Below are 57671 nucleotides of genomic sequence, written 5' to 3'. Positions count from 1 at the left end.
AGACGCCGGCCGGGGAAACGGTAGCGCACCAGGACCCAGGCGACGAGAAGGCCGAAGACGGCGTTGATGGCCGCCGCCGCGAAGGACGCGGAAAAGGACAGCCAGAGCGCGGACAGCACGCGCCGGTCGGCCGCCAGCGCCAGGAAGTCCGACACGCCGAGGCCGGCCGCCCGAACGATCAGCGCGCCGAGCGGGATCAGCACCACGAGCGCGAGGTAGAAGAGCGTCAGTCCGAAGGCGAGCCCGAAGCCGGGCACGACGCTCGGTCGCTTGATGGCGAAGCGTCCCGTCATGAAATGCGGCAGGCCTTTCGTGGATCGCCGCGCGAGGAGCGGACGCTGAAGGGGGACTGGGAACGAAGACAATGGGGGCGGAGGACGCATCTGGCTAGTGACACACGCGCCACGCGAGGGCGAGCGCCTTTCGGCGCTCGCCCTCGCGTCTCGTGATCGGCGTCCGGCGCAGAACGGCGAGCCGTTCAGTTGCCCGGCTTGTAGATCTGGTCGAACACGCCGCCATCGCCGAAATGGGTTGGCTGCGCCTTCGCCCAGCCGCCGAACTGCGCGTCGTCGATCGACACGAGCTCGACCTCGGGAAAGCGCTCGAGGAGCGCCTTGTCGGTCACCTCGTCCGGCTTGGACGGGCGATAGTAATGCGTGGCGGCGATCGTCTGGCCTTCCGGCGAATACAGGTAGTTGAGGTAATCCGTCGCGACCTCGCGCGTGCCCTTGGCGTCGACATTGCCGTCGACGAGCGCCACCGGCGGCTCGGCGAGAACGGAGATAGACGGCACGACGATCTCGAACTTGTCCGGGCCGAGCTCCTCGATGGCGAGGAAGGCTTCGTTTTCCCAGGCCAGGAGCACGTCGCCGATGCCGCGCTGGACGAAGGTGGTCGTGGAGCCGCGGGCGCCGGTGTCGAGAACCGGCACGTTGCGGTAGACCTGCCCGACGAAATCCTTGGTCTTGGCCTCGTCGTTGCCGAAGGCCTTGTTGGCATAGGCCCAGGCGGCGAGATAGTTCCAGCGCGCCCCGCCCGACGTCTTCGGGTTCGGGGTGATCACCTGCACGCCCTCCTTCACGAGGTCGCCCCAGTCCTTGATCGCTTTTGGATTGTCCTTGCGCACCAGGAAGACGATCGTCGACGTGTAGGGCGCCGAATTGTTCGGCAGGCGGCTGCGCCAGTCCGCCGGAATCTTCTGCGTCGCCTTGGCGATGGCGTCGATATCGGCTTCGAGCGCGAGCGTCACCACGTCGGCGTCCAGGCCGTCGATCACCGTGCGCGCCTGCGCGCCCGATCCGCCATGCGACATCTGGACGGCGACCGCCTCCTTGCCGCCGGCTTCGAGATGCCGGGAGAAAGCCTGATTGTAGTCGCGGTAGAGTTCCCGCGTCGGGTCGTAGGACACGTTGAGAAGGGTCGTCTGTGCGAGCGCGGAGGACGAGGCGAGGATGGCGAGCCCGAAAGCGAGGGCAGTCCTGCGGAACATGGTGGCTCTCCATTCAATCCAGAGACTTGATAGGTTGATCGTCGGGCGAGGCTCGCGAACTGTCAATCGCGCCCGTCGAGAACGCAAAACCATGCGCGAGCGGGGCCGCGCGGCAGGACGATCGTTCCAAGCCGGGCGAGGTGGACGATAGGCTTCGACCCGCCCGCCTTCGCGAATCGGCAGGATGCCCGTCGTTTTGCGCGTTCCCAGCGGAGAACGGCATTGCTAACAAGAGGGCTCTCCCGCCTCGGGAACCCCCATCGAAGGACCTGCCGTGAGCATCGGATTGATTGCCCTACTCGACGACGTCGCAGCGCTCGCGCGCGTGGCGGCGGCGTCCCTGGACGACATCGCCGGACAGGCCGCGAAGGCCGGCGCGAAGGCGGCGGGCGTCGTGATCGACGACGCCGCGGTGACGCCGCGCTACGTGACCGGTTTCGAGCCGGCCCGCGAGCTTCCGATCGTCGGCCGCATCGCGCTCGGCTCCTTGAAAAACAAGCTCCTGTTCCTCCTGCCGGCGGCGCTGGCCTTCAGCGTCTTCGCGCCCTGGGCCATCACGCCGCTCCTGATGCTGGGCGGCGCCTATCTCTGCTACGAGGGCACCGAAAAGGTCTACGAGTGGATCGTGCCGCACAAGGCCGAGGCGCACGAGGCCCGGATCGGCAGCGTCGCGGTCAATCCGAAGACGCTGGAGGACGAGAAGGTGGCGAGCGCCATCAAGACGGACTTCATCCTCTCCGCCGAGATCATGGCGATCACGCTGGCGAGCGTGCCCGACAGCTCGATCTGGATGGAGGCGATCGTTCTCGCCGTCGTCGGCATCGGCATCACCGTCGTCGTCTATGGCGGCGTCGCGCTGATCGTGAAGGCCGACGACGTCGGCGTCGCCATGGCGGCAAGCCGGTCGACCTCGGCCCTCGCCGGCCTCTGGCGAGGCGTCGGACGCGGGCTGGTCCTTGGAATGCCCTACTTCCTGAAGCTGCTCGGCATCGTCGGCACCGCTGCGATGATCTGGGTCGGCGGCGGCATCATCGTGCACGGGCTCGCGACCTACGGGTTCGCGGGCGTCGAGCACGTCATCCACGACATCGCCGTTTCGGTCGGCGCCGCGGTGCCGGCGCTGACCGCGATCCTGGAATGGCTGGTCACGGCTGCCGGAGCGGGCGTCATCGGACTGGTCGTCGGCGGTGCGCTGATCCCGGTCGTCTCCCGCGTCATCGCGCCGATCTGGAAGGCGGTGACGGGGAAGACGACGGCGCATGCGGCGTAAGGGACCCGAAGGGTCGCTCGCGTCGGCCGATCCCGCGATCCGGCCAAACGCCTCTCCTTCCATAGAGAGACGAGGCTTGCCCCCAACCTCGGTGCTGCCGATCGTCCCTTTGGAAGGGCAGGAGGCCGGCAGAACCGAGGGGGCGCCGTGGGGGGCTGCCTCGCCGCCCCACCCGAACGATCTTAAGCCGCCGTCGCCGCCGTCTTCCTCGAACGTCGCGCGCCGGGTTTTGCGCCCGTCTTCGCCTTGGCCGGCTTTCCGCGCACGAGGCGCTCCGCCGTTTCGATCATCGCCATGGCCGCCGCGACGGGCTCGGCTCCGCTGTCCGCGATGCCGGTGTCGATCAGCCGATTCTTCGACCAGCTCATCGACGGGTGCGACGACAGATCCGTTCCGGCCGCCAAGGCCTCGGCCCGCGCCAGATCGAAGCTCGCGGCGATCGCCTTCGGCCCGGCGTCGAGGCGGTGGATGCCGAGATCGCGGCAGGCGCCGCGCAGCCGGGCGAGATCGAAGGCGAGGCGCAACGGATCGGGGAGCGGCCCGAACCGATCCTCGACCTCGCCGAGGAGAAGATCGAGCGCCGCGGCGTCGCGCGCCCCTGCGATGCGGGCGGCGAGGTTGATCCGCATTTCGGGTTCCGGGATGTAGTCCTTCGGGATGCGGCCCTCGACGCCGAGGCGCAGATCCGCGACGCGGTCGTCCACCGTCGCCTTGCCGCTCGCCGCCGCCATCGCATGCTCCAGGACGTGGCGGTACAGCTGCAGCCCGATCAGCTGGAGATGGCCAGCCTGTTCGTCGCCGAGGAGCTCGCCCGCCCCGCGCAGGTCGAGATCGCGCGCGCTGATCTCGAAGCCCGCGCCGAGCCGGTTGAGCGCCTCCAGCGTGCGCAGGCGCTTTTCCGTTTCAGCGCCGAGCGGCCGGTCCGGATCGGTCGCGAGGATCGCGATGCCGCGCCGTGCGCCGCGTCCGACCCGGCCGCGCAGCTGGTGCAACTGCCCGATGCCGAAGCGATCCGGCCGCCAGACGATCATCGTGTTGGCGCCGGGCACGTCGAGACCGCTTTCGATGATGTTCGTCGCCAGAAGCACGTCGCCCTGGCCGCCGGCGAAAGCCAGCATGGTCTCGTCGAGGTCTTCGGCCGCCATCTTGCCGTGAAGCAGGGTCACCTCGAGGTCGGGCACGATCCGGGCGAGACGCTCGGCCATCGGCTGGAGATCCTCGATGCGCGGGCAGACGACGAAGCTTCGGCCGCCCCGCTTCTTCTCCCGCTGGAGCGCATCGCGCACGGCGTCGTCGCAGAAGGGCTCGACCCGCGTCGCGACCGGCTGGCGCAAGACCGGCGGCGTCGCGATCACGCTGAGATCGTGAAGCCCGACGAAGCCCGCCTGGAGCGTGCGCGGAATGGGCGTCGCGGTCATCGCCAGGACATGGGCCTCGCGGCCGAGCCTGCGCAGCGCGGTCTTGTGCGCGGAGCCGAAGCGCTGCTCCTCGTCGATCACGACCAGCGCCAGATCGTGGAAGGCGACGTCCTTGGCGGCCACTGCATGGGTGCCGACGACGATCTGGATGCGTCCGTCGGCAAGCCCCGCCTTAACGGCCTTCGCCTCCGCGGCGCCGCCGAGGCGCGAGAGCTGGGCGACCTCGATGCCGAGGCGCGCGAAGCGCTTGGCGAACAGACGGAAATGCTGCTGGGCGAGGACGGTCGTCGGCGCGACCACGGCGACCTGCCGGCCCGAGAACACGGCCGCCGCCGCCGCCCGCAGCGCGACCTCCGTCTTGCCGAAGCCGACATCGCCGCAGACCAGTCGGTCCATCGGACGGCCCGAGGCGAGATCGGCGAGAACGGCGTCCGTCGCCGCTTCCTGATCGCGCGTCAATTCATAGGAGAACCGGGCGCAGAATCGCTCGAAGAGACGGGCGTCGGGCTGGATCGGCGCGCAGCGACGTTTCGCCTTCTCGGCGGCGAGGACGACCAGCCCTTCCGCCGTCGCGCGCACGCCGCTCATGATCTCGTCGCGTCGTTCGCGCCAGCGGTCACCCTTCAGCTTGTCGAGATGCACGCCGTCCGCGCTGCCGTAACGCCAGAGCGCCGCTATGTCCGACATCGGGACGAGGAGGGTGGCATCGTCCGCATAGCGCAGGCGCAGCGCCTCGTTGCCGTCAGCGATCTCGTCCAGGCCCTCGAGAACGCCGACCCCGTGGTCGAGATGGACGACGGCGTCGCCGAACTCGAATCGCGTCGAACCGCTGGGCAGCACCGACGACGAGCCCTCGATGGACGATCCCGCGCGGTGGCCGGCAATGTCGCGGGCGGTCACGAGGGTGAGGTCGTCGGTCCGGTCCCGGAACCCTTCGGCCAGCGGCGCGATCAGCGCGAGAAAGGCGCCGGGCTCGGCCGCCGTCGCTTCGTCCCACTCGGCGATGCGGTGCGCCGTCCGGTCCAGCGCCCGTTCGACGGGGCGCAGCCACGCGGTCAGGATGGCGTCGGTCGGCGCCGCGAAGACGAGCCGGTCGCCGGAGGCGATGATGTCCGCGGCGAAGCCTGCAAGGGACTCCATCGGGTCGTCGTCGGCGACGAAGCGCGGCACGGTGGCCGAGCCGTCGGCGAAGGTGCCGTCCTCGACGATGGCGTCCAGTCTCCCGCCGATCGCGCGCGAAAACTCCGATCGCTTCAGAAACGTCTTGTCGATCCTGGCCGCCACCCCGTCCTCATGGCCCTCGCGGATCTGCTCGAAGAAGGAATCGGCCCGTCGATCGACGCCGTCCTCCATGAGGACGACGGCGTCCGGAAGGTAGTCGAACAGCGTTTCCAGCTGGCCGTAGTGGCGCGGCAGATCCGGCTCGCGGGCCGCCGTGGCCTCGGTGACGGCGGCACCGATCCGTTCGCTCGCGGGATCGACGATCAGATGCTCGGTCGTGGCGACCGACCGCTGAGACACCGGGTCGTAGGAGCGGATCGCCGTGATCCGTCCGTTCTCGTGCTCGATGCGGCAGGGGCGGGGAGCGGCGGCCGGAAAGATGTCGACGACCCGGCCGCGAACGGCGGCTTCGCCGGGCTCGTCGACGCGATCGTCCACGACATAGCCGATCTCGGCCAGCCGTTCGCCGACCGCGTCCGGGTCGATCGTTTCTCCGACGCGAAGCTCGACATGGCGATTCTTCCACACGGCGCGCGGCGGAACGCGGCGGAGCAGCGCTTCGGCGGTGGTGATGACGACCGGGGGACGCTCGGCCTTGTCGGTCAGCCAGCGCAGGACGCTCATCCGCCGGCCCATCGTCTGAGCCGAGGGGCCGACGCCGTCGCCGGGCAGGCTGTCCCAGGGCGGCAGGAAGGCCGCGTCGCGCGTTGGCGCGAAAGCCTGGAGTATTGCGAGGATGTCCTGGGCGCGGCGCGCGGTCTGGGCGATGTAGAGAAGGGGCTTGCCCTTCGAGGCCGCGACCTTGCGATGGATCAGCGCGGCCGTAGCGCCGACGGGATGGAGGGGCCCCAGATGATCGGCTTCGACGCTTCGCGTTTCGATCGTGACGGTCTGCAGCATGAACGCAACTCCTCCCGAGCCCCGCCGGCCCGATGGGCCTCGCGGTCGCTCTTCACTCGACACAGCACCGTCCGCTCCAGGGTCGCCCGGCAGGACGCTCTCGCGCCGCGGGCTGCCGCGATGTCGGTCGCGAACGGGTCCATCTCAACGTGAAGTCCGGTCGAACGATCCGCGCGAGCCCTGGGCCTTCACGTCGCAGCCAAGGGCTCTGTCGGCGATCGCAGGGAACGGTTCGGGGAGTCGGGTGCAGACGCGCACGGACGCTTCGGGGAAGACCGATCGATCCGTCGGTCGATGCGGTGGAGCCGAAGCCCTGAAGCCGGCTTTCCGGCCAAGTCGAGCGACGAACGATGCCGGCAGGCCGCAGCGGCGTCACAGGTCCGGCGGGATCCTGTCATCTCCCGTCAACGCAGCCGATAGACCGCTTCCGTTTCGCCATCGTGATGGTCGAGGAACCAGCGTGGCAGCGTGAAGCCGTCGGGGTCGTCGTCGACGACGAGGCCGAGTTGGCTGCGATGACAGGCGACCGCCGCCCGCTTCTGCGGGCGCGGCGTTGCAAGGCGCATGGGTTCGAGGCCCTCCGCATCGACCTCCTCGTCGGCATCGAGCCGCACCGTCCAGACGTCGTAGGCGAGAAGCCGAAGGGCAGGTCGAAGCTCGCCGACGGCTTCGAGGAGAAGACCGGCCGCGCGATGATCGGTGTGCGGATCGAAGAGCACCGTTCCGGCGAGCGTGGTGGCGCCGAGCCGGTCGCAGAGCGCCGCGACGGCGGCAGCGGAGGTTTCCAGGCGCGGATGCCATTCCGCGCCGCTGTCGGGAAGGCCCAGGCGAAGCACCTCCGCTCCGCCGGCGCCGAGCGCCTGCATCGCCGCCGCCTGCTCCGTCACCCGCAGCGCCGCCAGCCGCCGGGCGGGCCAGGTGTCGGACGATCGGTGCGAAGCTTCGCCGTCCGTCAGGGCGACGAGACCCACCGGCCGGCCGAGGCGGACGGCCCCGGCGATCAGAGCGGATGCACCCAGGCATTCGTCGTCCGGATGGGGCGCGATGACGACGAGCCCGCCCGGCCCGATCGCCGTCTCGACGGAGACGATCGGCGAGGCCGCGACGCGCTCCCGCCAGTCGCCGAGCCTCACGCCGGTCGCCCCGGGACGAAGAGGTTCGCAAGGGTCCGCGTGTGCTCGATCAGGGTTCCGTCGGGATTGGCCTGACGGAGATAGACGCGCAGGTCGCGCAGGATCGGCTCGATCGGATGACCTTCGCAGAAGATGCCGAGCCCGATCGCCCGCTCGGCCGCCTCCATGACCGCCAGCCCCGCCGCCTCCGTGCGCAACCGGGCGTAAGCCGAGTGCGAGACGGCGGCGGCATCCACCTCGCCGCCTTCCACGCGCCGGGCGGCGTCCTCGACGAAGAGCCGCGCCGAGCGCGCCTCCATCAGCATGGACCCGACGCGTTGCATCTGCAGCGGATGATCGAGCCGTCCGCCGTCGCGCAGCGCGCCGATCGTCAGCTCCACGATCCGCTCGATCGCGCCGAGCTGCACGGCCGCGCAGCGCCAGATGCCGCCGACGAAATACGGCTCGCGCTTGTAGTCGCCGGGCCGCCCGATCACGTCCTCCGGCCCAGCGGTCAGGCGCGAGGCGTCGTAGCGTCCCGAGCGCGAGGCCCGCATCCCGCTCATCCGCCAGCCCGAAGGATCCATGCGTTCGGGATCGGTCGCATCGAGGAGAAGCAGGCGCATCTCGCCGTCCGGGGGCGTGTAGGGCACGAGCGCGCGGGCGACGAGGCCGAGGCCGGAGGCGAAGCGCTTGGAGCCCTCGAGCCGCAAGCGGCCGTCTTCGCCCGTCTCGGCTGAAAACGGCGGCAGGCCGTCCGCACCCCAGACGCCGAACAGACGGCCGGCGCGCGCATCCGCCCGCAGGCGTCGCTTCTGGTCCGGCGTTCCGTAGAGGCAGACCAGCTGCAACGCGTTGACATGGCCCTCGTAGAGCCGGCCGAGAGACAAATCGTGCCCGCCGATCCGCACGAGAGCGGCCAGCACGTCCGAAGGCGGGAGGCCGTAGGCGGGCGCGCCGTCCCGGCCCTCGAAGTCCACCGGCAGGGCGAGAAGTCCCTCGCGATGAAGCGCGGCGACCGCCGGGGCGAGATCGCGATCGTGGAGATCATCCAAGCCGGATCGCCGGGGGAGGGTGGCGAGAGCGGCCGCGACCCGGTCGTCGAGCGATCCGCCGCGAAAGGCCGCGGCGGGTTGGGCGATCGTCATCAAGCGGGCATCCTCGGTTCGGGCCTCGTGTTCGTAAAACTTACGAACCATCTGGAGCCGGTCCCTGAAACAGCAATGCGACGGACCTCGAGAGGGCGCGGTCTGCCCTTGGATCAGCGCTCCCGCCGCATCGCGGACAGGACGCTGCGGATCGCGATGCTGGAATGGATGCGCGAGACGCCGGGAAGGCGCGACAGGACCTCCTTGTGGACGGTCTCGTAATCGCCGGCATTGCGCGCCTCGACGCGCAGGATGTAGTCGGCATCGCCCGTCATCAGGTAGCATTCGCGGATTTCGGGATGCCGGCGCACCGCCGCCTCGAACCGGTCGAGATAGTCCTCGCTCTGCCGGTCGAGCGTGATGCGCACGATGGCCACGATCGCCCCGGCCTCGTCGGGACCGGCGACGATGGCCGTGTAGCCCCGGATCACGCCGCGCTCTTCCAGCAGATGGACGCGGCGCAGGCAGGCCGATTGCGAAAGGCCGACGGCTTCCGCGAGGCGGGCATTGCTGATGCGCCCGTCGAGCCGGAGCAGGCGAAGGATGTTGCGGTCGATCGTGTCGAGGTCGCTCATGGTGGATATGTGTGACGCCGCCGCAGATTGTTCGAATATCGCCTGATCTTCGCAAGGTCTTGCGAGCGAGCGCAAGCCCGCGCGGATCGACCGTCGCTAGACTTGGCCTGTTCGATCTCGCACGGGAGGCTCTGTTGGACGCAGTCTGGGCTCGCGATACCGTCGGCGCGGGTGCGCTCCTGACGATCGATCTCGACGCGCTGGTGGAGAATTATCGCGGCCTCGCCGAACGCGCCGCGCCCGCCGCCTGCTCGGCGGTCGTCAAGGCGGACGCCTACGGGCTCGGCGTCGAGCAGGTCGTTCCGGCCCTGCGCGACGCGGGATGCCGCCACTTCTTCACGGCCCAGCTGCGCGAAGCGCTCGAGGTCCAACCGCATGCAGGGCGAGGTGCCGCGATCTACGTCCTGAACGGGCTTCAGCCCGGCTCGGAGGCGCTCTGCGCCGAGGCCGGCATCGTGCCCGTGCTGAACGGCACCGAACAGGTCGAGGCTTGGATGACGCTCGCCGTGCGGCTCGGCCGCAGCCTGCCGGCGGTCATCCAGATCGACAGCGGCATGTCGCGCCTCGGTCTCGCGCCGGAGGAGGTCGAGGCCCTGGCGTCGCGGCCGGGCGCCCTCGACGGCATCGACCTCATCCTCGTGATGACGCATCTCGCCTGCGGCGACGAGGCGACGAGCCCCTACAACGGCCAGCAGCTCGACGCCTTCCTCGCACTGGCTGCGCGTCTGCCGCCGGCACCGCTCTCCATCGCCAATTCCGGCGGCGTCGCGCTCGGCGGAGACTTCCGCCAGGATCTCGTGCGCCCCGGCGTCGCGCTCTACGGCGTCGCCCCGACCGCCGGCCGCAGGAACCCGATGCGCCCGGTGGTGCGGCTGGACGCGCGCGTGATCCAGACGCGCGCGGTGAAGGCGGGACAGGCGATCGGCTACGGCTGCTCGCTCGTCGCGGACCGCCCGATGGAGCTCGCCACGATCGCGGTCGGCTACGCCGACGGCTGGCCACGCTGCCTCGGCCATGTCGGCGCGGCCTACAAGGGCGCCGTCCGCCTGCCGATCGCGGGGCGGGTCTCCATGGATTCGATCATCCTCGACATCTCGGACCTGCCGGAGGATTCGCTCCGCCTCGGCGACACCGTCGAGCTGATCGGCCCAAACCAGACGCTGGAACAGGTCGCCGCCGACGCCGGCACGATCCCTTACGAAATCCTGACGGGTCTCGGTCGCCGCTATGCCCGCCGCATCCTGCCTCCCTCGTCATCTGCTGAAGGAAACATTCGATGAAGGTTCTCATCCTCGGCAGCGGCGTCATCGGGGTGACCAGCGCCTATTATCTCGCCAAGGCCGGACACGAGGTGTCGGTCGTCGATCGCCAGCCGGCGGCCGCGCTCGAGACGAGCTTCGCCAATGCCGGTGAGATCTCGCCCGGCTACGCATCGCCCTGGGCGGCGCCGGGCGTGCCGCAGAAGGCGGTGAAATGGCTGATGATGAAGCATGCGCCGCTGATCCTCCGCCCCCGGCCGGACGCGGCGATGCTCAGCTGGATGGCGCAGATGCTCGCCAACTGCACGTCGAAGCGCTACGCGATCAACAAGGCGCGCATGGTGCGGGTCGCGGAATACAGCCGCGATTGCCTGATGGCGCTGCGCGAGGAGACCGGCATTTCCTATGACGAGCGCATGGCCGGCACGCTTCAGGTGTTTCGCACGCAGAAGCAACTGGACGGCACCGCCAAGGATATCGAGGTCCTGAAGGACGGCGGCGTCCCCTTCGAGGTGCTGGACACGGCCGGCTGCGTCGCGGCCGAACCCGCCCTGGCTTACGTGCGGGACAAGATCGTCGGCGGCCTGCGCCTGCCGAACGACGAGACCGGCGACTGTTTCAAGTTCACGCAGAGCCTCGCCAAGATCGCCGAAGGGCTCGGCGTGACGTTTCGCTACGGCACCGACATCCTCGCCATCCGCACCGAAGGCGACCGCGTCACGAGCGTCGAGACCAGCGCCGGCACGCTGACCGCCGACACGGTCGTCGTCGCGCTCGGCAGCTTCAGCCCGAAGCTGCTCGGACCTCTCGGCATCAAGATCCCGGTCTATCCCGTGAAGGGCTATTCGATCACCGCTCCGATCGTCGACGAGAGCCGCGCGCCCGTGTCGACCGTCATGGACGAGACCTACAAGATCGCGATCACCCGCCTCGGCGACCGCATCCGCGTCGGCGGCATGGCCGAGATCTCCGGCTTTTCCACCGACCTGCCGCCCGCCCGCCGCGCGACGTTGGAGCAGTCGGTCTCCGACCTCTTCCCCGGCGGCGACCTCGAGGCCGCGACCTTCTGGTCCGGCCTTCGTCCGATGACCCCCGACGGCACCCCGATCATCGGCGGCACGCGCTATACGAATCTCCTCCTCAACACCGGCCACGGCACTCTCGGCTGGACCATGTCCTGCGGCTCGGCCCGCATCCTCGCCGATCTCGTCTCGGGCGTGCGGACGAACATGGACGTGTCGGATCTGTCGATGGCGCGGTACGGGTGAGGCCAGCGGGCAGTGCCGCGATCGATCGGCCGGTGGAAGAATCAACGAAGCATAGATGATTATCCGTAAGACGAACTAATAAGACGTCACAGCGTTCAATTCCGCATTTCGGAATTCTCAACCCATTCTTGCTATCTGGATTTCAGTCGAACAGAGCGTTTTGCTCCACCGCAGCGAAGTGCTCGCAATTTCATCATGAGCGCGATTTGTCCCATGCGTATGGTTGGGAAGACCGCAGCCCATTGAACGGCACTTTTTCGGTATCAAAGCTCGATGAACTCCCTGACGACGACTCCGGCAAACAGAGGCCTGCTGCCCGATGAACCTTTGGATCGGTGGCTCCGTTTCAAGCCGTCGATCGAGGTCCTGTGGGAGCGCGACCTCGGTTCCGACCGTGTTGCGGACCTGCGCCGAAGCATCATCGTCGGCCTGTTTCTGTTCAACGCATTCCTGATCAGGGACTTTTTCTTCCTCTCGGATCTGATCCTGGAATCCGCGATGTCGCGGGTCGTTCTGTCGACCCCCGTCAGCCTCTTCATCCTCTGGATCCTCCCGAAAGTGGGTCCGGTCTGGCGCGAACGTGTGGTGGCCATGGGTATGGTGAGTGCCGTGCTCGCCGTGGCGCCGATCTTCACCCTGTCGCGCGCGCCATGGGCTTTGTTCTCGTTTGCCGGATACCTCTGGTTCGTCATCTACGCGAACATGCTGTTGGCGCTGCGGTTTCGGCAAGCCAGCCTCGTGACCGCGTTGTGCTTTCTGATCGGCGTCGGCTCGCTTGTGGCGCGCGGCACGGACGAGCTCGCGATCACGTTGGGCCTGACCTGTCAGTATGCCACCACCTGCCTGTTCTCGCTCTATGCCAACTATCTCAACGAGCGCCGTCGGACGAAGAGCTACCTCACCGAACTCTCTGCGACCTTGAAGTCGGAGTTCGATGTGCAGGCGAGGCAACGCTACCAGGATCTGTCCTTGACGGACGCTCTCACCGACATGCCGAACCGCCGTCTTCTGAACTCGGTTCTGCAGGATTGGTCGACCGAGCGCGCCGCCGTGACCATCGCGATGCTGGACGTCGACCATTTCAAGTTGTTCAACGACGCACTTGGCCATCCGACGGGAGACGAGTGCCTCCGGCAAATCGCCCGGGTCCTGACCGCCACGCATTCGAAGCATGTCATGGCCGCACGGTTCGGCGGCGAGGAATTCACGATCGTCATCCGTGATCACGCCGAACCCGATGCCGTCCGCATGATCGACGACGTGCTGAAAGCCGTCGAGGCGATGGGGATCTCTCATCCCGGCCGGCGGGACGCCACGAACGTCGTGACGATCAGCGCCGGGATCGCGTCCTGTCCTGCCGGCGAAGACTGGACCGGTGACGATCTGATCGCGTCGGCAGACGCCGCGCTCTACGTTGCCAAACGCGGCGGGCGCAATCGGTTCGCACTGGCCGTCGGAGGCTGACGCCATTCGATGGGGCGATCCGGCGACGGCTCGCCGGGCTGAACGTGCGGACGGAACGAGGGGCACTCGGCTGATCAACCGCGATCGGGATGGTCGGTCGCCGACCGGTCCCGGCGGTTTGACCGCGTCACGATCTCCGAGCTCAGTCTTCGCCCTTCGGTAGCGTCACACCCGTCACCCCCGCGATCATCCGTGCCACCGAGGCGTCGTCGTCGCGGCCCATGCCGGCCGCCGAGGTCATCAGGTACATCTGGAGCGCGGCGCCGGCGAGTTGGGTCGGGAAGCGTTCGGCGCGGCCCATATCGGCGACGATGCCGAGATCCTTGACGAAGATCTCGACGGCGCTGCGGGGCGCATAGTCGGCGTCGAGAATGTGGGGCACGCGGTTCTCGAACATCCAGCTGTTGCCGGCCGACTGGGTGATGACCTCGTAGACCTTCGCGAGGTCGAGCCCGAGCTTGGCGGCGAAGGTCATGGCCTCGCAGGCCGCCGCGATGTGGACGCCCGCCAGAAGCTGGTTCACCATCTTGAAGGAAGCGCCAATGCCCGCCTCGTCGCCGAGCCGGTGGACGGTCGCGGCCATGGCGTCGACGGCGGGCTTGGCCTTGTCGAAGGCCGCCGGCGTGCCGGACGCCATGAAGGTCAGCTCGCCCGTCGAAGCGCGGGCCGCGCCGCCGCTCATCGGGGCGTCGAGATAGAGGAGGCCGGCGGCTTCGGCGGATGCCGCGAGGCGGCGCGCGTCGGCGGGCGCCATGGTGGCGCAGGACACGACGACGCCGCCGGGCGCCATGCCGGCCGCCGCGCCGCCTCCCGCTCCGCTGCCGCCTTCGCCGAAGAGAATCCGCTCGGTCTGCGCCGCGTTGACGACGACGACGACGAGGATCTCGGCGCCCTGCGCGGCATCGGCCGCCGAGGTTCCGACGCGCCCGCCGGCCGCCTCGAGGGCATCGCGCTGCGCGTCCGCAACATCGTAACCCGCGACGTCGAGCCCCGCGGCCAGGGCGGCCTTGGCCATGCCGAGCCCCATGGAGCCGAGGCCAATGATCCCGACCTTGGTGCCTGTCGTCCGTTCCGTCATGTCGTCCTCCCGTCGCCCCGCCCACGCATTCTTCGTGCGATGAGATCGGGACGGGCTGCAATCGAGGTGATAATCACCCATCCATCCAATGGGCACCCAACGGGAGGGAACCTCATGTCAGAGACCAAAGGCAAGAGCGATGTCGTCGGCTTCATCGGCCTCGGCTACATGGGCCACGGCATGGCCAAGAACATCGTGGAGAAGGGCTATGCCCTCCATGCCCTCGCCAACCGTCGTCGCGAGGCGATCGAGGACCTCGTCGGGCGCGGAGCCGTGGAAGCGACGTCGGCGGCCGCGATCGCCGAGGCCTGCAACGTTGTCGTCCTCTGCCTGCCGGGATCGCCCGAGGTCGAAGCGGTCGTCGCGGGACCGGACGGCCTTCTGTCGAACGCCAAACCCGGTCTCGTCATCATCGACGCCTCCACCGCCAATCCCGTCTCGACGCGCCGTCTCTACGATCTCGCCGCCGAGAAGGGCGCCGTCTTCGTCGACGCACCGCTCGGGCGAACGCCCAAGGAGGCCTGGGACGGCCAACTGGATTCCATGGTGGGCGCCGACCCGGACGTGCTGGAGCGCGTGCGCCCCATCGTCGACACCTGGTCGGGCCGCATCATCCACACCGGCGGTCCCGGCTCCGGCCACACGATGAAGCTTCTCAACAACTTCCTCTCGCTCGGCTATGCCGCGCTCTATGCCGAGGCTCTCGCCATCGGGGGCAAGGCCGGCGTTTCGCCCGAGACCTTCCACAGCGTGATCTCGGGCGGCCGGATGGATTGCGGCTTCTACCAGACGTTCATGGGCTACGTCGTCGGCGGCAATCCCGAATCGCACAAGTTCTCGCTGCGCAACGCCCACAAGGATATGCGCTATCTCGTCGGCATGGCGAACGAATCCGGCATCGCCAGCCATGTCTCCAGCGCCGTCAAGAACAGCTACGCGACCGCGGAGGGCATCGGACGGGGCGGCGACTTCGTGCCGTTCCTGGCCGATATCGTCGCCGACCTGAACGGCTTGCCGAAGCGCGGCTGAGGCGGGACGAGGGCGAGGGCGAGCCGCCGCGCTCCATCGCCCTCGTCCGTCCGCCAGCCATGCATCCAAGTCGCGCCCGGCGCGTTCCTCCGGTCGGACGGGCAACCGTCGCATGGCCAAGGAGACGAACATGTCGAATGTCGCAGGCATCACCGAGCATATGGAAGTCGTTGGCGCGGACGGCGTCCATATCGGCACCGTCGACAAGGTCGAGGGCGATCGCATCAAGCTGACGAAGAAGGACAGCGGCGAGGGCTCGCACAAGGGCCACCACCACTACATCTCCACCGGCTTGGTCGCCGAAGTGGAGGGCGACAAGGTTCGGCTCTCGGCCAATGCCGATGTCGCCGTGTCCTTCGAGGAGGAGAAGGACCGCCAGGGCGTTTGAACCGGCGGGTCCAACGAGAAAGGCCCGGCTTGGCCGGGCCTTCAGGACGCCATCGCCCGGCATGTCCGGGATTGCGCAGGTCGTCGGTTCAAACGGCGACGATCTCGGCCAGGACGTCCGAGGGAACATGCAGGGCCTCGCTGATCGCCTTCAGTTCCTCGTCCTCTGGAGCTGCGCCGTCGTCGATCGCGTTCAGGCGCTGCATCGGTATCCCGGTGTCTTCGGCGAGTTCGCCGACCGTGATCTCGGTTTCGACGCGGAACGCGCGGATCGGCGGCACGCCGTCCTCGATCGCCTCGAACACTTCCTCCGGAATGCCGTCATGACGCATCGTCATCTTCCCTAGCTTCGTGCCACGAAGTCGATAACGCCGCCGGGGCTTCGGTCGTTGCAAACGAATGGCGATATCGCACCGCTTCGCCGGGACGGGTGGGGGGCGGAGCCCGCCTCCCGCGAAAGACGACGCCCGTCGAAGCCGTCGGGTTGCTTCGTCGGCGCGATCGTGGAAAGCCTCGTCGAATGCATCGGCTCGGCGCGACGCCGCATCTTCGATCGCAACCCAACGGCATCGCCTCGGACGGCGTTCGAGCCTCTTCGGCTTGGGTTCCCGGCGCGGCACTTTTCCACAAGCGGACCACCCGATGAAGCCTTCCCTGATCCAGCTCTGCCACCTCCTGCCTGAAACGCAAGCCGCGCTGCACGAGCGGTACGACGTGACGCGGCTCGAACTCTCCGACGATCCCGCCGCCGTCGCGGGGCTCGACGCCGGCTCGATCCGGGGCGTGGTGACCGGCGGCCATCTCGGCATCACCAATGCCTTCGCCGATGCGCTGCCCGCGCTGGAGATCGTCGCGATCAACGGCGTCGGCTTCGACAAGGTCGATCTTCCCGCCGCCAAGGCGCGCGGCGTGCGTGTCTCGAACACGCCGGACGTCCTCACCGACGATGTGGCCGATCTGACCGTCGGCCTCGCCATCGCGCTCCTGCGCGGCATCGTTTCGGGCGACGCGCATGTGCGGGCGGGACAATGGCCGGCCGGCGAGCGGCCCTTAGCGACGAAACTCTCCGGCAAGCGTGTCGGGATCTATGGCCTCGGCCGTATCGGCAGCGCGATCGCGCGGCGCTTCCAGAGCTTCGGCTGCTCGATCGCCTATTCCGGCCGCCGGCCGCATGATGTCGATTTCCAGTTCCAGGAAAGCATCGTCGCTCTCGCTGGGGATAGCGACATTCTCGTCGTCGCCGCCTCGGCATCGCCGGACACCCACAACATCGTCGACCGCGCGGTGCTCGAGGCGCTCGGTCCTGGGGGCGTTCTGGTCAACATCGCGCGCGGTTCGCTCGTCGATGAGACGGCCCTGATCGAGGCCTTGCGCTCCGGCGCGATCGCTGGCGCCGCTCTCGACGTCTTCGCCGACGAGCCGCGGGTGCCAGACGCGTTCTTCACGCTGCCGAACACGGTTCTGACGCCCCATATCGGCAGCGCGACGAAGGAAACGCGCAAGGCCATGGGCGATCTCGTCCTCGCCAATCTCGACGCCCATTTCGCCGGCCAGCCGATGCCGACCGCGCTCGTCTGACGAAACCTCGTCGTCAGAGCGGGATGGCGGCTCTCACCGCCACCCCGCGGCGTGAGCGTTCAGGTAGATCGAATAGAGCGAGGTCTGGGCGGTGATGTAGAGGCGGTTGCGCTTGGGACCGCCGAAACAGAGGTTGGAGACGATCTCGGGGACCACGATCCCCCCGATATGGGTGCCGTCCGGCGCATAGACGGCGACGCCCGCGCCGGTGGACGCCCAGATGTTGCCTTGCGCGTCCGAGCGGATGCCGTCGAACAGCCCGGCCGGCGAGGTCGCGAAGAGCCGACCGTCGACCGGGCGTCCCGCGGCGTCGATGTCGTAGACACGCATCAGCCCCTCCATGCCGGCAACATGCGTCGCGCCCGTATCGGCGACATAGAGGCGCGTTTCGTCGGGCGAGAAGCAGAGGCCGTTCGGCTTGACCATGTCCGTGACGAGGCAGGACACAGCGCCGGTCGCCGGATCGAGCCGGTAGACGTTGGAGCCATCGAGGTCCGGCTCGCTTCGGTGGCCTTCGTAATGGGTGTCGATCCCGTAGGTCGGGTCGGAGAACCAGAGCGAGCCGTCGGAGTGAACGACGACATCGTTCGGCGAATTCAGCCGCTTGCCCTCGAAACGATCGACGAGGCTCGTCCAGCGTCCGTCGAAATCGAGGCGCGATACGCGACGGCCTCCGTGTTCGCAGGCGATGATGCGGCCCTGATGGTCGAGCGTGTGTCCGTTGTGGTAGCCGCAGGGTGTCTCGAACACCGACACCGCGCCGCTGCTCTCGTCGAAGCGCAGGAGGCGGTCGTTCGGAATGTCGGACCAGACGAGCGACTTGGCCGCCGGAACGTAGACCGGTCCCTCCACCCAGCGACCGCCGGTCCAGAGATGTTCGAGCTTCGCGGCGCCGAAGATCAGGCGCGCGAAGCGCGGGTCGCGGATGTCGTAATCGCTCAAGATCGTCGGCTTTCGTTCGGGACGGAATCGGATCGGACGCCACGGCGCGACCGCCGCTGCCCGGTGCGCGATGACGTCCGGGCCGCATCCGACATGGCGCCCCGACGCAACGCGCCCGCAGGCGTCCGGCCTGGAAGAAGCAAGCTCCTCCCAAAGCTCGGACGCCCACCTTAGTCGAGCCGGCGGATCGGTCAATCCGGACCGCGCCCCCCGACCGGCGCCCTGCCGATGCCGTGCCGCTATTTCGCGTGGGCCTCGATCCATGCCGTCATGTCGGCGATCTCTTTCTGCTGCGCGGCGATGATGCCCTCCGCTAGTGCGCGGGACTGCGCGTCCTTGCCGTGCTCGAGTTCGACCTTCGACATGGCGATCGCGCCGAGATGGTGCGCGATCATTCCGCAGTTGAAGGCGAGGTCGGCGTCCCGGATCATCGCCGCCTGCATCATCGGACCGTGCATGGCCGACATCGCCGCCGTGTTGCCAGCCTGGACCGCGTCCATGTCGCCGGCCGGCGATCCGCCCGGCGCCGCCGCGCCGCTCTCCATGGACGGCGCGTTTGCGCCTTCCGCGGCCGGTGCCGCCGCCGTGCAGGCCGCAGGCAGGGGGGCGGAGCTCTCCGCGCTCGCCGCGGCATGGCCGTCGTGCGACGCGGCGTCCTGCGAAACGGCAGGACTTGCGACGGCGAGCGCGGCGGCGAAGACGGTCGTGGCGAGGAAGCATCGGGTCATGGTCTGTCTCCTGTTGGATCCGGAAAGCCGCCGGCGCGACCGGCGGGCCTTCGACCGCGGGACGATGATCCTTCCCGTCGCGGGAGGGTCAAGCCCCCCCCGATCGATCGATCGCGGTCCCCCGCCGGAGGTCGCAGCCTCGCTTGACGCTTGCGGCCGTGGCGTGGAACACCGCAGGAAAGCCGCGCGTCCGGGGGCGCAGAGCCGGCAGGGAGGATCGTCATGTCTCACCGCATCGCTGTCGTCGGTTCCAACATGATGGACCTCGTCACCTATGTCGGACGGATGCCGGAGGCAGGCGAAACGCTGGATGCGCCGGCCTTCGCCATGGGGTATGGCGGCAAGGGCGCCAATCAGGCCGTCGCCGCGGCCCGGCTCGGCTCCGAGGTCGTGATGGTCTCGAAGGTGGGCGACGACGCCTTCGCCGACGCCCAGCTGAAGAACTTCGAGGCCAACGGCATCGACACCGCCCATGTCGGTCGGACGGACGGCGCATCCGGCGTCGCGACGATCCTCGTCGAGGAAAGCGGCGAGAACCGCATCCTCATCGTGCGCGGCGCCAACGACCGCCTGACGCCGTCCGACATCGAGGCCGCGGGGGATGCGCTGCGCTCGGCGAAGCTGATCCTTCTGCAGATGGAAGTGCCGCTCGAGACGATCTACCGGACGGTGGATTTCGCCGCCGAGCACGGCATCGAGACGCTCGTCAACCCGGCGCCGGCCGTCGCGGGCCTCGATCCCGCGCGCATCGCCTCGGCGACCTTCGTCGTGCCGAACGAGACCGAGCTCGCGCTCCTGACCGGGCTGCCCACGGGGACGGAGGCGGAGGTCGAGACGGCAGCGCGCTCGCTGATCGCACGCGGCATCAAGGTCGTCATCGTGACGCTCGGCAGCCGCGGCGCGCTTCTGGTGGAGACCTCGGGCGTCCACCATGTCCGGCCGATCGAGGTCGAGCCCGTCGACACGACAGGAGCGGGCGACGCCTTCATCGGCGCCTTCGCGCATTTTTACGCCGGCGGCATGCCGCTCCGCGAAGCTCTGGCACGAGCCGCCGTCTACGCCGGCCATTCCATCACGCGCAAGGGCACGCAATCCTCCTACCTTTCGGCGAAGGAGTTCGAGGCGCTGGTCGCGGCGAAGGTCTGACCCCTCTATCGCAGACGGGAATCGGCGAGCTCCTGCAGGTAGGGGTTCTCGCGTCGCGCCGCCTCGTAGTCGCCGCCGTCGACGGTGACGCTGAGCATCGCCGCCGCATCGGCCGGCGCCGAGGCGAGGCGCGAGCCGTCGGGCGCGGCGATGCAGGACAGGCCCTGATAGGCGAAGCGCGCGTCCTCGCCGCAATGGTCGACATAGACGATGAAGACCTGGTTCTCGAAGGCGCGGACCGGCACGACGTGCTCGGCGATGAAGCGCGCGCCCGCGCTGCGGGGCAGGGCGGTCGGCACGAAGATGATCTCGGCCCCGGCCTCGGCGAGTTCACGCACGCGCTCGGGAAACTCCACGTCGAAGCAGACGAGCAGCCCCGCCTTCATGCCGGCCACCTCGAAGAGCGGCGACGGCGTCGTGCCCGGCACGAACAGCGCCTTCTCGTAGGCGCCGTAGAGATGGCGCTTGGCATAAACGACGGGCGGGCGGCCGGGCTGGACCGCGACGGCGGCGTTGGAGACCCCGCTCTCCTCGGCGAGCGCCAATCCGGTGACGATGGTGATCCGATGTGCGTCGGCGAGCGCCCGCAGGTCTGCGAGCGCCGCCCCCTCGGCGGGCTCGGCCTCGCTGGCGATCGTCTCGCCGGCGCCGTAGCCGGTCAGCGCGAGTTCGGGGAACACCACGACGTCCGCGCCGTCCATCGCGGCATCCGCGACCAGCCAGCGAATGGCCGACCGCCGGGCGGTGGGGCTGCCGATGTCGGCGGCGATCTGGCAGGCCCTGATCTGCAATGGCGTATCCTGACGTTCAAGCCCGCGCGCGACCGGGCGCGAAGGGCACGAGGCTGAGGATTTCGAACAGCATCTGCGCCCCGGCCTGCACGGTGTTGGTGGTCGCATCGTATTGCGGCGCGACTTCGACGACGTCGCCGCCGACGATGTCGATGCCGGCCAGCCCCCGGATCAGCGCCTGGATCTCGCGTGTCGAGGGTCCGCCGATCTCCGGCGTTCCCGTGCCCGGCGCGAAGGCGGGGTCGAGACTGTCGATATCGAAGGAGAGATAGACCGGACCCTCGCCCACCACGCGCCGGGCCTCGGCGACGATCGCCTCGATCCCCATGCCCGGCATCTCCTCGGCGTGGATCACGGTCATGCCCGACGCCTTCGAGAACTCCCAGAGATATTCCGAACTGCCGCGAATTCCGATCTGGATCGTCCGCTCGGGATCGAGCACGCCCTCCAGAACCGCATGTCGAAAGGGGCCGCCATGGTGGAACTTGCAGCCGTCGAACGGCCCGGACGTGTCGCAATGGGCGTCGATGTGGATCATCCCCACCGGCCGGTCGCGCCCGACGGCGCGAAGGATCGGCAGCGTGATCGAGTGGTCGCCGCCGACGGTCAGGGGGGTCGCGCCGGCCGAGACGATCTTGGCGATCGTCGCCTCGATGTCCGCGTGCGAGGCGGCGAGGTCGAAGCGGCTGCGGAAGGGCACGTCGCCGACATCGGCGACGGACAGCTCCGAGCCCGGCATGGTCTTGAGGACGTGGTTGTAGGGGCCGATCCGCTCGATGGCGCGAAGGGCCCTCGGACCGAAGCGGCTGCCGTTCCGATTGGTGACGCCGAGGTCCATCGGCGCGCCGATCAACGCGACGTCGAGATCGCCGAGGTCGGGCGTCGACCAGTCGACGGCGCGGAACGGCATGTCGAGCAGGGTCGGCAGTCCCGCGAAAGGCGCGACGCGCGTGCCGCTTGGATTGATGAGGCGCTTGGCGATGCCCGCGAAATGCGCATCGTGGATGACGCTTTCCTCAGTCCCGGAAAAGCGCTCGCGGAGCGCGGCGAGCTTCGTCTCATCCATGGACGGCATCCGTTGCGAAGAGGGCGGGCGCGAGCGAAAGCCGTTCCCCGAGATGGCCGAGGCGTTCGGAAGCGACGTTGGCGAAGGCGATGCGCAGATGGTTTTCCTGGCCCGGACCGAAGAAGGTGCCCGGCAGGGTGACGATCCCGAGTTCCCTCGCCAGCCGCTCGGCGACGGTGGCGGCCGGAATGCCCGCAAAGGGGTGTCGGACATAGGCGAAATAGGCGCCGAGCTGCTCGATGCGCCAGTCCGGATGCGGCGCCATCGCCCGGCGGAAGACCCCGGCGCGCGCCTCGATTTCGGCCGCCGTCGTCCGGCGATACGCGGCCAGCCCCCCGATCGCCCAGGCCAGCACGGCCTGCGGCGGACGCGGCGCGCAGATCTGGAGCGAATCCAGAACCTTTTCCGCCTCGGCCAGGAACGGCGCGCCGCCCGCCATCGCGCCCATGCGGTGGCCGGGGATCGCGTAGGACTTGGAGAAGGAATAGAGCTCGATCAGATGCTCGCGCCAGTCCGGCTTGGCGAAGAGCCCGTGCGGGGCGCGGTTCCCGGCCGGCAGGAAATCGCGATAGGTCTCGTCGAGGATCAGCCAGAGGCCGTTCGCGGCGCAGAAATCGTAGATCGCCTCGATCGTCTCCGGCGGATAGATCGCCCCCGTCGGATTGTTCGGCGTGACCAGCGCGACGGCCTTCACGCGCGGGCTCATCGCGGCCTTGAGTCCATCCAAGGTGGGAACGAAACCGTCCTCCGGCCGCGTTGCCAGCGGGCGGATCTCGACACCCAGCATGTCGAGCGTCATCTGGTGGTTGAAGTAGAAGGGCGTCGGCAGGATCACCGCGTCCCCCGCGCCCGCGACCGCCATGACGGCGACGAAGAAGGCCTGGTTGCAGCCCGCCGTCACCGCGACCTCTTCGGGCGACACCGCCGCGTCGTAGAGCGAGGAGACGTGCGCCGCATAGGCTTCGCGCAGCACGCCGTCGCCCAGCACCGCGCCGTAGCGCGCACCCTCCGCGCTGGCCGCGGCCTCGCCGAGACGCCGCGCCAGATCGTCGGGCGGTGCGTTGCCGGGAACCGCCTGGCTGAGATTGATCAGCGGCCCGGCGCGGCCGTCGTAGGACTGGGCCCAGCGTGCCGCCTGGCTGATCGGCGGCGCGGGCACCCGCGCGAGGGCGGGATTGATGGAAAGCATGGCAGGCGTCCGGGCGGTCAGCGGCCGAGGAAGGCGGCGGTGTCGTCGAGGGCGAGCGCGAAGCGGTCGATGAGATCCATCAGCTCCGGTTCGGTGATGATCATCGGCGGGCAGAAGGCGATCTGGTCGCCGATCGCACGGATGATGACGCCGTGCTCGTGGCCCCGGTTGAAGAGATAGCCGCCCGCTCGGCCCACGGGGTCGAACTTCTGCTTGGTCTCCTTGTCCGCCACGAGCTCGATCGCCGCGATCAGTCCGACGCCACGCACCTCGCCGACGAGCGGATGGTGCGCGAATCGACGGCGAAGCTCGCGCTGCAGGATCTCGCCCATGGCGGCCGCGTTCGCCACGAGACCGCGCTCCTCGATGATGTCGATGTTTTCCAGCCCGACCGCCATGGCGACGGGATGCGCTCCGGCCGTGAAGCCGTGGCCGAACGTCCCGATCTTCGCCGTGTTGTCCGCGATCGCCTGGAAGACCGCGTCCGACATGAGGATCGCGGCGAGCGGCTGATAGGACGAGGTGATCTGCTTGGAGAGGACGAGGATGTCGGGCTCGATCCCGTAATAGTCGCAGGCGAACATCGTGCCGAGCCGCCCGAAGCCGTTGATCACCTCGTCCGCGACGAGGAGGATGTCGTTGCGGCGGCAGACCTCCTGGATCTTCGGCCAATAGCCGACGGGAGGCGGCAGCACGCCGCCCGCTCCCATCAGCGGCTCGCCGATGAAGGCCGCGATCGTCTCCGCTCCGACCTCGTCCAGATAGGCCTCGAACTCCGCGACGAGCCGGTCCGTGAACTGCTCTTCGCTCTCGCCGGGCAGGCCGAAGCGCCAGAAATGCGGGCAGGTCAGATGCTTGACCGGAATGTTCGGCAGATCGAAATCGCGATGGTTGACCGGCAGTCCGGTCAGCGAGCCGGCCGTGATCGTGATGCCGTGATAGCCGTTGATGCGAGCGACGAAGCCCTTCTTTTCCGGTCGGCCGAGCGCGTTGTTCATGTACCACACCATCTTGACGACGGTGTCGTTGGCCTCCGAGCCGCTATTGGTGAAGAACACCTTGCGCAGGCGCTCCGGGCTCATCTGGATCAGGCGTTCGGCGAGAAGGATCGCCGGCTCGTTCGATTTGTGGCTGAACGAGTGGTAGTAGGGCAGCTTCTGCAACTGGGCGTAGGCGGCGTCCGCCAGCCGCTTTTCGCCGAATCCGACCGCCACGCTCCACAGTCCGGACATGGCCTCGATGTAACGCCGACCTTCCGTGTCGTAGACATAGATCCCTTCGCCGCGATCGATGACGATCGGACCGGTTTCCTCGTGCTTGCGTGCATTGGTGACCGCATGCAGCAGGTACTCGACATCCTTGGCGTAGATCGAGTTCGGCAGGGCATTCGACATGGAGGATGGGCCTTGGCTGCTTCGATCCGCCGAGCCTAGCATTGGCGAAGAGGACTGCGCAAAGACCAAACGGAACGCCCGCTCAACCGGCCTCGACACGGGCCGGCTCAACGGAGCAGACCCGTTCCGCAGACGCAGGTTGCATATTTAATTCATGCTGCTCTAGATTGCAAAGACGCCCGGTGCGGCGGCTTCTGGACGGATGGGATCGCGAGATGGCGGTGAACGAGAGACTGGACCGGCTGAGCGGAAACACGGAAAGCTGGCGAAACATCCTCGCCGTCATCGTCTTCACCGTGTCGGCCCTCGGGGTGACGATCCTCGCCATTCTCATCGTCCAAAGCCATGACGGCAGCATCACGGACAAGAAGGACATCTTCAACATCCTCGTGCCCGTTCTCAGCACATGGGTCGGAACGATCCTCGCTTTCTACTTCGCGAAGGACAATTTCGAAGCCGCGACGCGGAATGCGCAACGGATCGTGTCGCAGTTGACGCCGGAGCAGCGCCTGCAGCAGATCGGCGTGCGGACGGCGATGCTGTCGAAGGAGAACATCCGATCCATCTCGCTCGATGGAAATGGCGATGCGGGATTGTCCGTCGCGGCCATCATCTCTCGGGTCGAAGCCGGTTCGAGCCGCGTTCCCATTCTGTCCGCGGACGGATCCATCAAGTATGTCCTGCGCGATACGCATGTCTACGGTTCCATGAACCGGGCTTTCAGGGCCGCCAAGGACATGGCGGCCAGCGCGGTCGCGGCGGGGCAGGGAATGAGAACCCTTGCCGATCTTCTCGCCGAACCGATCGACGACAAGGGCAAGTCCGCGACGATCGGAGACCTCGCCAAGCGCTTCGCCATCGTCCGCATCGACGCCAATCTGGCCGAGGCGCGCGTTGCGCTGCTGGCGGTGGAGGGCGCGCGCGACGTCTTCGTCACCGCCACCGGCAGGGCGAGCGAGCCGATCCTCGGATGGCTCACCAATTACGACATCACGCGCGAGGTGACGGTGAGCTGAACCGTCGGCTGAGGAACGGCGATCCCGCCCAGCCGAAGCGCCAGGCGGTCTCGACGCCGCGCGAGATGCCGATGCGGGGGCCGATCGCGAGGGTCGGGCAGGGTTCCCCTTGCCGAAGCTCGAACGGCGGCGCGTCGAGCGCGCGGCCGTCGAGGCTTCGGTCGATGCCGAGTGCCTGACCCAGGCGGCCAGGACCGGAGGCGAGGAGACGGAGATCCTCTGCGCCGCGACGCGCGCGCATTGCCTCGATTCCCGCCGTCGGCTCCAGCGCGCGGATCAGCACGCCCGCGCCGTGGCCGATCGGTTCGCAGACGACGTTCAGGCACCAGTGGATGCCGTAGGACCGGTAGACATAGGCGTGTCCCGGCGGCCCGAACATCGAGGCGTTGCGCGGCGTCAGGCCGCCGAATGTGTGCGAGGCGGGGTCCGTTTCGTCATAGGCCTCGGTCTCCACGACGGTCCCCCCGACGCCGTCGACCAGCAGGGTCGCGCCGATGAGATCGGCCGCGACCGTCGCGGACGCCCGTTCGAAGAAGGTTCGTGGGATCATGGTCGTTGCACCGCCGTGCCCAATGCCTAGAATCATGGGGTGAAGCTGCAGCCGGACGGCGTCTCGTCAAGCACCTTATTCTCATATAAGGATGTGTTTATATGCTTGGCGCGACACCGTCTTCCTGCCTGTCCGGATGCCCCATGACCGATCTGATCGACCGCCTCTTCGACACCGCTCCTGTCCGCGAGGATTCGCTGACGGCCCTCCGGCGTGCCGCCGCCGAACGGATCCTCATCCTCGACGGTGCCATGGGCACGCAGATCCAAGGGCTCGGCTTTCACGAGGAGCATTTCCGGGGCGACAAATTCATCGGTTGCGAATGCCATCTCCAGGGCAACAACGACCTTCTGATCCTCACGCAGCCCAAAGCCATCGAGGACATCCACTACGCCTACGCCATCGCGGGCGCCGACATCATCGAGACCAACACCTTTTCCTCCACCTCCATCGCCCAGGCCGATTACGGCATGGAGGATCAGGTCTACGAGTTGAACCGCGACGGCGCGCGGCTCGTGCGGCGGGCGTGCCTGCGCGCCGAGGCCGAGGACGGCAAGCGCCGCTTCGTCGCCGGGGCGCTCGGACCCACCAACCGCACGGCCTCGATCTCGCCGGACGTGAACCGGCCGGGCTTTCGCGCCGTCTCCTTCGACGAGCTGCGCCTGGCCTATGCCGAGCAGCTGCGCGGCCTCATCGACGGCGGCGCCGACCTCATCCTCATCGAGACCATCTTCGACACGCTGAACGCCAAGGCCGCGATCTTCGCCTGCAACGAGGTGTTCGAGGAAAAGGGCGTCACGTTGCCGGTCATGATCTCCGGCACGATCACGGATCTCTCCGGCCGCACGCTCTCCGGCCAGACGCCGACGGCCTTCTGGCATTCGGTGCGCCACGCGAGCCCCTTCACGATCGGCCTCAACTGCGCGCTCGGCGCGAACGCCATGCGCGGCCACCTCGCCGAGATCTCCGGGGTCGCCGACACCTATGTCTGCGCCTACCCCAATGCCGGCCTTCCGAACGAATTCGGGCAGTATGACGAGAGCCCGGAGATGATGGCCGCGCAGATCGCGGGCTTTGCCGACGAGGGTCTCGTCAACATCGTCGGCGGCTGCTGCGGCTCGACGCCCGAACACATCCGCGCCATCGCCACGGCCGTCGCCGGCAAGCCGCCGCGCCGGATCCCCGAGCACGTGCCCCAGATGCGCCTGTCCGGCCTCGAGCCCTTCGTGCTGACGAAGGAGATTCCTTTCGTGAACGTGGGCGAGCGCACGAACGTCACCGGCTCGGCGAGGTTCCGCAAGCTCATCACGGCCGGCGATTTCGATGCGGCCCTGCCGGTCGCGCGCGATCAGGTCGAGAACGGTGCGCAGGTCATCGACATCAACATGGATGAAGGCCTGATCGATTCCGAGAAGGCGATGGTCGAGTTCCTGAACCTCATCGCCGCCGAACCGGACATCGCCCGCGTTCCCGTCATGATCGACAGCTCGAAATGGTCGATCATCGAGGCCGGCCTGAAATGCGTGCAGGGCAAGCCGCTGGTCAACTCGATCTCCATGAAGGAGGGCGAGGAGGCCTTCCTGAAGCAGGCGAGACTGGTCAGGGCGTACGGCGCAGCCGTCGTCGTCATGGCCTTCGACGAGGAGGGGCAGGCCGACACGTTCGAGCGCAAGGTGGAGATCTGCACGCGCGCCTACAGGCTCCTGACGGAAAAGGTCGGCTTTCCCCCGGAGGACATCGTCTTCGACCCCAACGTCTTCGCGGTGGCGACCGGCATCGAGGAGCACGACAATTACGGCGTCAACTTCATCGATGCGACCCGCCGCATCGTGGAGACGCTGCCGCATGTCCACATCTCCGGCGGCGTCTCGAACCTCTCCTTCTCCTTCCGCGGCAACGAGCCCGTGCGCGAGGCGATGCACGCGGTGTTCCTCTACCACGCCATCCAGGCCGGCATGGACATGGGCATCGTCAATGCGGGCCAGCTCGCGGTCTACGAATCGATCGACCCGGATCTGCGCGAGGCCTGCGAGGACGTCGTCCTCAACCGGCAGCCGAAGGGCGGCGGCACGGCGACGGACCGGCTCCTGGAGATCGCGGAGCGCTATCGCGGCGCCGCCGGCAAGCAGGCGCGCGAGCAGGATCTCGCCTGGCGCGACTGGCCGGTGAACAAGCGGCTCGCCCATGCGCTGGTCAACGGCATCACCGAGTATATCGATGCCGATACCGAGGAAGCGCGGCTTACCGCCGCGCGCCCTCTGCATGTCATCGAAGGCCCGCTCATGGACGGCATGAACGTCGTCGGCGATCTCTTCGGCTCGGGCAAGATGTTCCTGCCGCAGGTGGTGAAGTCCGCCCGCGTGATGAAGCAGGCCGTCGCCCATCTCTTGCCCTTCATGGAGGAGGAGAAGCGGCTGAACGGCGGCGAGGAACGGCAGGCCGCGGGCAAGGTCCTGATGGCGACGGTGAAGGGCGACGTCCACGACATCGGCAAGAACATCGTCGGCGTCGTGCTTGCCTGCAACAATTACGAGATCATCGACCTCGGCGTCATGGTCCCGGCCGCCCGGATCCTGGAAGAGGCGAGGAAGCACAAGGTCGACGTGATCGGCTTGTCCGGCCTCATCACGCCCTCGCTCGACGAGATGGTGCATGTGGCCGCCGAGATGGAGCGCGAGGGCTTCGACATCCCGCTCCTCATCGGCGGCGCGACGACGAGCCGCGTGCACACGGCGGTGAAGATCGATCCCCGCTACAATGCCGGTCAGACGGTCTACGTCACCGATGCGAGCCGCGCCGTCGGCGTCGTCTCGAACCTCCTCTCGCCGGACGCGCGGGACGGATACGTCGCCGGCATCCGCGAGGAATACAAGAAAGTCGCGGCCAATCACGCGAGGAGCGAGGCGGAGAAGAAGCGCCTGCCGCTGGAGCGCGCCCGCGAGAACGCGATGCGGCTCGACTGGTCGGCTTACGCACCGCCGCGTCCGACCTTCCTCGGCACGCGCGTCTTCGAGAGCTACGATCTCGCGACGCTGGCGGCCTACATCGACTGGACGCCCTTCTTCCAGACCTGGGAGCTGAAGGGCCGCTATCCGCAGATTCTCGAGGATGAGAAACAGGGCGAGGCCGCGCGATCCCTGTTCGCGGATGCGCAGGCCATGTTGAAGCAGATCGTGGAGGAAAGCTGGTTCCGGCCGCGGGGCGTCGTCGGCTTCTGGCCGGCGGGCGCGGTCGGCGACGACATCCGCCTCTTCACCGACGAGACACGCGCCGAGGAACTCGCGACCTTCTTCACGCTCCGCCAGCAGCTGTCCAAGCGCGATGGCCGACCGAACATGGCGCTGTCCGATTTCGTGGCGCCCGTCGGTTCGGGGGCGGAGGACTATATCGGCGGATTCGTCGTCACGGCGGGCATCGAAGAGGAGGCGATCGCCAATCGGTTCGCGAAAGCCAACGACGACTACGCCTCGATCCTGGTCAAGGCGCTGGCCGATCGCTTCGCGGAGGCCTTCGCCGAAGCCATGCACGAGCGTGTGCGCCGCGAGTTCTGGGCCTATGCGGGCGACGAGACCTTCGCGCCCGACGAACTCGCCGGCGAGCCCTACAAGGGGATCCGCCCCGCGCCCGGCTATCCCGCCCAGCCCGATCACACGGAGAAGGTCACGCTCTTCAAGCTGCTCGACGCGGAAAAGGCGGTCGGCGTCACGCTGACGGAGAGCTACGCGATGTGGCCGGGCTCATCCGTCTCGGGCCTCTATCTCAGCCATCCCGACTCCCACTATTTCGGGGTGGCCAAGGTCGAGCGCGATCAGGTCGAGGATTATGCCGCCCGCAAGGGCATGGCGGTCGCCGAGGTCGAGCGCTGGCTCGGCCCGATCCTCAACTACGTCCCGGTCGCGGAAGCGGCGGAGTAGGGGCGCACGGTCGGTTTCGTTCCGATCGGTCGCCTTGTCGCTTCCGTCCACGTGAAGCGCCCCCTCTGCCTTGCCAGGCATCTCCCCCTCTAAGGGGGGAGATCAGTCTCGTTGCCGGTATCCCTAGCCAACCGCCGAAGACGCTGACGCGTAGGGTCGTCGAAGTCAGAACGATCGACGCCCGCACAACTGCCGATCTCCCCCCTGGAGGGGGAGATGTCCGGCAGGACAGAAGGGCGCGCGCGCTCCGGACGTCCCAAGGCGCGAACCATCGCCTTCAGATGTCGTCGAACCCGCCGTCGTCTCCGCCGAACCCACCGTCCGCATTGGGATCGTCGTAGGTCGCATCCTGATAGCCGGCGCCGGCGTCATCCGCGGACGAATCGGATGCGTCCTGCACGTCATCCTGCCCGGAGCCGCCATCGCCGCTCGCGGCCGTTTCGGTGGCGGCAGGCGTCTGCGCCGCCGCTTCGTCGCTGCCGAAGAGCCCCCCGGAACCACCGAGCATCGATCCGAGCGCGTGGCCGAGCACCACGCCGCCGGCGACGCCCATCGCCGTCTGCGCTGCACCGGCGAGGAACCCGCCGCCGCCCATGCCGCCCATGCCGCCCGAGCGCGCGCCGAAGCCCGGTTGGGCATAGCCCGGCTGAGCACCCGCCTCCGGGGCGGCCATCGGCGAGTGCGCGCCGGGTTGGGGAGACGGTTGGCCCCAGGGGCCGCGCGTGCCGACGCCGGGTACGGAGGTGCGTTGCGCGGTCGGCTTCGGCGAGCTGGCTCCCGCCGTGCGGGAGAAGAAGCCGCCGCCTTCGCTCGCCTCCGGCTGCGCCTTGGCCGCCCGTTCCAGGGTGTCGATCCGCGCCTGCTGGTTTTGCAGCGCGAGCTCCTGCATGACGATCGTCTGCGCCATGTAATAGGGTGCGCCGGGCTGGCGGTGCAGGCGCTCGGAGATCAGCCGCTCCGCCTCCGCGTCGCGGGGTCCTGCCTGGCTCTCGACCTCGCCGAGCTTCTGGAACAGGCCGTCGATGGCCTCGCGGTCTCTGGTGTCCATGGGATCTCGTCCTCCGGTGGCGACAGAACCGCCGCGCGAGCGACGGCCTCCTCCGTCACATGAGGATCGAGGCAGGGCTTGGGAAGGGGCGCGGGCGTTCCATCCCGGTCTTCCGACCGGACCTTCGCGCCGGACCCTCCCGTTCGGCCTCTCCGGTCCCGCCGGCTCATTCCGCCGGTTCGACCGCCTCCCGCGCCGTCCGGGGAAGGAGCCTCTTCAACCATCGGCCGAGCACGCGCTCGATGTCGTCGATCACCGTGTAGACGGCCGGCACGTAGACGAGGCTGAGCACGGTCGAGGATAGAAGCCCGCCGACGACGGCGATGGCCATCGGCGCGCGGCTTTCCGCATCCGCGCCGATGCCGAGCGCGATCGGCGCCATGCCGGCGGCCATCGCGATGGATGTCATGACGATTGGCCGGGCCCGCTTGGTCGCGGCCTCGATGAGCGCCGTCTCGCGCGGGGTGCCGGAGCGGCGGGCGAGGATGGCGTATTCCACGAGGAGGATCGAGTTCTTCGCGGCGATACCCATGAGGAGGAGCACGCCGATCAGGACCGACACCGCGACCGACGAGCCGGTGAGATAGAGAAATCCGAAGGCGCCGCCGATCGACAGCGGGAGGGCGGTCAGGATCGTGATCGGCTGGAGGAAGGAATTGAAGAGGAGCACGAGCGTTCCGAACATCAGGAGGATGCCGACGGCGATCGCCGTGGTGAATCCCGAGAAGAGTTCGGCCATCCGCTTGGCGTCCCCTTGCGACCGTTCGTGGATGCCGGCGGGAAGATCGCGCATCGCCGGCAGCGCCTCGATCGCCGTTCGCGCCTCGCCGAGCGTGATGCCGTTGAGCTCGGCTTCCACCGACACCGTCCGCTCTCCGTCGACATGGCGGATGCTGGTCGGGCCGGCGCCGAAGGTGAAGCTTGCGATGGAGCCGAGCGGGACGGTGGCGACGCTGCCCCGGACGCTGAGGGAGGAGAGGATCGACAGGTCCCCCCGCGCGGCGTCGGACAGCGTCGGGACGACGTAGATCTGGCGGTCGCCGAGATTGTACTTGGCGAGCGCCCGATCGGCATCGCCGAGCGTGGCGATGTTGAGGAGCGAGGCGATCTCGGCCGAGGTGACGCCGACGCTCGCCATCTTCGCCTTGTCCGGCGTGATCACGAGTTCGGGCTTGGCGGCCGCGGCGTCGGAGACGGAATTGGAGAGGCCGGCCACCCCGCGCATCTCGCTCGCGAGCCGTGCCGCGGTCTCCGTCAGTCGCTCGCTGTCCTCGCCGACGAGGGAGATCTCGACCTTCGAGCCGGACTGCCCGTCCGCGCCGAACTGGATCCGTGCGCCGGGAATGTCGTCGAAGAGACGGGAGGATCGTGCCTCGAAAGCCTGCTGAGAGACGTCGCGCTCCTCGCGCGGCTTCAGATTGGCCGTCACCGTCGCCGTGACGACGCTGGAGGCCGAACCCATCCGCATCGGACCCATGCCGCCCTCCGTCGTCGCACCGATCGAGGCGAAGACGGAGGCAACCTCGGCTTGCGCGGCCAGCTTCTCGCTGACGGCCTTGGCGACGGCGTCGGTTTCGGCGAGCGTCGAGCCCGGCTGGAGTTCGATCGAGACGAGCGAGCGTCCGCGATCGGACGCGGTCATGAACTCGGTCGGCAGTTGCAGCGCGAGCAGGATCGAGCCGGCGAAGAAGCCGATGCCGAGCAGAACCGTCAGCCAGCGGAAGCGCAGGGCCTGTTTCAGGATGCGGACATAGAGGAAGACCCAGCCCGGCGTGTCGTCGTGGCGGTCCGCGCCGCTCGCCTTCACGAGGTAGGCGCCCATGAGCGGCGTCAGCGTGCGCGCCACGAGCAGCGAGAAGAGGACGGACACGCAGACCGCGATGGCGAAGGACACGAAGAGCTTGCCCGGAATGCCCGGCATGAAGGCGACGGGCACGAAGACCGCGACGATCGTCATCGTCGTCGCGACCACGGCGAGGCCGATCTCGTCGGCCGCCTCGATCGCGGCCTCGTAGGCGGACTTGCCGCTCTGGCGCATGTGCCGGACGATGTTCTCGATCTCCACGATCGCGTCGTCGACGAGGATGCCGACGACCAGCGACAGCGCGAGCAGGGTGATCGTGTTCAGCGAGAGGTCGAGCCAGGCCATGACCGCAAAGGTCGGGATCAGCGAGAGCGGCAGGGCGGTCGCCGAGACGAGCGTCGCGCGGATGTCGCGCAGGAACAGGAAGACGACAACGATGGCGAGCACCGCGCCGAACCAGAGCGCCTCGAAGGCGGCGTCGTAGCTCTCTTGGACGAAGGTCGAGGAGGAGGTGACCTCGGTGTACGTCGCGCCCGCATCGCCCGCGTCCAGCGCCGCGACCGCCGCGCGGGCGGCGTTCGTCACGGCGATCTGCGAGGAGCCCTTGGCGCTGAAGACGGAAAAGGCGACGACCTCGCGCCCGTCGAGCCGGGCCCGGCTGCGCGGCTCTTCCCAGCCGTCGACGATCTCGCCGAAGTCGGAAAGGCGCATCGACTGGCCGCCGGGAATGGCGATCGGCGTTCCCTTCAACGCGTCGATCGAATCGACGCGGCCGAGGGTGCGCACCGACTGCTCGGCCGCGCCGACGACCGTGCGCCCGCCGGACTGGTTGACGTTCTGGGCGGCCAGGGACCGCGAGATGTCGCCGACGGTGACGCCGAGCGCATTCAGCCGGTCGGGATCGAGCTTGACGAGGATGGCCCGCGACACGCCGCCGGACCGGGTGATCTTGGAGACGCCGTCGACGGCGAGGAGCGCCTTCGACACCTCGTTGTCGATCTTCCAGGAAAGATCGTCGGGGGCGAGGGCCGGCGCGTCGACGACATAGGTCAGGATCGCGATGTCGCCGACATCGACCCTGGCGACGAGCGGCGTCTCGGCCGCCTCCGGCAGGTCGCCCGCGATCGAATCCACCGCGTTGCGAACGTCGTCGGACGCCTGCATCAGGTCCGTGTCGAGCGTGAACTCGATCACGGTCGTCGAGGCGCCTTCGGAGATGGTGGAGGTCACGCTCTCGACGCCGGACAGCGTCTGCACCGCATTTTCCACGAAATCGGTGACCTGCGTCTCGATCTCCGTCGGCGATGCGCCGGTCTGGACGACCGTCACGGTGACCACCGGGAAGTCGATGTCCGGCATATTGTTGATGCGCAACTGCGCAAAGCCCCAGAGGCCCGCGAAGGCGAGCGTCAGAAAGAGGACGATCGTCGGGATCGGGTTCTTGATCGACCAGGCGGAGATGGCGTTCAACGCACCGTTTCCCTCTCCGACGCGCCGGCCTCGCTCCCGGCGGACTTCGAGACGATGCGCACCGTCGCGCCGTCGTTGAGGAAGCCCGCGCCGGACGTGACGACCCGTTCGCCGGGCGAGAGCGCGCCCTCGACCGCGACGCGATCGGGGCCGCGCGTGCCGACCGAGACCGGCGTCAGCGTCACCGCGAGGTCGTCGCCGACGACGAAGACGGCCGGGCGCCCCTCGCGGAAGGTCAGCGCGGACGAGGCGACCGTCGTCGCTTCGTCTCCCTTCGCAGACACGCCGGCCCGCACGAACATGCCCGCGCGCAGCCCCGCATCTTTCGGTAGGTCGATCCGCACCAGTCCCAGATGGGTCGTCGGATCAACGATCTCGGCGATCCCGGCGACCTTGGCGGCGATGGTCGCGCCGTTCGGGCCGGAGATTTCGGCGGCATCGCCGACGGAGATGCCGGACAGATATTGCTCCGGCAGCTTCACCGCCGCCTGGAGCCGGCCGTCGCGCTGGAGCCGGACGATCTCGGTGCCGGCCGCGACGATGGTGCCGAGAACCGCCGGCCGCGAGGACACGATGCCGGCGAAGGGCGCGCGCACGATCGTGCGGTCGATCTGCACCTCCAGGGTCTTCACGCTCGCCCGCGCCTGTTCCACGGCGGCGGCGCTCGTCTGCACGGCCGTCTCGCGCTGCTCGATCGTCTCGGCGGCGAGCGAGCCGGACCTGCCGAGGCGCTGGCCGCGTTCGTTCGCCGAAACCGCCGCGGCATAGCTCGCTTCGGCGCTGCGGAGCGCGGCCTGGCTCTGGGCGAGCTCGGCGTCGAGAAGGCTCGCGTCGAGACGCGCGATGACGTCGCCCGCCGCGACGCTCTGTCCCTCCTCGACCCGAACCTCCGTCAGGGCGAGACCTCCCACGGACGCGCCGACGCTCGCCTCCTGCCAGGGCTCGACGAGCCCGGTGCCCGACACGGTGGTGGCGACGCTCTCCCGGATCACGGCATCGGTGGTGACCGTCAGGCTCGCCCGCTCGGGCGCGGGCGGCACGGAGGCGGCGGCGTCCTCGGCGAAAGCCTCGCCGCAGGTCGCCGCGACGAGCGCGGCCAGCATCGCGGCGATGGTGAGAGGCAACATCGGCATGGCGGCAGCTCGGGCCTTCGTGAGAGGTCGGCCGGATCGCCGGCCGGAAAGATGGGGCGGAACCGGGTCGCCCGGAGGGTCGGACGCCCGGCCCCTTGCGTGCAGACTGGAGGTCGGATCACGCCAGGTTGACGAAGCCGATGCGATCGGCTCCGGCGGCGCCGTTCAGTGCGCCACGATCCGGATGTAAGCATTGCAAGCGGCGATGCGATGGCATCGTCGTGTCAATCTGTTGCGAAACGTTGCGGCGCGACAGGGTGGTGCCTTGCCGCAGCCGCCCCGAGCCCGCTTTGGCAAGAATCCGTCACGAAAAACCGCTCGCTGCTCTCCTCGCCATGCCCGATAACGCCAGGAGGAAAGGCAGTGACACCATGGACACCCGCAACAGGATTCTCGTCGTCGACGACGATCAGGAGATCCGCCGGCTGCTCGGGCGGTATCTCGAACAGCAGGGCTACCAGACCGTGCTCGCCGGCAGCCGCCGCGAGTTCGAGGCGCGCCTCGCCGAAAGCGAGGTGCAGGTCGTCGTGCTCGACGTCATGCTGCCGGACGGGTCCGGCCTCGACATCTGCCGGGACCTCCGGGACCGCCGCCCGGACCTCGGCATCATCCTTCTCACCGCCCTGAAGGAGGACGTCGACCGCATCATCGGCCTGGAGCTCGGCGCCGACGATTATCTCGGCAAGCCCTTCAACCCGCGCGAGCTCGTCGCACGCATCAAGGCGGTTCTGCGTCGCACCGGGGAGCGCCGAGCCGAGCCGGAGCCGGCAGCCGCGTCGGGCGCCTTTCGCTTCGACGGCTTCCACGTCGATCCGGTCCGGCGCAGCGTCGAGGCAGAGGACGGCTCGGCCGTCGAATTGACCGGGGCCGAGTTCGACCTTCTCCTGATCTTCCTCGAGCGACCCGGCCGCGTTCTGTCGCGCGACGTGCTGCTCGACCTCCTGCACGGACGCAGCATCGATCCCTTCGACCGCTCCGTCGACGTGACCATGAGCCGGCTTCGCCGCAAGCTCGGCGACGGCGGGGTCTTCCGCCTCTTCAAGACGGTGCGCAACGGCGGCTACCAGTTCGCCGCCAAGGTCGAGAAGATCGGGCCCGAGACATGAAGTCGCTCGGCGCGAGGCTGGTGCTGCTTCTCGTGGCGTCGATCGTCGGCGTCGCCGTGATCGCGGGCTTCATCACCTCGCGGATCGTCAGCCGATGGGACGACGGCAGCTTCGAGGCGAGCTTCGTGGAGCAGGCGCGTGCGATCACGGTGCTGACGGGCGGGTCCGCCGAGGCGGCGGCGCGAGCCGGATTGCCGGTCGGGCCGCGTCCGCCGAACGAGGGCTTGGAGCTCGACGACGGCGAGCGCCTCGACAGGGCCGCTCGCCGCATCGGCTATGACGGACATCTCCTCGTCGAGCGCACGCCCGCGGGGCGGCGTCTCGCCATTCCGATGCGCGAGGGCGCCTACGCCTTCATCCCCTTTCCCGGCCCGCCGCCGCGGCCGATCAATCCCCTGATCTTCTACATGGCGCTCCTGATCGTCGGCTCCGCCGCCATCGCGATCCTCGCCGTGCGCCGCATCATCGCGCCGTTGAAGCTGCTCGAACAGGCGATCGCCTCGGTCGGCCCGCATGGCGACATCCCGGAGATCGACGAGAAGGGCCCGGCCGAGGTCCGTGCGACGGCGGCGGCGCTCAACCGCCTGTCGGAGCGGCTGAAGCTCGCGATCGACAGCCGCATGCGGCTCGTCGCCGCCGCGGGCCACGATCTGCGCACGCCGATGACGCGGATGCGCCTGCGCGCCGAATTCCTGCCGGTGGAGGAACAGGAAACCTGGCTGAAGGATCTGGCCGAGCTCGACCGGATCGCCGACAGCGCCATCCGTCTCGTGCGCGAGGAGGCCGGCAGCGACGACGCCGTCGAAAGCTTTCCGCTCGACGCTCTTCTCGCCGAGATCGAAAGCGAGCTTGGCGAGATCGGGCGCAGCATCGAGAGGTCCGAGCCTCGACCCGCGCTTCCGGTGATGGGGCGGCGCTTTGGATTGAAGCGCGCCCTGCGCAATCTCATCGACAATGCCGCGACGCATGGCGGGGGCGCCCGCGTCGGTCTGCGCGCGGTCGACGGCATGGCGCTGATCGAGATCGAGGACGAGGGGCCGGGCATTCCCGAGGATCTTCTGTCCCGTGTCTTCGAACCCTTCTTCCGGGTCGACGCGGCAAGGCGTCAGGCCCATCCCGGCGCCGGGCTCGGCTTTGCCATCGCCCGCGAGATCGTCGATGCCGCCGGCGGATCGATCGACATCGCCAACAGGAGGGGCGGCGGACTGCGGCAGAGCGTGCGCCTGCCGCTGGCCTCGGCGAAGAACGGTCCGTCGGCCTGAACGGTTCAGCGCACGAGGTCGATCAGCCGACGGGCCGTGCCCGTCACGGCCATGGCCGCGGTGCCGGTGATGTCGGCCGTGCGGTGGAGAAGCGCCCGTCCGTACGGCACGATGCCGCCGACCGGGTCCGGCCCTTCGGCCAGGATCGGCACCGGGATCGCATCGGGCGCGGCGAGCTCCGCGACGTCGTAGATCCCGATCGTCCCCCTCGACACGTCGGGCCTGTCCGACGGTGGGAACCGGTGCGACGTGTCGAACGGCAGGTCCCGTTCGGTATCGCGGAGCGATGCGGACACGGACGAGGCCTGTCCGGCCGCCAGCCGGGGGACGCGGGGAAGGGCCGCGATCTCGACCGGTCGCGGCGTCGGCACGGCGACGGTGCGCGCCGGCGTTCGCGCCGGAGCGACGAACAGGCGCTCCGCCGCCGGTGCTGACCGATCCGGCGCCGTTCCGTGCGTTGCCGAGCGCGGGAAGGGCCCGGCGATCATGGGACCGGCGCTGTCGCGTTCGGCCCTTTGGACGGGTTCCGGCGGAACGAGGCTTTCCAGAAGACCGCCCGCCTGGACCGGGAGATCGTAGCGTGGCGGCAGGCCGGCGGTGCGCATGGGCTGCTGCGGCGTCGGCGCGATGGTGTCCGGCCCGGCTTCGACGCTCGGCAGGTGCTCGCGCAGGTCGAAGCCGTTGACCGAGGCCAGTTGGAGACCGGCCATCACGGTCGCGGACAGGAACGCCTGCGCGCCGATGCGCCGGGCCAAGGCAAGGATTCGGTGGCGTCCGGTCGGTTTCGTCGTCGTCATGGCCTGAAGTCCCTTCGATGGCGTCGAAGGAGACCTTGAGGGGCGGCGATGGCCGCATTCCGGCTCTGTGGTATCGTTCCATGACGATCGTGAAACGAAGTGTATCCGGGCTCTCCGGGCGACGCTTCCGGCGCGGTCGCGGCTTGCCGCCCGTCAGCCGCTCCGGAAGATCTCGACCGACGGCTTGGCGCGCAGCTGCAGATAGGTCGGGTCGAACTGGCCGACCGACTTCAGCTGCTCCCAGTTCAGGATCGTGACCGTCCGCCGCTCCACGGCGATGATGTTGTCGGTGCGCAGGTCCTGGAGGATGCGGTTCACGTGCACGACGCTGAGGCCGAGCGCATCGCCGAGTTCGGTCTGCGTCAGCGGCAGCTTGTAGCGGAACCCATCCGCGAGCCCGACGACGTCGAGCCGCAGAAGAAGCTCGCAGAAGAGATGCGCCACGCGCGCGCGCGCCGACATGCGGCCGATTCCGGTGATCTTGGCGCGGAACGTCGCTCCGTCGATCAGCGTCTCGCGCCAGAGCGCAGCGGTGATGCCCGGCCGCCTCTCCGAGAGCTCGCGCATCGCGGCATGGGGCACGAAGCCGAGCCGGCTGGGCACCACGGTCGCCACGCTGTGATCCATGATGTCGAGATGCAGGCTCTGGAGATCGGGCAGGTCGCCCGGAATGTTGAAGGCGAGGATCTGCCGCCGTCCGTCGGCGATCACCTTGTAGCGACAGGTGAGCCCGGACAGCACCATGCAGCACTGATGCGGGCGGTCGCCGTCACGCACCACGTCCTGGTCCGCGGGAAAGTCGCGGATCACCATCGGAAGCTGCTCGAAGGCGGCTTCGTCGTCGGGAGAAAGATCGATGATGCTCTTCAACCGCAGGATGACCGGCCTGAACGTCAGGGGGGTGACTCTGCTCAACACGTTCTCCTCGGCGGCGCGTAGACGGGCGGATCATGCAGTGAATCGGCCTTCCAAGCCGAAACGCGACGCGGGAAATGCTTGGCAAGGTTGGTCGAGAAAATCGAGCGGACAACTTTGTTTATACGGCGACGGCTAAAGATCTTCCGTTGTCGTCACGAGGTTGGCCGCCTTCTACGCGAAAACATTGCTGAGAAGGAAGATCACCGTCTTGATCATCGCGTAGATCACGCCGGACACCACGATCGTGGAGACGATCGAGGACAGGACGCCCGCGATCACCCAGACGCCGTCGCGTTCGAGAAGCCCGAGCGAGAAGAGGCAGATGCTCAAGGCCGGCAGCATGTTGCCGAGCGGGATCGGCAGGATCAGGATCGTCGCCATCAGGAGGCAGATGGCACCGATCGCATATTCCGCGGGCGGTCTGGCGATGGCGACGAGTCGTGGACGCAGGAGGCGTTCGGCGCGGGTGATCCAGGGCGCGGCGCGGGCGATCATCGCGGCGAAGTCGCTGCGCGACATCGAACGGTTGGCGATGATGCCGGGCAGCCAGGGCTTGCGGCCGAAGGCGAGCTGGGCGGCGAGAAAGACGAGGGGAGCACCGAGAATCGCGGACGTTCCAGGCGGAGTCGGGATCGCGTTCGGCATGGCGAAGATCAGCATCAGAGCGCCGAAGGCCCGGTCCTGCATGGCGGCGAGGAGGTCGGCGACCGAAACGCGCTCGCGCGTCGTGTCCGACGCGATGCCCATCAGGATGTCCGCGAGCGTCCGCTTCATCAGGTGCGGCGGCTCGACGAGAAGCGTCCCGTCCGGTGCTGCGGCGATCGCGACATCGCTCGTCGGCATCGGCTCGTCGCCATCCGGGCTCTGTTTCGCCAGCGGGTGGCCGATCGGTGGTATCATTCTGCCGCGTCCGCTTCCGTCATCCGTTCGGGGAGAGTGCCTTGAAAAGATGACCCTTTCGGCAAGAGCATGACCGAAAGGCCTCTCATAGCGAGAATTGCTGGCCCATTTCGACGACGCGGTTCGTCGGCAGCGAATAGAAGTCGGACATGTCGGCGGCGGAGATCGCCATGGAGATGTAGAGCTTGTCCTGCCAGAGCGGCATTCCGGACGTCGCGACCGGCCGGAAGGCGCGGCGGCTGAGGAAGAACGACGTCGACATGATCTCGAACTTCAGCCCTTTCTTCTTGGCGAGCGACAGCGCCTTCGGCACGTTCGGCTCCTCCATGTAGCCGAAGGTGAGCAACACCCGTGTGAACAGTTCCGATACCTCCTCCATCACGACGCGGTCGGCGGGGGCGACGCGCGGCACGTTCTCGACGCGGATCGTCATGATGATGTTGCGCTCGTGCAGGACGCCGTTGTGCTTCAGATTGTGCATCAGCGCGGAAGGCGCGGTTTCGGGATCGGACGTCAGGTAGACCGCCGTTCCCCGTGCGCGCATCGGCTTGGAGCGCTCCAGCATCCGCGTGAGGTCGTCGAGCGCGATGCTCTCGCGCCGCGCCTTGTCGTAGACGATCCGCGTGCCGCGCACCCACGTCCACATCAGGAAGGACAGGACGGCCGCGAGCGCGAGCGGGGCATAACCGCCGTCCAGAACCTTGAGGAGGTTCGATCCGAGGAAGATGAACTCGATGACGAGGAAGGGAATGATCGCCAGCGCCGACAGCCAGACCGACCACTTCCAGCACTTCCACAGGAAGAGGAAGGCGAGGATCGAGGTGATGACCATGTTGCCGGTCACTGCGATGCCGTAGGCGCTGGCCAGGCGCGCGGAGCTCTCGAAGGTCCAGACCAGCACCATCACGCCGATGAAGAGCATGGCGTTGACCTTCGGAATGTAGATCTGCCCGAACTGCCGCTCCGACGTGTGGCGCACTTCGAGGCGTGGCAGGAGGCCGAGTTGGATCGCCTGCTGGGTCAGCGAGAAGGCTCCGGTGATCACCGCCTGACTGGCGATGACCGTCGCCATCGTGGCGAGGATGACGAGCGGCAGCAGCGCCCAGTCCGGCGCCATCAGGTAGAAGGGGTTTTCCAGCGTCTCCGGCCGGGCGAGAATGAGGCTGCCCTGTCCGAGATAGTTGAGGGCGAGAGCCGGAAAGACCAGCCCGATCCATGCGACGCGGATCGGCTTGCGTCCGAAATGGCCCATGTCGGCATAGAGCGCTTCCGCGCCGGTGATGGCGAGGAAGACCGAGCCGATGATGATCAGCGCCATCCAGCCGTGATCGATCACGAAGGTGACCGCGTTCAGCGGGTTGAGCGCATGGAGGATGTCCGGACGGTCGCCGATGTGGAGGAGGCCGAGCAGACCCATGACGACGAACCAGACCAGCGTGATCGGCCCGAAATAGGTCGCGATCTGCCCGGTGCCCCGGCTCTGGACGAAGAACAGCGGGATGAGGATCGCCGTCGTGATCGGCAGGACCCAATCGTTCAGCGCAGGCGTCACGAGCTTCAGGCCCTCCACCGCGGAAAGGACCGAGATGGCCGGCGTGATCACGGCGTCGCCGTAGAAGAGCGAAGCGCCGATGATGCCGATGACGACCAGGAAGCTCTGCTTGCCCAGCGCCTTCTGCGTCAGCGCCAGGAGCGAGAGCGTGCCGCCTTCGCCGTTGTTGTCGGCGTTGAGGATGAGAAGAACGTATTTGACGGTGACGATCAGCGTCAGCGCCCAGATCAGCATCGAGACGACGCCGATCACCTCGGAATCGACGAGGCCGTCGGAGGCCGAATGGACGAGGGCCTCGCGGAGCGCATAGAGCGGACTCGTCCCGATATCGCCGTAGACGACGCCGATCGAACCGAGGAGCAGCGTCCAGAAGCCGCTCGGCGCATGCGAGGGATCTGGCCGAGCCGTCGGCTGTTCGATCCCGATCTGTGAGGACAAGTGGCAGGTCTCCGGCAGGGCCGCATCGCTCGGCACGGGGCCCGGTCAAGGGGTGCGGGGCCAACCTTATCACCGAAGCTGTCGCGACGGGCAGTCTGCCTAGCATAGTCGCCGCGGAACGGCTTGGCGACTGTTGTCGCGGTGCAACAACGACGCATCGCCGCAAGACGGGACGCGCCCCTTGCGGTCGCCCCGTCCGACAGCTCGGCGCCCCTCGCGCCGGGATCGTCGATCAGGCCGGGGATGCGGCTCCCTCGGCCCGGTTGTCGCCGGACACGCCCGTCCCCTTCGGATCGCCCGTCAGGCCCGACTCCGACGAGCCCGTCTTGTTCGTCTTGTCGCGGGATAGGAGTTTGAAGAAGAGCGGGATGAAGAAGATCGCGATGAACGTCGCCGCCAGCATGCCCCCGATGACGCCGGTGCCGATCGAATGGCGGCTTGCCGACCCCGCGCCGGTCGAGATCGCCAGCGGGACGACGCCGAGGATGAAGGCGAGCGAGGTCATGATGATCGGACGGAAGCGGAGCTTGGCGCCCTCGAGCGCCGCATCGTAGGCGCTGAGACCCTCCTCGCGCTTCATCACCGCGAACTCCACGATGAGGATCGCGTTCTTGGCGGCGAGTCCGACGAGCGTCACGAGCCCGATCTGGAAGTAGACGTCGTTCTCCAGCCCGCGCAGATAGATCGCGAGGAGCGCGCCCGCCATCGCGAAGGGCACCGCGAGGATCACCGCGATGGGCAGCGTCCATGTCTCGTATTGCGCGGCGAGGATCAGGAACACCATCAGGATGCCGAAGCCGATCGCGACGGCGCCGGTGCCGCCGGTCTGGATCTCCTGATAGGCCGAGCCCGTCCAGGCGATGTCGTAGCCCTCCGGCAGGCTGCCGGCGATCTCCTGCATGGCGGCGAGCGCCTGGCCCGAGGAGAAGCCGGGCGCCGGACCGCCGGACACCTTGGCGGCGGTGAAGGCGTTGAAGCGCTCGATCAGATCGGGGCCGACGACGCGCGTCACCTGGAGGAGGGAGTCCAGCGGGATCATCGAGCCCGAGGTCGACTGCACGAAGACGAATTTCAGGTCCTCCGGCTTCTCGCGGAACTGCGCCTCCGACTGGAGGCTGACCTGATAGTTGCGGCCGAGCAGCGTGAAGTCGTTGACGTAGAGGCTGCCGAAGGTCGCCTGCATGGTCGTGAAGATCTGCTCGATCGGCACGCCGAGCGCCTTGGCCTTCTCGCGGTCGACGTCGATCTTGTACTGCGGCACGCTCGCGGTGAACGTGGTGCGCACGCCCGCGAGTTCGGGTCGCTTGGCCGCTTCGGCGAGAAGCGCGTTCGTCGCCTCGATCAGCTGCTGCGTGCCGCCGCCGCCCCGGTCCTGGACGTAGAGGTCGAAGCCGCCCGTGGTGGAGAGGCCCTGGATCGGCGGCGGGTTGAAGGCGAGCACCATCGCGTCCCGCACGCCCGCATTGGCGCCGATGAAGGCGCCGGGCAGGTTGCGACCGTCCTGCTCGGGCTCGGTGCGCTCGCTCCAGTCCTTCAGCGTCACGAAGGCGACGCCCGAACTCGTCTTCTGCGAGCCCGAAAGGAGATCGAAGCCGGCGAAGGTCACCGCGTCCGCCACCGCGGGATTGGACCGGATGTTCGCGCTGACCGTCTGCATCGCCTCCGTGGTGCGTGCGAGCGACGCGGCCGGCGGAAGGATGGCGACGACGAAGTTCGAACCCTGGTCCTCGTCCGGCACCAGCGAGCCGGGCAGGGTGGCGAAGAGGTGATAGGTGCCGAAGGAGATGCCGGCGAAGAGGACCAGCGCCAGGATGGAATGGCGCATCAGGAAACCGACGCCCGCGCCGTAGCCGTTCGTCAGCTTGTCGAAGCCCCGGTTGAACCAGCGGAACGGCGCCCAGGGCTTGGAATGGGTGTTCTTGAGGATCAGCCCGCAGAGCGCCGGCGTCAGCGTCAGCGCGACGATGCCCGAAATCGTCACCGAGACCGCGATGGTCACGGCGAACTGCCGGTACATCGTGCCGGCGAGGCCGCCGAGGAAGGCGACGGGGATGAACACGGCGCACAGCACGAGCACGATCGCGATGACCGGGCTCGTCACCTCCGACATGGCCTTCGCCGTCGCGTCCTTCGGTGGCAGGCCCTCCGCCGTCATGATGCGCTCGACGTTCTCCAGGACCACGATCGCGTCGTCGACGACGATGCCGATGGCGAGAACGAGCGCGAAGAGCGTCAGGAGGTTGATCGAGAATCCGAGCGCCAGCAGCATGCCGAACGTTCCGATGATCGACACCGGCACCGCGATCATCGGGATCAGCGTCGCCCGGAAGCTCTGCAGGAACACGAAGACCACCACGAAGACGAGGACCATCGCCTCGATGAAGGTCTTCACGACCTCTTCGATCGAGGCGGTGATGAACTTCGTCGTGTCGTAGGGAATGGCGTAGGTGATGCCGTCGGGAAAGCTCTTCTGCAGCTCGTCCATCCGGGCGCGCACGCCCTCCAACGTCGCGAGCGCGTTGGCGCCGGGCTGGAGATAGATGCCGATCGGGACCGTGGACGCGCCGTTGTAGGTCGCGTTGAAGGCGTAGTCCTGCGCGCCGAGTTCCACCCGCGCCACGTCCTTGAGAAGCAGCGAGGCCGCGTTCGGGTTGGACCGCAGGATGATGTTCTCGAAGGCCTGCGCATCGGGGAGACGCCCGCCCGTCGTCACCGAATAGGTGAAGGCGAGGGGATCGGGATTGGGCTCGGCGCCGAACTGGCCGGCGGCGAACTGCGCGTTCTGCTCGCGGATCGCGGTCGCGACGTCGGTCGGCGTCAGATTGTACTGCGCGAGTTGGTCCGGCCGCAGCCAGATCCGCATGGAATAGTCGCGCTGGCCGAAGAGCTGGGCGTCGCCGATGCCGGACGCGCGCTTCAGTTCGTCGAGGACGTAGAGGAGCGCGTAGTTCGACACGTAGGTCGCGTCGTAGCGCGGGTCCGCCGAGGTCATCGTCAGGACCGCGAGGATCGACGAGGAGCGCTTGGTGACCGTCACGCCGAGGCGCTGGACCTCCGAGGGGAGCGAGGACACCGCCTGCTGGACGCGGTTGTTGACGTCGATCGTCGCCTGATCGGGATCGGTGCCGCTCGCGAAGGTGACGGTCACCGAAGCGGTGCCCGACGAGGAGTTCGTCGACTGCATGTAGATCATGTTCTCGACGCCGTTGATCTGCTCTTCGAGCGGCGCGGACACGGTCTGGGCGAGGGTTTCGGCGCTGGCGCCGGGATAGGCGGCGGCCACCACAACCTCGGGCGGCACGAGCTCGGGATATTGCTCGATCGGCAGGGCCCGCATGCCCATGATGCCGGCGAGGAAGATCACGATCGAGATGACGGAGGCGAAGACCGGCCGATCGACGAAGAAGCGCGAATTCACTTTGCGCCCTCCGACGTCGTGCCACCGGCCTTCGGGGACGATGCTCCCCCGGCGGGGGCGTCCGCGGCCCCGGTGCCCGCACCGCCCGCAGCCGGTGCCTGTTCGGACGAGCCGGCGGGCGTCGCCGCGTTCGCCGGAACCGAGGGCGCCGCGGCCGTCGCGGCCTCCGGGGCGGCGGGCGTCACCGGCGCGTTCGGGCGCACCTTGACCACGCCGACCGTGACGATGCGATCGCCCGACTTCAGCCCGTCCGACACGACGATCTGGTCGCCCATCTCGGTGCCGGTCCGGATCGGCCGAACCTCCGCGACGTTCTCGCCGTTCACGGTGTAGACGAAGGCGCCCTGCGGCCCCTGCATCAGCGCCATGGTTGGGATCGAGACGGCGTCTTCCAGCGTCAGGCCGCTGACGCTGACGCGAACGAACTGGCCCGGCAGCAGCCGGTTGTCGGGATTGTCGAGCACCGCGCGCGACAGGATCGTGCCCGTCTCGGTGTCGATCGAGGACGAGGTGAAGTCGATCGTGCCTTTGACCGGATAGGTCGTGCCGTCGCCGAAGGAGACTTCCACGACGAGGTCGTTGCGCGTGCCGGTGGCGGTGCCGCCTTCGACGAGACGCCGGATCGCGGCCGCTTCCGTGTCGGCGGCCGAGAAGTTGACGTAGATCGGGTCGAGCTGGCTGATGCGGGTGAGCAGCGTGTTGGCCGAGACGAGGCTTCCCTCCGGCACCTGCTCCAGGCTCGTGATGCCGCCGACCGGCGCGTTCACGGTCGCATAGGTCAGCGACAGGCGTGCGGTCTGCAGCGTCGCCTCGGCCGCCTCGACCTGTGCTTCGGCGAGTTCGCGGGCCGATGTGGCATCGTCGAGCGTCGCCTCCGAGGCGGCGCCCCGCTGGGTCAGCGTCTGCTGACGCTCCTCCGTCCGCCGCGCCTGGCTGAGCCGGGCCTCGGATTGCGCCAGCTGCGCTTGCGCAAGCGCGACCTCGGCCTCGAATTCACGCGGGTCGATGCGGAACAGCACCTGGTTCGGCTGGACGCGCGATCCCTCCTCGAAGCTGCGCTGGAGGAGGATTCCGCCGACGCGGGCCCGCACCTCGACCTCCCTCGAGGCCACGACCCGGCCAGCATATTCGTAGGTGATCGGCAGAGATTTGGCCTCGATCGTCTCGACCGTCACGGCGGGCGGCGGCGGCGCGGCTCCGCCCGGCGCCTGCGCGAAGGCCGCGCCGGAAAGGACGGCCAGGATCGTCGCGGACACAGCGAGAGGCAGGGACTTCATCATCGTCATGGGGCGATCCGCGACCGGAAAGGAAGGTGGACTGTCGTTGTGAGAAGCCATACGTACAAGTCTGTATGTAAGCAAGGAGCCGTCGTTGTCCCGTCACACGAAGGAGGAGGCCGCGGCGACGCGCGATGCGATCATCGATGCGGCCGAGCGGCTCTTCGACGAGAACGGCGTCGCCAGAACGTCCCTGGAAGCCGTTGCGCGGGCAGCGAAAGTCACGCGCGGCGCGATCTACTGGCACTTTCGGGACAAGACCGATCTCTTCCGGGCGATGCAGGCGCGCGCGCGCCTGCCCCAGGAGCAATTTTTCGAGAGCCGGGCGATCGATCTGGAGGAGCGCAGTCTGGATGCGCTCCGGGAGGCGACGACCGGCATGATGCAACGCTTCGTCGGCGACGCGCGCGCGCGGCGCGTCTACGGCATCATTCTCTTCCGCTGCGAGTATGTCGGCGCGCTCGGCGCCGATCTCCTGCGTTGCGAGGCCGACGACCGCATGCTCGCCGTCATCCGCCAGGTCTTCCGCCGCGCCGAGGAGACGGGAGCCCTCGGGCCGCGCTGGCCGGCCGAGCGCGCCGCGGACGCCTATGTCTGCATGCTCGTCGGCATCTTCTCGGAATGGCTGCGGCGGGGCGGCGAGATGGACATGATCGCGACCGCCGAGCCGATGCTGGACAGCCTCTTCGCCGGCTTCCGGACCTGATCCGCCAATCGACGCGAGCGCGCCTCTCGGCGTCCCGCCCCGGTCAGGCCACGCGTCGTCCCTCGCGGTAGACCTCGGCGACGACGGGAGTCTCGCCCGCGACCGGACGGACCCGCACGAGATCGGCGCGCAGTCCTTGCGCGATCGCGCCTCGGTCGAGCAGGCCGACCGCCTCGGCGGGGTTGCGGGTGACGAGGCGAACGGCCGCCGGCAGGGTCGCGAGGCCGCTGTCGCTCATCTGGAACACCGCCTGGACGAGGCTGAAGGGCACGTAGTCCGAGGACAGGATGTCGAGGACCCCGGCGCGCAAAAGCGCCGCGGCCGAGATGTTGCCGGAATGCGAGCCGCCCCGCACGACGTTCGGCGCGCCCATCAGAACCTGCAGCCCGGCCTCGTGCGAGGCGCGGGCGGCGTCGAGCGTGGTCGGGAACTCCGCGAGCGCGACGCCGAGCGACTTCGATTCCTCGACATGAGCCAGCGTCGCGTCGTCGTGGCTCGCCAAGGGAATGCCGAGACCGCGGCAACGGGCGGAGATGACGGCGCGGTTGTCCGGCGCATGGCGTTCCGATTCCGCGATCCGCACGGCGCAGAAGGCCTCGAACTCGGCCTCGCTGAAGCGGAACTTGGCGATGTGGTAGGCCCGGTAGGCCGAGATGTCGACGAACTGCCGCTGCCCCGGCGCGTGATCCATCAGGGACACGAGGCGCAGCAGCGGATTGGCTTCCATCCGGGCGAAGCCCTCCGAGGCGCTCGCGGCCGAGACCTCGCAGCGCAGGTGGATGAAATGGTCCGCGCGCAACCGTCCGGCCGCCTTCGCCGCGACGATCGTCTCGCCCATCTCGCGCATGTCGTCGAGGCCGATGTCGGCCGTCTCCTCCATGCCGACGCGCAGCGCATCGAAGACCGTCGTGATCCCCGAGGCCGCGATCTGCGCATCGTGCGCCTGGAGCGCCGCCGTCTTGTCCCAGCGCACGCGGGGACGCGGCAGGTAGTGGCCCTCGATGTGATCGGTGTGGAGTTCGACCAGTCCCGGCATCAGCACGTCGCCGCCCAGATCCTCGCCCCGTCCCGCACGCCCGGAGCCGATGGCCGCGATCCGTCCGTCCCGCAGCACGAGATGGCCCGCGACGACCTCGTCGGAAAGGACGAGCCGCGCGTTGTCGAGGATGCGCTCCGCGGTCATGCCGCCGGCCGGCCGCCGAAGTGGTGCAGCGAGTGGACGCGGAACGGCGCCCCCGGCTCGGGCTCGACGAAGAGCGCGAGACTGTCGATCGACAGCGGCGCACCGTCGAAGGAGGCGAAGCGCTCCGCGAGAAGCGTCGAGACGCGGGTGCGCTCCTCTTCCGGAACCGGTCCCGTCAGCGTCATGTGGAACTGGAAGTCGTCGAGGACGTGTGGATAGCCGAAGGCGGCAAGGTTGGCCTTCTGGCGCTCGGTGAGAGTGTCGGGCTTGCGGCGGGCGATCTCGGCCGCGTCGAGGGGCGCGCGCATCGGTTCGAACGCATCGAGCAGCGAGGCTTCGAGATCGGCGAGCGCGCCGCTCCGGGCAGCGGGCACCAGCGCGAAGAAGCGGCCGAGACCGGCCAGTTCCATCTCGGGCAGCGTCACGGTCCGGCGCGAGGCGCAGAAGTCGGCGAGCCGCGCATCCACGTCCTCCAGATCGAAACCTTCGGCGAGCCGGAACGGCGCGCGCATCGTGGCGTGGAAGCCGTAGCGGGCGGGCTCGGCGACGATCGGGTCGATCGCCGGATCGGCCTCCCGCGTCGGCTCGCCGGAAAAGGCGTCCCGGCCCAGCCAGAGCGCCGCGGTTCTCGTCAACGGCGCCCCGGCGGGCGGCGTCGCATAGATGGCAACGCGCATGTCAGGCGATCCGGCAGCGGAGGGAAGGACGGTGGAAGGCGTTCGGCATCGCGGTCGCTCGTCGAGAATGGGTCGCAACTGCTCTAGGCGAAGCGGATGCCGAGGGCAAACCGAACGGTTCGATCGAGAATGCCGCGGGGCGATCATCCCTGCCTCGGCGCTGCAGGTCTCTAGCGGACCTTCCGGGATCGAAACGGGACAGGGTCACGGGAAGATCGGGTTCGACCAGGCCTGCCGGCCCGCCGCGTCGACGACCATCACGCGGCACCAGTCCCCGAGAAAGCGTTCGAGCGGCAGGTCCGCCTCGGTCATGCCGGCGGCGCCCCGGAAGGCCGCGCGCGAGCCGCGCCCGACGATGCAGGCGGAAGATACGGGCGAGGAGCGCACGCGCAGCGTCTCGCCCTCGATGGCGATGTCCTCGATCTCGGGGCCGCGCGAGGAGTAGAAATGGCCGCGCTTCATGGCGTCCAGCAGGGCGTCCGGCGTGTTCGCCTCCGCCTTCACCATCATCCAGCCGCCGAACATGTCGTCGATCTTGAAATGCGCGTCGTCGGCCGCGTAGCCGGTGAGCCGATGGCCTTCGTTGAGGAGCGCGTCGAGAAGCGCGGTCCCGTCGCCGCGCACGGTCTCGATGTCGCATCCCGTGTTGTAGATCTCGACCGCATGGGCGATGCCGGCGAGCGCCCGCCCGTCCTCGATCGACAGCGACGACCATTGGGGATGCGCGATGCCGACGAAGGCGCCGGCCAGGGCCGCGCGCCGCGCGATGTCCTCGCCGCGCTCTCCCTCGCCGAGCGGCGCGAAATCGCCGGGCAGTCCGCAGGCGAGGATGTGCCAGGGTTCCTTCTGGCTGTTCTCCGGCGCGTGGAGCTCCGCGCCGAGGATCGTCGTGAAGCCTTCGCCGCGGAAGGGTTCGGTGTCGACGACGGGATAGCCGTAGCGCTCCAGGAAGTGGTCGGAGAGACAGAGAAAGTCGTAGCCCTTCTCGGCATAGGCCCGGCAGACGAAGTCCGGCGTCAGCGCCCCGTCGGACCGGTTCGAATGGGTGTGGATGTTCCCCTTGAAGAAGCGGCCGGGGGACTGGAAGGCGGCAAGACCCATGTCGAACCTCGAGGTTGCGATGCAGCGCAGGAGAATAGGGCCGGGACGCGACAGGGCCAAGTCGGACGCGACGCAAAGCCCGATCGAGCGATCCCGCGAACGCGTCTCCCGTCACCGTGTGTTGACGCCCCTGCGATCAGTTCGTAAGCAAGAGCTGTCGGATTGGGCACCCGGCGGGAGAGAGCGCTTGAGTTCATCCGTTGCAGCTATGGCTCCAGCCGGAGCCGACGATGCCGTGCGCCAGCGTCTGGAGCGCTTGAAGAGCGGTCTCCAGGATGGCCTGATCGGCTGCGAGATCTTGGTCGAACGCCTTCTGATCGGCCTTCTCTCGGGCGGCCATCTCCTCGTGGAGGGCATGCCGGGCCTTGCCAAGACGCGCGCCGTGAAGCGCCTGTCGGAAGGGCTGGAGGCGAGCTTCCACCGCGTCCAGTGCACGCCCGACCTGATGCCGGCCGACATTACGGGAACACCGGTCTTCCAGCCCGCCAAGGGCACGTTCGAGTTCTCGCCCGGCCCGGTCTTCGCCTCGCTCGTTCTCGTCGACGAGATCAACCGCGCCCCGCCCAAGGTCCAGTCCGCGCTGCTCGAAGCCATGGCCGAACGGCAGGTGACGGCGGGCGGCGAGACCCACGCCTTGCCCGATCCCTTCATGGTCGTGGCGACGCAGAACCCGATCGAGCAGGAGGGCACGTTTCCGCTGCCCGAGGCCCAGCTGGACCGTTTCCTGATGCACGTCGTCGTCGGCTTGCCCAACGCGGCCGCCGAGCGCCGGATCCTCGATCTCGTCGAGGCCGAGACGGTATCCCATACCGGCGCGATGGCGACGAAGCTGACCCTTTCCGAGGTGCGCGCGGCGCGCGACGCGGCGATGCGCGTGCATCTGTCTCCGGCGCTGAAGGATTTCATCGTGCGCCTCGTCACCGCGCCGCGCGATGCCGATCCGGCTTCCGAGATCGGCCGCGCGATCGAGCATCCGCCCAGCCCGCGCGGCACGCTGGCGCTCGCCGCGAGCGCCAAGGCCCGCGCCTATCTCCACGGGCGCGACTTCGCGATCCCCGAGGACGTCGCCGATCTCGCCGCCGACGTGCTGGCGCATCGCACGCTCCTCACCTGGCGCGCGAGCGCGGACGGCGCGACGCCGCGCGGCGTGATCGCCACGCTCCTGTCCCAGGTCTCGCCCCTCTGAGCCGGGTGGATCCGTCATGAGCGCCGCGCTGCAGGGAACGGACGGAACGAGCCTTTCGACCGACCATCTCCTCGGCATCCGCCATCTCGTGGGCACGGGCGAACCCGGCGCCAACGCGCGCACCATGATGCTGCCCGGCGGCATCGTCACGCGCCGGCGCGGCCGGGGGCTCGAGACCGACGACATCCGTCCCTTCGCCTATGGCGACGACATCCGGCACATCGACCGCAACACCACCGCGCGCACCGGCGAGCTTCATGTCCGCAGCTTTCGCGACGAGCGCGAGCGCTCGGTCCTGCTCGTCGCCGACTTTCGCCCCGCCATGCTGTTCGGCACGCGCCGCGCCTTTCGCTCGGTCGCGGCGGCCGAAGCCCTGACGCTCGCCGGCTGGCGGATCGCCGGGCAGGGCGGGCGCGTCGGCGTCTTCGCGCGGGCCGGCTCCGAGACCTTCTTCCACCGCCCCGGCTCGGGCGACCGGTCGATGAAGGCCGTCGCCGGGCGTCTGGCCGCCGCGCATGCCGCGGCCCTGGCGATGCGCGGCACCGAGGACCCGCCACTGTCCGACATCCTGGAATCCGCCGCCCGCACGCTGCCGCACGATGGAACGCTCCTTCTCGCCTCCGCCCTCGACCGGCCGGGCGAGGATTTCGATGCCGTGGTGCGCGATCTCGTCCACCGCGCCGCGCTCGACGTGTTCCTGACCGTCGACGCCTTCGAGCGCGCGCCGGTCCCCGGCACGTATCCCTACCTGTCCTCCGGAGGCCGCAAGGCGTCGGGCGAGGTCAAGGACAGCCGGATCGCTGCCGACATCGACGCCCGAACCCGGCGCATCGAGCGGCTGGGCGGCCGCGCGCTCGTTCTCGACGCGTCGCTGGAGACGCTTTCGCTCGCCGGACTCATCGAGATCTTCGATGCAAGACGCCGATAAGATCCTCGAGGCCCTTCGGCCGGCCCATCTGCCGCCGGCCGCGCTCGGCTTCGGCTTTGGCGACGTCGCGCTCCCCGTGGCGATCGGGCTCCTCCTGGCGCTGTTGGCAGCGCTCGCCTGGCCGCGGCGCATCCGAGGACGCGCGCGCGTGTCGGCCAGCGCGCTCGCCGAGCTCCGCCGCGCGCGTGCCCTGCCGCCGGCGGAGGCGCAGCTCGTGCAGGCGCGGCTCCTGCGCCGCGTCGTCGCCGCGCAGGACGGCAAGGCGGCCGCCGAACTGCGGGGCGATGCCTTCGCGGCCCATCTCGACCGAAGCTTTTCGACCGATTTCTTCACGACGGGCGCCGGCCGATCCCTCGCGACCGGGCTCTACGCGCCGGACGATGCCGGAGCCGCAGAGGCCGTCTCCGTCCAGCTCGAACGGCTGTTCGCCGGCGTGAAGGCCTGACGCCATGCCGAGCCTCGCCGCCTTCGACTTCGCCTGGCCCTTCGTCTTTCTCGCGCTGCCGCTGCCCTTTGTCGTCATGCGCTTCGTCACGCCGGCCGGCGAGGCGGGCGGCGCGCTCCGCGTGCCGGAGACGATCGCGGCGGGCTTTTCCGACGGCCATGCCGTCCTGTCGGCCGAGAAGCGCCGTCTGGCGCTGTCCTGGCTCCTCTGGGCGCTGCTCGTTCTGGCCCTGGCCGGCCCGCGCACGGTCACCGCCGCGCCGGCTGCGCCCGCGACCGGCCGCGACATCGTCCTGTCCCTCGATGTCTCCGGCTCGATGGAACGTCCCGACTTCGAGATGAACGGCGAGAAGCGCCGCCGCATGGACGTCCTGAAGACGCTGGCGCGCGCCTTCGTCGTGGGCCGCGCCGGCGACCGCGTCGGACTGGTGGTCTTCGGCGAGCGGGCCTTCGTCGCCGCGCCCCTGTCCTTCGACGTGGAGGCGGTGGCCAAGGTGGTGGACTCGATCGATGTCGGGCTCGCCGGCCGCTCCACCGCGATCGGGGAGGGGCTCGGCCTTGCCCTGAAGAAGCTCTCCGACAGCGGCGCGACATCGAAGGTCGTCGTGCTCCTGTCGGACGGCGCGCAGAATGCCGGCACGGTGCAGCCGGGCTCGGCGGCGGCGCTCGCCAAGTCGCTCGGCGTGCGCGTCGACACGATCTCGATGGGGCCGATCGATCTGTCGGAGGGCGAGCGCGGCGACGAGGGCGTCGATTCGCAGACGCTCGCCACGATCGCGGCCGAGGCCGGCGGCGCGGCCTTCCGCGCCCGCACGACCGAGGAGCTGAAAAGCGTCATGGATGCGATCGACGCGCTGGAGACGAGCCCGAGCGAGGCGCCGCCGACGATCGTTCATCGCAGCCTCTGGCCCTTTCCAGGCGCGCTCGCACTGCTCGTCGCCGGGATCATGATGCTTGGGCGGAGGCGGATCGGATGATCGACGTCGCCGGCATCGGGCTGCTGCGCCCCTGGTTCCTCCTCGCCCTGCCGCTGGTGGTGGTGCTCGGGTTTCTCGCCGCACGCCGCGTCTCGGCGCTCGGCGGCTGGACGCGGGTGGTCGAACCCCGGCTCCTCGACGCCATGGCGCGGCGCGGCGGGGTCGTCGCCGGGCGCGGACGGCGCAACCTCGTGCTCGCCGCTCTCGGCCTCCTCCTCGCCGTCGCCCTGGTGGGTCCGGCCGTCGAGCGCCCCGCAACCGAGAGCTTCCGCAATCTCGACGGCACGGTCGTCGTCTTCGACCTGTCGAAATCGGTGACGGAAGCGAAGAATTTCGAGGTCGCGCGCGCCGCCGCGCAGGATGCTCTGGCGGCCTCCGGCACACGGCAGGCCGCCCTCGTCGTCTTCGCCGGCGAGCCGTTCATCGGCAGCCCGTTCACCTCCGACCATGCGGCTCTCTCGCGCACGATCTTCGGCCTCGACCGCGCCACGGTCCCGGTTCCGGGCTCGCGCCCGGCGTTGGCGCTCGACCTCGCGCTCGAGATGCTGCAAGGCGCCGGGATCGTCGCGGGCGACATCCTGCTCGTCTCCGACGGCGGCACGTTCGGCGAGGACACCCGGGCGAGCGCTGCGCGCATCGCCGAGGCCGGCTTTCGGATCGACACGCTCTACACCGAATCGGCCATCGGCCGAGACGGCAATCCCGGCGAACTGGCGGCCCTGGCGGCTCTGTCCGGCGGCGTCTCGGGCGATGCCTCGGACGCCTCGGCCGTCGCAGCCGCCCTTGCCGACAATGCCGCCCAGCGCATCGGAGCCAGCGACTTTCGGGCGCTCGCCTGGGTGGATCTCGGGCCGTTCCTGCTCCTCGCCGCCTGCATTCCGGCCCTGATGCTCTTCCGGAGGACCGCATGACCGCCCGTCTCGCCCTCGTCGGGGCCCTCATCGCAGCCGTTCTCGTCCTCGGCGCTTTCGGCACGGGCCGTGAAAGCGTGGCGCGGAGTCTCGTCGCGGTCGGGCTTCCCGGCTGGGCTTCCGGCCTCAGCGCCGATCCCGCCCTGTCCGGCTACGCGGCGCTGTCCGCGGGCGACTTCGCCCGCGCCGCTCGTCTGCTTGACGGGCGCGAGGATGCCGTCTCCGCCTACAACCGCGCCGAAGCCCTCGCGCGGACCGGACGGATGGAAGAGGCGATCGCGGCCTATGACCAGGTTCTCGCCTCGCATCGCGTGACGCGCTCGCTGGTGGCCGATGCCGGCGCCAACCGCCAGCTTCTCCTCGCCTTCACCAGCATCCAGCCGCAGACGGGCGGGCGGGCGAAGACCAATGCGGCGGCCTTCGGCGAGAAGGACCGCTCCTCGGGCGACCCGAACGACAGCGGCAAGGAAACCGCCACCTCCGGCGCGGGGCGGGCGGGCGACAAGGAATCCTCCTCGCAGGCGAAGGCGCCGGGCGGCAGCCGCGTCGCGCGTCTCGGCACGTCGCGGCAGGGCGAGGAGTCCGGCATCGGCGATGCCCGCGGCTCGGCCGGCGATGCCGGCGGAGCCGGGCGGTCCGGCGGGCAGGCGAGCGCGGCGGCCATCACCATGGCCGAGATGCAGCGCAATGTGCAGAAGCGCCTCGAGCAGCGCTCCGTGCCCGCGACGCGGCAATGGCTGAAGACCATCGTCGACGATCCCGGTGCCTTCCTGAAGGTCCAGCTCGTCGCGGAGCTCGAACGACGCAAGCGCGAGGGGCTCGCCCTCGATCCCATGGCCGATACGTGGTGACCGCGATGCGCCTCGCCCGGCTCCTCCTCCTGGTTCTCCTCGCCTCCGGTCTGTGCGCGAGCCTTGCCCGTGCCGGCGACCGCCCGCCGGAGGCCTTCGGCGAAGTGACGTTCGAGATGCCGGACGGCGGCGCCTATGCGCAGGAGATGATCACCATGGTGGTCCGCTTCTACTTCAAGGCGCGCGCGACGACCGAAGCCATGGAGCAGCCCGATCTGGCCGAACTCGGATGGACGCAGCTCGGCCGGGACACCTGGGCCCCGACGACCATCGGCAGCGTCAAATGGTTCGGCGTCACCCGTCGGATCGCGGTCTTCGCGCCCGAGGCCAAGACCTACGAGATCCCGCCCTTCGTCCATCACGTCACGCTGATCGATGCCGAGGACAAGCGCTGGAAGGTGGATGCCGTCTCCAAGCCCGTCCAACTGACGATCCGCAAATGGACCGGCCGCACCGATGGTCCCGAAGACGAGGACACCTGGTGGCTCCCCGCGCGCTCGATCGAGATCCGCGACAGCTGGACCGTCGATCCCGCGACGCTGAAGGCCGGTCAGGCGACACGCCGGCGCCTGGAGGTGACGGCGGTCGGAACGATCGCCGAGCAGTTGCCGCCGGCCATCGACACGCAGTCGCCGGGCCTCGTGATCTTTCCAGGTCCCGTCGAGCGACGGACCGAGATCGTCGACGGCATGCCCGTCGCCCAGGCCGTCTACACCTACGACATCCGGCCGCACACCGGCGATCCCGTGATCCTGCGCGAAGTGCTCGTGCCCTGGTTCGACGTCGCCGCGCGCCAGATGCGCCAGGCGATCGTGCCCGGCGCCAATGTCGGCGAGGGCATGGTCGTCCCGGGCCAGCCAACCTCCGATCTCGAAGCCGCGATCGGACCGCGCGGCCGCCTCGCAATCTCGCTGGGGGCCGGCATCGCCGCTTTCGCGCTCGGCGCGGCCATCCTTCTCGCGCCCGGCCGGCGGGACCGCGAACCGGTTCCGCGGCGCTTGTCCGAGACGCTCCGCCGCCTGCGCCGCCTCGTGCCGCTCTACCTGGCCGATTGGAGCGGCAAGCCGCCCGCCTTGCGCGCGGCGGTCCATCGCCTGGCGCTGGAGGACGGGGAACTCGGTCGTCGCTGGTTGGCCGATCCGGCGGTGACGGCGGCGATGGCCGCGGTCGATGCCGGTCTGTTCGGCGGGCGAGGGGACGGCACGGTGCCGCCCGCGGTCGCGGGTCGCCTGACCGACCGCGTCGTCGAAGCGCGCCGCCGGGTGTTCCGCGAGGCCGCGCGCCCGGCCGAACCCTCCCTCGCGGCGGATGCTTTCGGCCGTTGACCCGGTCCCGCCGGACGGCGGGTCCCGGTGGGCCGGCCGGACTTGCAAGCCGCCATCGAAGCCTTAATCTGCGCTTAATCCTTATCGATGGATGGGACGGCGTCCTCGTTGTGCGGCGCGAGACGAGGCGGCCCCGATGAGCAGTTCCCAGTCCTACACCCTGCGCGGCCAGATCCGGGCGTTGGAGACGACGACGCAGGTGACGCTGGCGGTGCTGGCTCTGGCGAGCGGCGTCTTCACCTATCTCGGCGTGCGCGAGCTTCTCGACGGATCGGCGACGACGGTCTTCTTCGGCGCGGTGATCTACTCCACCTCCGTCTCCGTCGC

The 57671-nt window shown here is 68.8% G+C and carries 48 protein-coding genes (2 of these 48 cut by a window edge); 21 read left to right on the top strand and 27 right to left on the bottom strand.

Annotation, left to right across the window (positions count from 1 at the left end; all coding sequences use genetic code 11):
- On the bottom strand, positions 1–293 hold the start of the coding sequence (gene cysT, locus ASG43_RS10900) for a sulfate ABC transporter permease subunit CysT (protein WP_056504300.1). 583 nt of this gene lie to the left of the window's left edge; the window shows 293 of its 876 coding nt (coding positions 1–293); its start codon is at positions 291–293; its stop codon lies off the left edge, out of view.
- A gap of 185 nt (positions 294–478) precedes the next feature.
- Positions 479–1489 carry a sulfate ABC transporter substrate-binding protein gene (locus tag ASG43_RS10895; RefSeq protein WP_056504295.1) on the bottom strand — a complete coding sequence of 337 codons (1011 nt, stop codon included), beginning with the start codon at positions 1487–1489 and terminating at the stop codon, positions 479–481.
- Positions 1490–1763: 274 nt separating this feature from the next.
- On the opposite strand from ASG43_RS10895, the gene ASG43_RS10890 reads away from it, so the two are divergent.
- Positions 1764–2759: a DUF808 domain-containing protein gene (locus tag ASG43_RS10890; RefSeq protein WP_056504291.1), complete on the top strand. Its 996-nt coding sequence runs from the start codon at positions 1764–1766 to the stop codon at positions 2757–2759.
- 182 nt (positions 2760–2941) lie between these two features.
- On the opposite strand, the gene ASG43_RS10885 is transcribed toward ASG43_RS10890, so the two are convergent.
- From ASG43_RS10885 to ASG43_RS10870, 4 genes are all read right to left on the bottom strand, one after another.
- Entirely contained in the window at positions 2942–6298 is a 3357-nt protein-coding gene (locus ASG43_RS10885) for a DEAD/DEAH box helicase (protein WP_056504288.1), read from the bottom strand.
- Between the two features lie 404 nt (positions 6299–6702).
- On the bottom strand, positions 6703–7431 hold the full coding sequence (locus ASG43_RS22730) for a PIG-L family deacetylase (RefSeq protein WP_056504285.1): 729 nt from the start codon (positions 7429–7431) through the stop codon (positions 6703–6705).
- Complete coding sequence (locus ASG43_RS22725) at positions 7428–8558, bottom strand: acyl-CoA dehydrogenase family protein (protein WP_056504282.1); 1131 nt, start codon at positions 8556–8558, stop codon at positions 7428–7430. The genes ASG43_RS22730 and ASG43_RS22725 overlap by 4 nt, the downstream gene beginning before the upstream one ends.
- A gap of 113 nt (positions 8559–8671) precedes the next feature.
- Positions 8672–9133, bottom strand: coding sequence for an Lrp/AsnC family transcriptional regulator (locus ASG43_RS10870; RefSeq protein ID WP_056504279.1), 462 nt, complete (start codon positions 9131–9133; stop codon positions 8672–8674).
- A gap of 134 nt (positions 9134–9267) precedes the next feature.
- Between ASG43_RS10870 and alr the strand changes: the two genes are divergently transcribed.
- The 3 genes from alr to ASG43_RS10855 all read left to right on the top strand — a co-directional run bounded on the left by alr (position 9268) and on the right by ASG43_RS10855 (position 13124).
- The gene (alr, locus tag ASG43_RS10865) at positions 9268–10413 is read left to right on the top strand and encodes an alanine racemase (RefSeq protein ID WP_056504276.1); all 1146 of its coding nucleotides are present in this window, start codon (positions 9268–9270) and stop codon (positions 10411–10413) included.
- Positions 10410–11660, top strand: a complete 1251-nt coding sequence (locus tag ASG43_RS10860; protein WP_056504272.1) for a D-amino acid dehydrogenase — start codon at positions 10410–10412, stop codon at positions 11658–11660. The genes alr and ASG43_RS10860 overlap by 4 nt, the downstream gene beginning before the upstream one ends.
- A gap of 273 nt (positions 11661–11933) precedes the next feature.
- Positions 11934–13124 carry a GGDEF domain-containing protein gene (locus ASG43_RS10855; RefSeq protein ID WP_082490815.1) on the top strand — a complete coding sequence of 397 codons (1191 nt, stop codon included), beginning with the start codon at positions 11934–11936 and terminating at the stop codon, positions 13122–13124.
- Between the two features lie 142 nt (positions 13125–13266).
- Here ASG43_RS10855 and ltnD read toward each other — a convergent pair whose 3' ends face one another.
- The gene (gene ltnD, locus ASG43_RS10850) at positions 13267–14283 is read right to left on the bottom strand and encodes an L-threonate dehydrogenase (protein ID WP_082490814.1); all 1017 of its coding nucleotides are present in this window, start codon (positions 14281–14283) and stop codon (positions 13267–13269) included.
- A gap of 33 nt (positions 14284–14316) precedes the next feature.
- Here ltnD and ASG43_RS10845 point away from each other — a divergent pair, with 33 nt between their 5' ends.
- Together ASG43_RS10845 and ASG43_RS10840 are read left to right on the top strand one after the other, a co-directional pair.
- Positions 14317–15231, top strand: a complete 915-nt coding sequence (locus tag ASG43_RS10845; protein WP_056504263.1) for an NAD(P)-dependent oxidoreductase — start codon at positions 14317–14319, stop codon at positions 15229–15231.
- 130 nt (positions 15232–15361) lie between these two features.
- Positions 15362–15619: a DUF2171 domain-containing protein gene (locus ASG43_RS10840; protein WP_056504542.1), complete on the top strand. Its 258-nt coding sequence runs from the start codon at positions 15362–15364 to the stop codon at positions 15617–15619.
- An 88-nt stretch (positions 15620–15707) separates the two neighbouring features.
- Here ASG43_RS10840 and ASG43_RS10835 read toward each other — a convergent pair whose 3' ends face one another.
- Entirely contained in the window at positions 15708–15956 is a 249-nt protein-coding gene (locus ASG43_RS10835) for a helix-turn-helix transcriptional regulator (protein ID WP_056504260.1), read from the bottom strand.
- 304 nt (positions 15957–16260) lie between these two features.
- Between ASG43_RS10835 and ASG43_RS10830 the strand changes: the two genes are divergently transcribed.
- Positions 16261–17196: a 2-hydroxyacid dehydrogenase gene (locus tag ASG43_RS10830; protein ID WP_056504257.1), complete on the top strand. Its 936-nt coding sequence runs from the start codon at positions 16261–16263 to the stop codon at positions 17194–17196.
- A gap of 33 nt (positions 17197–17229) precedes the next feature.
- Here the strand turns inward: ASG43_RS10830 and ASG43_RS10825 are convergent, their stop codons facing one another.
- Together ASG43_RS10825 and ASG43_RS10820 are read right to left on the bottom strand one after the other, a co-directional pair.
- The gene (locus tag ASG43_RS10825) at positions 17230–18138 is read right to left on the bottom strand and encodes an SMP-30/gluconolactonase/LRE family protein (protein WP_056504254.1); all 909 of its coding nucleotides are present in this window, start codon (positions 18136–18138) and stop codon (positions 17230–17232) included.
- Between the two features lie 239 nt (positions 18139–18377).
- A complete protein-coding gene (locus ASG43_RS10820) occupies positions 18378–18866 on the bottom strand; it encodes a DUF305 domain-containing protein (RefSeq protein WP_056504251.1) in 489 nt (162 codons plus the stop codon).
- Between the two features lie 222 nt (positions 18867–19088).
- On the opposite strand from ASG43_RS10820, the gene rbsK reads away from it, so the two are divergent.
- On the top strand, positions 19089–20012 hold the full coding sequence (gene rbsK / locus ASG43_RS10815; protein ID WP_056504248.1) for a ribokinase: 924 nt from the start codon (positions 19089–19091) through the stop codon (positions 20010–20012).
- A gap of 5 nt (positions 20013–20017) precedes the next feature.
- Here the strand turns inward: rbsK and ASG43_RS10810 are convergent, their stop codons facing one another.
- From ASG43_RS10810 to ASG43_RS10795, 4 genes are read right to left on the bottom strand one after another with little or no spacing between them, the layout of a single operon-like run.
- Positions 20018–20803, bottom strand: a complete 786-nt coding sequence (locus ASG43_RS10810; RefSeq protein ID WP_056504246.1) for a nitrilase-related carbon-nitrogen hydrolase — start codon at positions 20801–20803, stop codon at positions 20018–20020.
- A 16-nt stretch (positions 20804–20819) separates the two neighbouring features.
- Positions 20820–21869 (bottom strand): agmatinase, encoded by a 1050-nt coding sequence (speB, locus tag ASG43_RS10805; protein WP_082490812.1) that lies wholly within the window; start codon positions 21867–21869, stop codon positions 20820–20822.
- Complete coding sequence (locus ASG43_RS10800) at positions 21862–23058, bottom strand: aminotransferase (RefSeq protein ID WP_056504242.1); 1197 nt, start codon at positions 23056–23058, stop codon at positions 21862–21864. The genes speB and ASG43_RS10800 overlap by 8 nt, the downstream gene beginning before the upstream one ends.
- A gap of 17 nt (positions 23059–23075) precedes the next feature.
- The gene (locus ASG43_RS10795) at positions 23076–24452 is read right to left on the bottom strand and encodes an aspartate aminotransferase family protein (protein ID WP_056504240.1); all 1377 of its coding nucleotides are present in this window, start codon (positions 24450–24452) and stop codon (positions 23076–23078) included.
- Between the two features lie 182 nt (positions 24453–24634).
- Here ASG43_RS10795 and ASG43_RS10790 point away from each other — a divergent pair, with 182 nt between their 5' ends.
- Positions 24635–25468: a hypothetical protein gene (locus ASG43_RS10790; protein WP_156386629.1), complete on the top strand. Its 834-nt coding sequence runs from the start codon at positions 24635–24637 to the stop codon at positions 25466–25468.
- Here ASG43_RS10790 and ASG43_RS10785 read toward each other — a convergent pair.
- Positions 25443–26018 carry a DNA-3-methyladenine glycosylase gene (locus ASG43_RS10785; RefSeq protein WP_056504236.1) on the bottom strand — a complete coding sequence of 192 codons (576 nt, stop codon included), beginning with the start codon at positions 26016–26018 and terminating at the stop codon, positions 25443–25445. The genes ASG43_RS10790 and ASG43_RS10785 overlap by 26 nt on opposite strands.
- A 143-nt stretch (positions 26019–26161) precedes the next feature.
- Between ASG43_RS10785 and metH the strand changes: the two genes are divergently transcribed.
- Positions 26162–29932 (top strand): methionine synthase, encoded by a 3771-nt coding sequence (gene metH, locus ASG43_RS10780; protein ID WP_056504233.1) that lies wholly within the window; start codon positions 26162–26164, stop codon positions 29930–29932.
- A 277-nt stretch (positions 29933–30209) separates the two neighbouring features.
- Here metH and ASG43_RS10775 read toward each other — a convergent pair whose 3' ends face one another.
- The 3 genes from ASG43_RS10775 to ASG43_RS10765 form a co-directional block, all read right to left on the bottom strand.
- Entirely contained in the window at positions 30210–30980 is a 771-nt protein-coding gene (locus ASG43_RS10775) for a DUF2076 domain-containing protein (protein ID WP_056504230.1), read from the bottom strand.
- Between the two features lie 166 nt (positions 30981–31146).
- On the bottom strand, positions 31147–34254 hold the full coding sequence (locus tag ASG43_RS10770; protein ID WP_056504226.1) for an efflux RND transporter permease subunit: 3108 nt from the start codon (positions 34252–34254) through the stop codon (positions 31147–31149).
- Positions 34251–35387, bottom strand: coding sequence for an efflux RND transporter periplasmic adaptor subunit (locus tag ASG43_RS10765; RefSeq protein ID WP_056504223.1), 1137 nt, complete (start codon positions 35385–35387; stop codon positions 34251–34253). The genes ASG43_RS10770 and ASG43_RS10765 overlap by 4 nt, the downstream gene beginning before the upstream one ends.
- A 371-nt stretch (positions 35388–35758) precedes the next feature.
- Here ASG43_RS10765 and ASG43_RS10760 point away from each other — a divergent pair, with 371 nt between their 5' ends.
- Positions 35759–36493: a response regulator transcription factor gene (locus ASG43_RS10760; protein WP_056504221.1), complete on the top strand. Its 735-nt coding sequence runs from the start codon at positions 35759–35761 to the stop codon at positions 36491–36493.
- A complete protein-coding gene (locus ASG43_RS10755) occupies positions 36490–37755 on the top strand; it encodes an ATP-binding protein (protein WP_056504217.1) in 1266 nt (421 codons plus the stop codon). The genes ASG43_RS10760 and ASG43_RS10755 overlap by 4 nt, the downstream gene beginning before the upstream one ends.
- Positions 37756–37760: 5 nt before the next feature.
- Here ASG43_RS10755 and ASG43_RS10750 read toward each other — a convergent pair whose 3' ends face one another.
- The 6 genes from ASG43_RS10750 to ASG43_RS10725 form a co-directional block, all read right to left on the bottom strand.
- Positions 37761–38552, bottom strand: coding sequence for a hypothetical protein (locus tag ASG43_RS10750; protein WP_056504214.1), 792 nt, complete (start codon positions 38550–38552; stop codon positions 37761–37763).
- A gap of 153 nt (positions 38553–38705) precedes the next feature.
- Positions 38706–39467: a Crp/Fnr family transcriptional regulator gene (locus ASG43_RS10745; RefSeq protein ID WP_056504211.1), complete on the bottom strand. Its 762-nt coding sequence runs from the start codon at positions 39465–39467 to the stop codon at positions 38706–38708.
- A 174-nt stretch (positions 39468–39641) separates the two neighbouring features.
- Positions 39642–40370 (bottom strand): exopolysaccharide biosynthesis protein, encoded by a 729-nt coding sequence (locus tag ASG43_RS10740; RefSeq protein WP_244488060.1) that lies wholly within the window; start codon positions 40368–40370, stop codon positions 39642–39644.
- Between the two features lie 85 nt (positions 40371–40455).
- Positions 40456–42360 carry a potassium transporter Kup gene (locus tag ASG43_RS10735; RefSeq protein WP_244488059.1) on the bottom strand — a complete coding sequence of 635 codons (1905 nt, stop codon included), beginning with the start codon at positions 42358–42360 and terminating at the stop codon, positions 40456–40458.
- Positions 42361–42592: 232 nt separating this feature from the next.
- Positions 42593–45778, bottom strand: a complete 3186-nt coding sequence (locus tag ASG43_RS10730; protein WP_056504203.1) for an efflux RND transporter permease subunit — start codon at positions 45776–45778, stop codon at positions 42593–42595.
- On the bottom strand, positions 45775–47064 hold the full coding sequence (locus tag ASG43_RS10725) for an efflux RND transporter periplasmic adaptor subunit (protein WP_244488058.1): 1290 nt from the start codon (positions 47062–47064) through the stop codon (positions 45775–45777). The genes ASG43_RS10730 and ASG43_RS10725 overlap by 4 nt, the downstream gene beginning before the upstream one ends.
- A gap of 85 nt (positions 47065–47149) precedes the next feature.
- On the opposite strand from ASG43_RS10725, the gene ASG43_RS10720 reads away from it, so the two are divergent.
- Positions 47150–47761, top strand: coding sequence for a TetR family transcriptional regulator (locus ASG43_RS10720; RefSeq protein WP_082490811.1), 612 nt, complete (start codon positions 47150–47152; stop codon positions 47759–47761).
- Between the two features lie 43 nt (positions 47762–47804).
- On the opposite strand, the gene ASG43_RS10715 is transcribed toward ASG43_RS10720, so the two are convergent.
- The 3 genes from ASG43_RS10715 to ASG43_RS10705 form a co-directional block, all read right to left on the bottom strand.
- On the bottom strand, positions 47805–48944 hold the full coding sequence (locus ASG43_RS10715) for an alpha-D-ribose 1-methylphosphonate 5-triphosphate diphosphatase (protein WP_056504199.1): 1140 nt from the start codon (positions 48942–48944) through the stop codon (positions 47805–47807).
- On the bottom strand, positions 48941–49621 hold the full coding sequence (locus ASG43_RS10710; RefSeq protein ID WP_056504196.1) for a DUF1045 domain-containing protein: 681 nt from the start codon (positions 49619–49621) through the stop codon (positions 48941–48943). Before ASG43_RS10710 ends, ASG43_RS10715 begins: the two co-directional genes overlap by 4 nt.
- 204 nt (positions 49622–49825) lie before the next feature.
- On the bottom strand, positions 49826–50722 hold the full coding sequence (locus tag ASG43_RS10705; protein WP_056504194.1) for a CehA/McbA family metallohydrolase: 897 nt from the start codon (positions 50720–50722) through the stop codon (positions 49826–49828).
- A gap of 208 nt (positions 50723–50930) precedes the next feature.
- Between ASG43_RS10705 and ASG43_RS10700 the strand changes: the two genes are divergently transcribed.
- The 8 genes from ASG43_RS10700 to ASG43_RS10665 all read left to right on the top strand — a co-directional run.
- Positions 50931–51908 (top strand): AAA family ATPase, encoded by a 978-nt coding sequence (locus tag ASG43_RS10700; protein WP_056504191.1) that lies wholly within the window; start codon positions 50931–50933, stop codon positions 51906–51908.
- A 16-nt stretch (positions 51909–51924) separates the two neighbouring features.
- Positions 51925–52836 (top strand): DUF58 domain-containing protein, encoded by a 912-nt coding sequence (locus ASG43_RS10695; protein WP_056504187.1) that lies wholly within the window; start codon positions 51925–51927, stop codon positions 52834–52836.
- A complete protein-coding gene (locus ASG43_RS10690) occupies positions 52820–53281 on the top strand; it encodes a DUF4381 domain-containing protein (protein ID WP_056504183.1) in 462 nt (153 codons plus the stop codon). Before ASG43_RS10695 ends, ASG43_RS10690 begins: the two co-directional genes overlap by 17 nt.
- A 4-nt stretch (positions 53282–53285) precedes the next feature.
- Positions 53286–54257: a VWA domain-containing protein gene (locus ASG43_RS10685; RefSeq protein WP_056504179.1), complete on the top strand. Its 972-nt coding sequence runs from the start codon at positions 53286–53288 to the stop codon at positions 54255–54257.
- The gene (locus ASG43_RS10680) at positions 54254–55168 is read left to right on the top strand and encodes a VWA domain-containing protein (RefSeq protein ID WP_056504177.1); all 915 of its coding nucleotides are present in this window, start codon (positions 54254–54256) and stop codon (positions 55166–55168) included. The genes ASG43_RS10685 and ASG43_RS10680 overlap by 4 nt, the downstream gene beginning before the upstream one ends.
- Positions 55165–56019: a hypothetical protein gene (locus tag ASG43_RS22720; protein WP_056504173.1), complete on the top strand. Its 855-nt coding sequence runs from the start codon at positions 55165–55167 to the stop codon at positions 56017–56019. Before ASG43_RS10680 ends, ASG43_RS22720 begins: the two co-directional genes overlap by 4 nt.
- Positions 56016–57344: a BatD family protein gene (locus tag ASG43_RS10670; protein ID WP_162244709.1), complete on the top strand. Its 1329-nt coding sequence runs from the start codon at positions 56016–56018 to the stop codon at positions 57342–57344. Before ASG43_RS22720 ends, ASG43_RS10670 begins: the two co-directional genes overlap by 4 nt.
- A 136-nt stretch (positions 57345–57480) precedes the next feature.
- Positions 57481–57671 carry the beginning of a hypothetical protein gene (locus tag ASG43_RS10665; RefSeq protein WP_056504168.1) on the top strand. 1123 nt of this gene lie beyond the right edge of the window, so the window shows 191 of its 1314 coding nt (coding positions 1–191); its start codon is at positions 57481–57483; its stop codon lies beyond the right edge, outside the window.

Origin of the sequence: Aureimonas sp. Leaf454, assembly GCF_001424685.1 — a bacterium.
Lineage (GTDB): Bacteria > Pseudomonadota > Alphaproteobacteria > Rhizobiales > Rhizobiaceae > Plantimonas.
This window is presented reverse-complemented; position numbering and strand designations above follow the sequence as displayed.

Coding starts and splice junctions, on each gene's coding strand:
- ASG43_RS10895 (WP_056504295.1), bottom strand. CDS start 1,489: ATGTTCCGCAGGACTGCCCTCGCTTTCGGGCTCGCCATCCTCGCCTCG.
- ASG43_RS10885 (WP_056504288.1), bottom strand. CDS start 6,298: ATGCTGCAGACCGTCACGATCGAAACGCGAAGCGTCGAAGCCGATCAT.
- ASG43_RS22725 (WP_056504282.1), bottom strand. CDS start 8,558: ATGACGATCGCCCAACCCGCCGCGGCCTTTCGCGGCGGATCGCTCGAC.
- ASG43_RS10870 (WP_056504279.1), bottom strand. CDS start 9,133: ATGAGCGACCTCGACACGATCGACCGCAACATCCTTCGCCTGCTCCGG.
- ASG43_RS10860 (WP_056504272.1), top strand. CDS start 10,410: ATGAAGGTTCTCATCCTCGGCAGCGGCGTCATCGGGGTGACCAGCGCC.
- ASG43_RS10855 (WP_082490815.1), top strand. CDS start 11,934: ATGAACTCCCTGACGACGACTCCGGCAAACAGAGGCCTGCTGCCCGAT.
- ltnD (WP_082490814.1), bottom strand. CDS start 14,283: ATGGGTGATTATCACCTCGATTGCAGCCCGTCCCGATCTCATCGCACG.
- ASG43_RS10845 (WP_056504263.1), top strand. CDS start 14,317: ATGTCAGAGACCAAAGGCAAGAGCGATGTCGTCGGCTTCATCGGCCTC.
- ASG43_RS10840 (WP_056504542.1), top strand. CDS start 15,362: ATGTCGAATGTCGCAGGCATCACCGAGCATATGGAAGTCGTTGGCGCG.
- ASG43_RS10835 (WP_056504260.1), bottom strand. CDS start 15,956: ATGACGATGCGTCATGACGGCATTCCGGAGGAAGTGTTCGAGGCGATC.
- ASG43_RS10830 (WP_056504257.1), top strand. CDS start 16,261: ATGAAGCCTTCCCTGATCCAGCTCTGCCACCTCCTGCCTGAAACGCAA.
- ASG43_RS10820 (WP_056504251.1), bottom strand. CDS start 18,866: ATGACCCGATGCTTCCTCGCCACGACCGTCTTCGCCGCCGCGCTCGCC.
- rbsK (WP_056504248.1), top strand. CDS start 19,089: ATGTCTCACCGCATCGCTGTCGTCGGTTCCAACATGATGGACCTCGTC.
- speB (WP_082490812.1), bottom strand. CDS start 21,869: ATGGATGAGACGAAGCTCGCCGCGCTCCGCGAGCGCTTTTCCGGGACT.
- ASG43_RS10800 (WP_056504242.1), bottom strand. CDS start 23,058: ATGCTTTCCATCAATCCCGCCCTCGCGCGGGTGCCCGCGCCGCCGATC.
- ASG43_RS10795 (WP_056504240.1), bottom strand. CDS start 24,452: ATGTCGAATGCCCTGCCGAACTCGATCTACGCCAAGGATGTCGAGTAC.
- ASG43_RS10785 (WP_056504236.1), bottom strand. CDS start 26,018: ATGATCCCACGAACCTTCTTCGAACGGGCGTCCGCGACGGTCGCGGCC.
- metH (WP_056504233.1), top strand. CDS start 26,162: ATGACCGATCTGATCGACCGCCTCTTCGACACCGCTCCTGTCCGCGAG.
- ASG43_RS10775 (WP_056504230.1), bottom strand. CDS start 30,980: ATGGACACCAGAGACCGCGAGGCCATCGACGGCCTGTTCCAGAAGCTC.
- ASG43_RS10765 (WP_056504223.1), bottom strand. CDS start 35,387: ATGCCGATGTTGCCTCTCACCATCGCCGCGATGCTGGCCGCGCTCGTC.
- ASG43_RS10760 (WP_056504221.1), top strand. CDS start 35,759: ATGGACACCCGCAACAGGATTCTCGTCGTCGACGACGATCAGGAGATC.
- ASG43_RS10755 (WP_056504217.1), top strand. CDS start 36,490: ATGAAGTCGCTCGGCGCGAGGCTGGTGCTGCTTCTCGTGGCGTCGATC.
- ASG43_RS10750 (WP_056504214.1), bottom strand. CDS start 38,552: ATGACGACGACGAAACCGACCGGACGCCACCGAATCCTTGCCTTGGCC.
- ASG43_RS10740 (WP_244488060.1), bottom strand. CDS start 40,370: ATGATACCACCGATCGGCCACCCGCTGGCGAAACAGAGCCCGGATGGC.
- ASG43_RS10725 (WP_244488058.1), bottom strand. CDS start 47,064: ATGACGATGATGAAGTCCCTGCCTCTCGCTGTGTCCGCGACGATCCTG.
- ASG43_RS10715 (WP_056504199.1), bottom strand. CDS start 48,944: ATGACCGCGGAGCGCATCCTCGACAACGCGCGGCTCGTCCTTTCCGAC.
- ASG43_RS10710 (WP_056504196.1), bottom strand. CDS start 49,621: ATGCGCGTTGCCATCTATGCGACGCCGCCCGCCGGGGCGCCGTTGACG.
- ASG43_RS10705 (WP_056504194.1), bottom strand. CDS start 50,722: ATGGGTCTTGCCGCCTTCCAGTCCCCCGGCCGCTTCTTCAAGGGGAAC.
- ASG43_RS10700 (WP_056504191.1), top strand. CDS start 50,931: ATGGCTCCAGCCGGAGCCGACGATGCCGTGCGCCAGCGTCTGGAGCGC.
- ASG43_RS10695 (WP_056504187.1), top strand. CDS start 51,925: ATGAGCGCCGCGCTGCAGGGAACGGACGGAACGAGCCTTTCGACCGAC.
- ASG43_RS10690 (WP_056504183.1), top strand. CDS start 52,820: ATGCAAGACGCCGATAAGATCCTCGAGGCCCTTCGGCCGGCCCATCTG.
- ASG43_RS10685 (WP_056504179.1), top strand. CDS start 53,286: ATGCCGAGCCTCGCCGCCTTCGACTTCGCCTGGCCCTTCGTCTTTCTC.
- ASG43_RS10680 (WP_056504177.1), top strand. CDS start 54,254: ATGATCGACGTCGCCGGCATCGGGCTGCTGCGCCCCTGGTTCCTCCTC.
- ASG43_RS22720 (WP_056504173.1), top strand. CDS start 55,165: ATGACCGCCCGTCTCGCCCTCGTCGGGGCCCTCATCGCAGCCGTTCTC.